Genomic DNA, 57671 nt, shown 5'->3' on the forward strand with positions numbered 1-57671 from the left:
GGTGCGCGGCCATGGACGCTCGGGCATTGAGGCGCTGAAACGGATCTCGAAGCGCCGGAAGACGTAGCCATTCCCGCGAACGACGCTGGCCGTGTCCGCCCACCCCCACGGCCCAGCAGCGGGTCGCGCCACCCATGGGGGAGTGGCGCGACCCGTCTCATTTTCGCTGACGCGACTCGGCGGCCTCGATCGCGCGGATGCGCGCTTGCACCCAGGCGCGGGCGTTCGCCTGGCCGGGGTGGCCAGTTCCACGAAACGGCGATAGTGCGACAGGGCTTCACCGCGGCGTCCCACGTCATCGAGCAGGCGCGCGACTTGATAGTGGCCTTCGGGGACGTCGGGCGCGAGGCGCAGCGCGGCTTCGAAGGTGTTGATCGCGGCGGTTTTGTCGCCGCGGGTCAGGTAGAGCCCCGCGAGTGCGACGTGAGCGTCCACGTGTTGGGGATTGTGTTGGACGGCCGACTGGTAGGCGCGAATCGCGTCTTCTGGTCGGCCCTGGTGTTCGAAGACTCGGCCCATCCCATAGTGGGCTTGGGGCAGCGTCGGATCGATCCGCGCGGCGGGTTGGGTATTCGGTGAGCGCGTCGTCCCACCGCTCCTTCTCCTGGTAAAGCGCCCCGAGATTGTTGTGCGCCTCCGCGTCATCCGGTTTAAGGCGAATCGTGTCTTGGTAGGCCTGCACCGCCTCCTCCGTGCGGCCCAGCTCCTGATAGACCACGCCGAGATGGTAGGTGTCTTGGGCATCGGCCGGGTCGATCGGGGGCTGGTTCCCATCAGATCAGCCGTAGCCGCTCGACCGCCGGGGTCAGGAACGCGTTGCAGGATGCCGTGCGCTTTTGACAATGGCCGTTTTTGGGCTAGGGTAGTGATCGGTCGGACCGGAGAGCTTCTGATGGTCAGGGTGTTGCTCATTGGAGCCGGCAAAGGGGGCCAGGCCGTGCTGAGCCGCCTTCTGCAGTTCGAGTGGGTCTCGGTGGTGGGGGTGCATGACGTGGACCCGAACGCGCCGGGGTTGGTGCTGGCGCGGCACGCGAAGTTGCCGATCTTCATCAACGAACCGTTCGAACGGCTTCCGCTCGGAGACGTGGATCTGGTCTTTGACTTGACCGGCAATCCCACGGTGCAAGCCCGTCTCGAGGCCCTTGCCGGGCGCTCGTTCGACCTCGTGTCCGGGCAGGTCTCGCACCTGCTCTGGAACGTCATCCAAACGCTGGAGGAGCGGGAGATCCAGGTCCGAGAGTACTTGCGGGAACATCAAGTGCTCGCGGAGATCAACCTGATGTTGTCGCGGTCGCAGACCCCGGAGCAAATCTTTGAAGCGATCGTGACCGGGGGAACCCGCATCACCGAGATGCCCTCGGGATCGTTGTCCATCGTCAATCATGAAAAAAACGAGCTGTACTTGGTCGCGGCCAAGGGGTTTTCCTCGGGCTTTTATCGGGACCACGCCGTGTACCCGGTCCGGTCCGGCGGGCTGACCGAGCACATCCTCCGCCAAACCGAACCGGTGGTGGTGCCCAATATCGCGGACTATCCGGCCTTCCAGAACCCCGTGCTGATCAAGGAGGGGATCCGCTCGCTGGTCGCCTTGCCGTTGCTCTCGGACCGCGGCCCGGTCGGCATTCTGTACGTGGATGATTTCAGGCCCCGCACGTTCAGCCCCTCCATCCTGAGCATGTTGAAACCGCTCGCCACCCAGGCTGTGTTGGCCATTCAAAAACAGCAGGCGTTTGAACAAATCAAGACGCTCTCGATCCGGGATCCCTTGACCAACCTCTACAACCGGCGATACCTCAACGAGGTCATGGTCGGCGAGCTGGATCGCGCTGTGCGATTGCGTCAGCCGTTGTCGGTGATCGTGATCGACATCGATTACTTCAAGTCGATCAACGACCGGTGGGGTCATGTGGCGGGCGACCAGGTGCTCCGCGGGTTGGCCCAGGTCCTCTCCCGGTACGTGCGAGCCTACGACACGGTGACGCGGTTTGGCGGTGAAGAATTCGTGATCCTGATGGCCCAAACTGGTGAAGACGAGGCCCTCGCGTTGGCGGAGCGGATTCGGATCGAGGCCGCCAGGGAACGCCTGCTGCCGGATGAAGCGGCGGTGACGTGCAGCTTCGGGGTCAGCACGTTGGGCCGTGACGAGCCGCAGGCGCCGACTCCCGAGGAGCTCATTCATCGCGCGGATCAGGCGCTGTACGAGGCCAAACACGCGGGCCGGAACTGCGTGCGCGTGTTCGGCGCGGTCTGCCGCTGAGTTCGACGGTCACCTCACGCCGACGAGTCCGAACCGAGCCCTCAACCGCGCGCCACCCCAGCGGTGCGGCGGCGCTCCAGCAGCCGTTCCAAGTGGACCTTCATCTCACCGGCTGGAAGGCGGATGCGGTCGCCGTGGCCGGGGAGCACCCACTCGAAGCGATGGTCGAGGAGTTTGGCCACGGACTTCAGCAGGAGCCGCTTGTTCCAGACCAGGTTCTGCGGAGTTCCCAGTTCCTTGAGGTCCCGGTCCCACCAGAGATGATCGCCGGAAAACAGAAATTGCTCGGCATAGAGCAAGGCCATGCTGCCCTTGGTGTGCCCCGGCACGGGAATGATCCGAAACGGCTCCGACACGGTGACCGGCTCGTCGCCTTCCACGATCCACTCCGCGTCCGGAGCGGCCGCGGCATCCGCCCGGTGGATGATCCGGGCGGCGCCGAAGTGCTTCGCGTAGAGGGCTGAGTCGGCCACATCGTCCTGGTGGGTGAGGAAGATATGGCGAATCCCGCCCTGCGCTTCGAACGCCTCCACCAGCGGCCGGAGGTAGCGCGGTGAATCGATCAGCCAATTCCCGGCGGCATGACGGACGAAGTAGCTGTTGCCCCCGAACGATTTCTCGGAGTTGAAGCCGCAGTAATACACGTCGTGAGCCAGATGAAGCGGGAAGCTGGCCAGCGCCTTCTGGAAGCGCGCTTTGTCGCTATGCTCGGCACCGATCGAGCCCACCGGGCAGGCCAACAGGGCTTGATACGCCTGGTACAGTTCATCGTTTCCCTGCGGCTGATTGACCACGGCCGAATTTTCACCGACCTCTCGAAAGCTCGTCGGAGCCAGTTGCCGGCAGGTATCGCAGTTAATGCAAGTGGCATCGACATAGAAACTGCCGGCCACGTTGGTTGGTAATCGTTTCCTCCGATCGGCCATATCTGACTCGCTGGTCACACCGACTGATCATCTTACGGTGCTCGCCCATTATACGGGGGGCGTCGGAGCTATGTCAGGAAGGATACAGCCCGCGACGTGGTGTCTCTCGGCCTCGCCAGATGTTTCCCGAAAACGCTTCTTTTGGGGGATAGGAATGCGCGGCTGATTGGTTTCATGATGAAAACACGGCGGTATGTGAGAGAAGAAGATGAAGCGGCTGATTTTCGCGTTGATCGTCATCAAGATCCTCGGACGACTGCCTCACGGCCGGTGGTGGTAGAGTTAGGATCTCTTCGCGCCGAGGAATCTCATCGCCTCCGCGTACGCGAGCACCACGTGGGGGTCGCGCTGCAAGGCCTGGAAGTAGTGCCCGGAAAACCCTTTGGCGTGTTCCGAGGGCCTGAGCAGCCCACCGGACTGGCTGATCAAGGCCTCCGTCTTCGCTCGCCAACGGCTCCTTCTGGTCCAATATCTCATCGACCGAGACAATGAGAGACGACAGGGGTTGCAGCCAGGCGAACCAGGGATCGCTGGTGAGCAGGTGCAGGAACTGATTCGGCGACTGGATTTTTCCCATCGCCTTTTCGTAACTCACGCGTTCGGAGTCGATGAGCGCCTTGTGCAGGGCCAGCAGCGCGTTGCGGAGTTCGAGCGAGCGGTGCCGAAGGCCTTCAGGCTCCGGTTGCGAGTGCGCGACGCAGACGTCCAGCGGCAGGTCGTACGCCTGACCGCGCGCGAGCTCGGCGCGGATCAGAATATGGCCAACCTGCGGGCCGTTGCCGTGGGTGATGACCATCGGATACCCGCGCCGAATCAATTCAACGACACCCCGGGGTGACCTACGCAGAGTGGCTGCTTGCTCCTCGATGCTCCCGGCTTGGCCTGGTTTTACGAGTGCGTTGCCGCCCAGGGCCAGGAGCAATGGTTCAGGCACGAGACCGCGCTTTCGCGATCACGCGGCCCAGGACCTCTCGCAACGAGGGACCTGCGCGCTCCTGAAACTCGTACGTCACGCGGCAACTGGGTTGGGTGACCTTGATGACCTGGCGCAGATCCACCGGTGTAGCAAGCACCACCGCATCGCAATCGGTCCGGCGGATGGTTTCCGCCAAGTCGTCGATCTGGTCGGGTCCATAACCCATGGCCGGCAGCACGCGTTCCAGGTGCGGGTAACGGGCGAGCGTGTCCGCAAGGCTCCCCACCGCGTACGGGCGAGGATCCACCAGCTCGCGCGCGCCGGCTTGGCGAGCGGCCAACACGCCAGCGCCGTATGACATCCCACCGTGCGTCAGGGTCGGCCCGTCCTCGATCACGAGCGCGCGCATCGCGGACCAGCTCAGGGTGGTCGATGGTTACCGGCATGGCAGACTCGATCACGACGGCTTGCGGATTGTGGGTGCGGATGGTGGCCCGCACCGCGTCGATCTGGCCGGGATTGGCGGTGTCGAGCTTGGTGAGGATCAACACCTCCGCCCGCAAGAGGTTGGCTTCTCCCGGAAAAAAGGACCGCTCGTGCCCGGCACGGTGCGGATCCACGAGCACAATCTCCAGGTCGGATTGGAGAAACGGCAGGTCATTGTTCCCCCCATCCCACAGGATGACGTCGGCCTCGCCTTCGGCCTGCCGCACGATGGGTTCGTAGTCCACACCCGCGTAGACCACCACCCCCTCCCGAAGATGCGGGGCATAGTCCTCCATCTCCTCAATGGTGCATTCGGCCCGTTGCAGGTCTTCCGGAGTTTCGAAGCGTTGTACCGCCTGCTTTTCCAGATCGCCGTACGGCATGGGATGCCGAACCACCACCACCCGGATTCCCTCGTCCCGCAGCAGCCGCGCGATGGCGCGGACCACCGGACTCTTGCCCGCGCCGGTTCTGACCGCGCAGACCGACACCACGGGTTTGTGGGACGGGATCATGGTGGAGCGTGGGCCCAGCAGGGTAAAGTCCGCCCCGCAAGCGATCACGCGCGAGGCGGCGTGCATGACCTCCTCGTGCGATACGTCGCTGTATGCAAACACGACGCGATCGATCCGGTGGCTCTCGACCAGAAACTCCAGCTCCGCCTCCGGGTAGATCGGGATGCCCGCGGGATACAGCGAACCCGCGAGCGAGGGCGGATAGGTCCGCCCCGCAATGTTCGGAATCTGGGCGGCCGTGAACGCCATGACCTCGTACCGCGGGTTCTGTCGAAACGCCACGTTGAAATTGTGGAAGTCCCGACCCGCGGCGCCCATGATGAGCACACGGACCCGTTCCATCACCACTCCGGCTGAATTGTCGCTTCACTGTAGAACAATGCCACGTGTGCCGCAACGTTCCCAGCGTCTTGGGCGTGATAGGCCACGAACAGCGAGTCGGGTCCCCACGGGGTTCGACTGTCCTGGTGAGATAGTCGGGTCTGGGGTGACCGCTCGGCGCCGGGTGACTACTGGTGCTTGGCGAACGTTGCGATCCGCGGTTCCGCGAGCCGGATGTAATCCTGATAGGCCATGTGGATCGCCTCGCGGAACGAGCCGGCGTTAAAGACAATCTCCGCGCTGTCGGCGAGCGATGTATCAACCCAGATATCGAGTCCCCAGAGTTGACCGAACGGCGGCTCTGCGCCCCGCTCGCAGCCCGGGAACAGCGGTTCAAAGTCGTCGGCGTTCATCAACTCAACCGGTTGGCCCGTCACTGCGGTGAGGCGCTCAAGATCAACGACGTGGGTGGCCGGAAGAACGACCATCGCAGGTCGGTCGGCAACCGTGACCATAACCACCTTGGCCAGTTGTCTGCCCGGGACGTGCTGGATCTCCGCGAGTTCCTGAGCCGTGTACGCTGGAGAGTGCGTGACGACTACGTATTTCACCTTGTTGTCGTGCAAGTACGTTCTGAGGTCTCTGAGCATGGGTACGGTGGGTTCGGGCTGTAGCTCCTCGCTGATCACCTCCGCCCTCTTCCCTTTGCGAAAACCGATCGTGGGCTGTCTGCGCTTTAACATGGTTGCCTCCTTCCACTGGTCCGGCTGTCGCCCTCAGGATGACTGTCCTCATCCCCTTAGTCCATCATCCGAATAACGTACTCCCTCGCCTCAAACGAGGGAGGGGGCTAACCACGTTGGGTGTTGGCGCAACGGGACGGGTTCGAGGAGATCGGTTTGACGACGGTGTTCAGCCAGAACGGCGCCCCTCTCCTGGGTATGACTCCAGGCTGCCGGCGTCAACGAAACAAGCCCTTGAGTTTGTCCACGGCTGCGCCAGGGTCTTTTTTCAATTCGTCGAGTATCCCGCCGAGGTTGCGCGACGCGACTGTTCGGGTCACGTTCTGGACGAGCGCGCCCAGGACCTGCTTGACCGCTTCGCCGGCGGTGGCGCCGCCGGATTTTTTGCCGATGTTGCTGAGATGAAGGTCGGGGAGCTGCACTGAGACGGCCTCACCCTTCACCGCCGCGGTACTGACCGTGGCGGTGGCGTTCTGGATAGTTAGTGTTTCGATCACGAACTTCTTGCCCGAGTCGCGGTCCGATCGCGGGGCGCTAGGGCTGCGGCGTTTGCCGGCGTAGCGGTCCACGTTGCGTTGGATGGCGCCGAGGTTGCTGCCTTCCGCGCCCACCTCATAGGTGACGTCCGGCTTTACGATCGAAATCCGCTTGATGACGATCACGTCTTTGGTCAGGGAGTTGAGGTCGAGCATCATGCTGATTTCGCCGAGCGAGAGCGCGTGATCGGACCTGAACCCCTGAGGATTGCCGACCACGAGCCCGTGCAGCGCGGCGCGCCCGTCCAACGCGTCGATCGTCACGCGCTTCAGGTGGATCGAGACGCCGGTGATCTCAGGACCGAACGTGCGGATCGCGGACGCCACGAGCGAGTCGAGCGAGTGGTAGAACCACCACAGGCCTCCGGCCAGCGCAAGGATCAGGGCGATCGCGGCCCCGACCAGCACTCTCTTGGTTTGGGTGGTCATGACCATCCCCAGAGGCGGCGTTAATCCGTGCGTGTAGCGCGGCAGAAGCAATCCATGGTGTGGTCGTTTACCATGCCAACGGCCTGCATGTGTGCGTAGACCACGGTGGGGCCGAGGAACTTGAAGCCGCGCCGCTTTAGATCTTTGGACCACGCCACCGCCTCGTCGATCACGGTCGGGTAGTCTTTGAGCGTGCGTAGGTTATGGACGATCGGCTTGCCGTTCACCCACGACCACATGTAGCGGGCGAAGGTCCCGTACTCCTTCTGGACCTCGAGGAAGCGCTGGGCGTTGGTGATAGCGGCCTCGATCTTCTGGCGGTTGCGCACAATGCCCTCGTCCTTGAGCAGGCGGGCCACGTCCCGGCGGCCGAAGCTCGCCACTTTGCGGTAATCGAACCCGGCGAACGCCTTCCGAAAGTTCTTCCGCTTATAAAGGATCGTGCGCCAGGACAATCCGGCCTGGAACGCCTCCAGCACGAGGAACTCGAAGATCCTGCGGTCGTCGCGCACCGGCACGCCCCACTCCTGATCGTGGTAGGCGATGTAGAGCGGGTCGTCGGCCACGGGCCAGGGGCAGCGGGTAAGGGTTGGGGAGGGTTGAGTGGATAGCTGACGTCTGCGGCGAGTGGCCATGTTAGGTGAGGTTAGCACCGAGCACTGTCGCAAAGTCAACTGGTCAAGCCGGACCCCGCGGATGCCCGACGTAAACGGCCTACTCGACGGTGATCGGCACCGATTGACTCGAGGTCGCTCCGCTGGCGTCGATGGCGGTGAGGGTGAGGGTGTGAGTGCCGGGCCGAAGGAGTCCGGGCGGGACCACGGCATCGGTTCCGGTTCCCAGGGCGCCGTCAAGGCTCGACGTCCACGCCAGGGCCGCGTCATCCGTGATGACACCTTCCTCCGGGTCCTGGACGCCCGCGGACAGCACGAGCGGCGCGCGAATCGACACGGTTTGGCCCTGCCGCGGGCTGTGGATCACCACGCTGGGTGGCTTGGGTGAGACCAGGACCCCGGTCAGTCGGTCGGACGTGGTGTAGAAGCCGTCATTGACCAGGATTTCGAGCACGCCCGCCGTGCTCCCGGGGAGGGCATCCGCGGAAGCCAACTGGTAGTCTTCGCGGCCTGCCACATCCAGCGTAATGACGTGCCAGGTTGAGCCGTCCGGGCTGTAACGAAGGGTGTACGTGAGAAAATCGTCATCTGCATCGCGGCCCGTCCAAGTGACCACGGTGCCGGCTTCGAGGCGTGACTCCGGCAGCGCGGAAAGCGAGACCGCTGGAGCGTTGGCCGTGGGACTCATCAGCAGGCCATATTGTTTCAGAAAGACTTCGCTCTCTGAATTCTCCTCGATGTTTGCTAATTCAGCATGCGTTGCTCCCGCCCCAAACAGATACACTACCTTCTGCGGTGCCTCGGGATGTGAGGTTGCGCCTTTCGTCATCAGCGAGGGAGGCGAGGTCTGGAATCGTGATGCCCGTTTCTGGCCGCGACTACAGACTCACCCTCGCGCCGCGCCGCCGTCCAGACTTTCGATACCTCGGCACGCTTTCGTGGGCCTGAGACCCTTGGTATCCAAGATCTTCTGCCGCCTCGTATTGAACCCTCACATCGCCAAACAGCGAGTGATTCTCCTTCTCAATCCGCTGCCGCGCCTGCTCGACGTACGCCGGGTCAATCTCGACGCCGATGCTGTTCCTCCCGGTCTTGATCGCTGCGACCATGGTCGTCCCCGTCCCGCAGAACGGGTCCAGCACGGTATCGCCGGTGAACGAGAACATTCGCACTAGCCGGTAAGCCAATTCGTAGGGAAACGGCGCTGGATGCTCCCGGGTTGATGCGCCTGTCAGGGTCCAGATTTGCTGGAACCATGCGTCGAATTCCTCCTTCTTCATCTTGCTGTCCCGGCGCTGTGCTTGCGTGGGTTTGCGGTATCCGCCGGGTTTGCGTTGCATCAGGATAAATTCGATGTCGTTCTTAATGATAGCGTTGGGTTCGTAGGGCTTGCCCAAGAACTTGGAGCCGTTTTCCACCTCGTACGAAGCGTTCGCGATCTTGTGCCAGATGATCGGGTTGAGATTGTCGAACCCGAGGCGGCGGCAGATCACGGCAATGTCAGCGTGCAGTGGGACGACGACATGGCGGCCGTTCGCCCGTCGTGAGAGGCATACGTCGCCCACCACGCACACGAGCCGGCCACCGGGTACCAGAATGCGCAGGGACTCCTTCCACACGCGCTCCAGTTGCGCGAGGAACACTTCGTAATCCGCGACGTGGCCGAGTTGGTCCGGGTGTTGACGGTACTCCTTGAGCGTCCAGTACGGCGGAGAGGTGACGACCAGATGGACGGATTCGTTCGGGATGAACGACAGGTCGCGGGCGTCGCCTTGGATCAAACGGTGCACGGTTTTGAGCGGTTGATGGGTCATCGCGCCATTTCAAACTGGCCGAGCAACATGCGGGCGGCGTTCTCGATCGAATCGTCTGATTCGGACGCGAAGAATATGCCGTTGATGTGTTTTGACCGCAAGCGGTTCTGAATATTGATGTGCTCGTCAATGAATGGATAATAAATGACCGCGGCAAACTTCGCGCCTTTGAACGCCTGCTTGAACTTTGCCGCTTTGTTGACGATCTCGTCGCAGCGTTTGTGGATGTCCCGCCGCGCTTCGATTCGTTTCACGTCGATCCCGAGTCGGATCGGGCCGGTCGCGGGCGCCGCAGCGTCCAGTTCGAACTCCTCTTTCTGGACCGCGAATTTCCGCTTCTTGAACGCTACGGTTCCGAAGCGGTTCAGCGCCTCCACGATTCCACGCTCCCAGCGTCCTTTGCCTTTGCGAATCTCCTTGTCCACGAACGCGACGCGGTCGACGTTGACGATTGACGGAATCTCCAAGTACGGCGGGAGGAACGGCTTGAGATAGCCTGCGATCGCGGTCGCATGGTCCGGAGACAGCCGCGGGCTGTAGGTGTCCACGTTTTTGATCTGCAGATCGCGCTCAATGGCCCGGCCCGCGATGTTGCACGCGGTGAGGAGTGGTTTCAACACGACGGGGTGGGTGCGAATGGCGTTCGCAAGATCCATCACCCCCACGTTGGCGAAGACAATGACGTCGACCGGGCGGGTTTCAAGAAAACCTGCGAACGCTTCTTTGAGCGCCGCCGCAACGTCCTGCTGACGGCTTTGGACCTCTGTGTCGATGCGGCCGATGTAATCGGCGTGGGTGCCATATCCGTCCGGCATTCGAGGTCTCGACCCCGATCCTTGGTGAGTCAGGCGCCACCGTAACACAAGGCTGTGACGTCGTTCAAGCAGGGAGACCGGCGCGTGCTGTTTCCGATCAAAACGTGTACACCACGAGCCCCTGCAGCTGCAGGCGTGTCTGGATGCCGGTGATCTGGGTCACGTCCGCCATGAATTTGAGCAGCAGGCGGTCCGGCACGCGCGTGGTGTACGAGACGTGGGCGTCGGCACCGACGCGGAACGCCGGGTCGTCGTTTGCTTCGTCGATGTACTGGATTGCCGGGCCTGCGGCCACGGAGAGCTCGTTCTTGGTGGGGGAGACGTGCGTGGCCACTAGGCGCGGGGTTTGGTTGACGAACAGGCGGGGGCTGAAGTAGCCGGATAGGGGTTCGGTGCCGGTGTCGAATTCTGACTGGTCGTTGGCGTAGTGGGTCGCGTACAGCAGGTATTCGCCGGACACGGTCCAGGCATCGCGGCTCCAGAACGGCATGGCCACTTTCGCATCCAGCCCCACCTGCCCGTTGTTGCTCAGTGACTCGCCTTCGACCCAGCCGGCAAACGGTGTGGCGTCGACCTGGAGGCTGCCTTTGGAGACGGCTAGGTCGGTGTAGAACAAGGTCGAGCGCGCGGCGCCGATGAGTTGGCCGGAGACCCGACTCCCCACCAGAGCGGGGAGGGAGTCGTATTTGAGCTCGCGTTTGACGCCCGGGCGAAGCGAGAAGGACGCTGCGGCGTACGTGTACTCGAGGGTGTAGGCCAGGGTATTGGCCAGCGCAGCCCCGTGATATTCCAGGATGCCGTCGATGCGATTGGACGGATTGAAGCGGGCCTGGGTCCCGAACGCGAGGTAGCCTCCAGTGGCGTTGTCTGAGGAATCCCCGAAGTACTCGAGACCGGCTTCGAGCGTGCTGGTGGTGAACGGGGTCAGGTCGCCCTTGACGCGCGAGCCCAGCCGGACGGCATACAGCTCGAAGGGATCTCCGGGCTGGGCCAGGAATCCGACGATGCCTTCAAGGGTGGGTTCGCGGCCCTTGCTCATGTCGCGCCGCAGCGCGGTGAGATCGCCGGTCTCTGTCATGGCATAACGGTCCGCTAGGTTCGCGTGATGGAGGGCGCGGTCGCGGTCGCCGAGCCAGGCGTAGGCTTTGGCCAGCCCGCGGTGCGCCCCTGCGTTGCGGGGCTGGCTCGCGAGGACCCGCTCGTACTGGACCACGGCTTCCTGGCTGGTTTCCCGGGTCTTGGCCAAGTGCGAGGCGTACTTGAGGCGTCGCTTGGGGTCGTCCTTTTGCTTCAGCCCCATTTGGTAGTACTTCAGCATGTCTTTCTCGCGGTACGCGTACCGCGACCACTCCAAGGCCTCGGCCTGTTTGAAAGCGATCTCCGGATCGTCGTGGTACTTCTGCAAGTAGCGGTCGAACACCTCGATGGACTTGTCCTTCAAGCCTTGTTTCTCGTAGGCCAGGCCAAGGCTTCGCATGGCTTCTCGATTGTCCGGGTTCAGTTCGATGACTTTTTCAAAGGCCTCGATCGCGGCCTTGTAGTTGCCGATCTCCATGTTGGCGTTGCCCCGGAACATGTACCAGGATTCTCTGAACCCTGCCGCGGACGCGGTCGCGGCGTTGAGGAGCATGGCGGGAACGATCAATAGCGTCAGAAGGGTCTTGTTCCAATTCAAGAAAAAACCTCGGATCTAGCGGTGTTGGTGCAAGGCCAACTCGCGGCCCTGCGCGGGAGCGGGGATCGTCTGAACATCCGGGGGCGTGGCAATGCGCAGCCCTACGCGCCACACATAGGGCAGCAGGCGTTTGCGATACACCTCCTGGAGCGTTGAGCCGTGGAACTGGTCAATCGACAAGCTCCCCGCGGTCACCGGCCATTCCTTGCCGAAGTGCAGGATCCCGATTCCACGTGAAGACCAGTCCCTCAACAGCACGTGCCGCTGGTCACTCCCGACCCGCACCGCGATGCGGCGCAGGGTCTTGCTGCGCGGCATGGTTCGGGTGCGGCGTTGTAAGGGGCGCAGGCATCGGGCGATGCCGCGGAACAGATGGAAGGCCATCGCGAAATTGCCACGCACTCGGGCGGCATGAGCTCCATTCCAGGTTCCGGAGTCGGCGAAGAGATCGACGATCAGCTTGCACCGGTCATCGTGGGGTACGTCCAGAAACGCGACCCCGCAGCGGGACGCCCGGCGCGAGACGCGGTCATGGTACACGACCCGATACCGGCACGTGATCGGGTGGGGGGCGCCGAGGGTGACCTCCCCGGACAATGGGATGGTCTGGTTTGACTCGGTCAGGAACGAGAGTCCGGACAAGCTGAGGTCGTGCGTGGTTCCCTGCAGCGACACGCCGGCGTTCTCCAGCTCGAATGGCACGGACTTCCTGATCCGGTCCTCGGTTCGTTGCTGCGGTCGTTCCCAGGCGACCAGCAGGCCCATGCCCAGGAACAGCAGGTTGAACGAGGCCCAGCCCAGGTTGAAAAAGTAGGCGTCTTTTTCGATGCCGAAGTAGAAGAACTCCCACAGGCCTTTGGCGATCGCCACCAGGGTGATCCCGGTCGCGATGAGGGGGAGGGTCGACGAGTTGAAATCGAACGCCCGCGTGTGGGACCGCAACCCTTTCGGCGTGACCTTGAAGCCCAGTCGTTTGGGCAGGAAGAGGTCGAACATGGAGCGAAAGAGTTGAAAGCTCACCGCGGCTTCGTACACCGAGGCCCAGAAGAGTCGGGGCCAGCCGGGCAGGAGCGTGCTGGCGATCAGCGGCAGGATGACGATGAAGGGCAGCAGGTACGCGACCAAAATCGAGACGTCCGAGAGAATGGGATGGAAATGAAACAGCAGAAAATAGAGCGGCGTGATCCAGAACACCACCCGCGCCACGGGAAAGAAGAAATAGTACAGCGACGCGAAATACCCTACCCGTTGCCGCGGCGTCAGGCCTTGGCGGAGCAGGGGATTGTCCTTGAAAAAGATCTGGAGGCAGCCCAGCATCCAGCGTCTGCGTTGTCCGAGATAGGACGACAGGTTCTCGGCCGCAAGCCCGACCGCCAGGTCCTTGTCGAGGAACGCCGTACGCCAGCCTGCGGCGTGCAGATGCTGGCTGGTGTGGATGTCCTCGGTGATGCTCATGAGATTAAAGCCCTTGACCTCGGCGAGGGCCGAGCGTCGAAACAGGGCGCCGCTCCCCACGAAGAACGCCCCGTTCCAGGCGTGCCTCCCGTTCTGAATCGCGTGGTTGAACATGTCCTGTTCATTCGGAATCCTCTCGCTGCCTCCGAATGCCCGTTGGAAAATGTCCGGGTTGTAGAAGTGGTGCGGGGTCTGCACCACCGCCATCTGGGGATCAACAAAGAACGGCACGGTCTCGTTCAAGAACGTAGTCACGGGAATGTGATCGGTGTCGAATACCGCAACCAGCTCGCCCTGCGTTTGGCGCAACGCATGGTTGAGGTTGCCGGCCTTGGCGTGCGTTCGCGGGCCTTTGAGGTAGGTGACACCGAATCGCCGCGCGACGCGGGCCACCTCGGGGCGGTGGCCGTCATCCAGCACGTAGATACGTTTGTCCGCGTAGTCGATGGCGCGTGCCGCCACCAGCGTTTTCTCGAGGATCTCACACGATTCGGAATAGATCGGAATCAGAATGTCCACGGACGGCGAGAATCCCGGTCGCGGCGGTGCGATCCGCGGCGTCTGCGTTCCGCCCAGCCCCACCTGCACGAGGAGCAGCAGCACGGTTGAAAACGCATACAACTCCGCTCCCCACAACGACAGGCCGATAAAGGGTCCCGCGGTTTCCACAAAGTTCAGCGTGTTGAAGAGGCGCCAGACCAGGTAGTTCCCGCAGAGCGCGCCCCCGCACACCAGAAAGGCCAGTTTGAAACGGGGATGAACACGGGTCACAAAAAACAGGGCGATCGTCACCGCGAACAATGCCCAAGGGAAATGAGCCGAGAATCCCTTGAAATCGAACGGGCGCAAAAATCCCAGGAACTCGTCATAGGTCCGCAAGATTTGGAGTTCGAAGGCACGCCCGAACCACAGCCAGTTGTGCAGGTAATAGGGCGTGCCGCGGCCGCTCAGCGCTTTCGTGCGAAGCGGGTCCAACTTCGCTTCGCCGATGAGCCGGGCGAGGGCGGGATCTTCCTGGAGCGCGAGCGCGTGGATTGTGGCGTAGAGGGGGAGGCCTTCGATCCGAGATAGCGGCTGTCCATCAAGCGAGTATTGATCGAAGAACGCCTTGCGGGCTCGCCACTCGTCTTGGAAATACGCGAGCATGGTGCGGCGCAGCTCGCTCTGGGGCCGGCCGAACCACTGGGCATCCAGCGCCACCCGCCAGAAGATCGGGAACGCGTCGTACCCAAAGGACGCCGACGGCCCGGTGCGGGGATGTTGCAGGAGAAGTTCGCCAGTCTGTTTATCGAGAAATAGAATCTCGGGTGGGAGTCGAAGTTGTTGCTCGAAATAGATCCAATGAAGGATTTCGTAGGAGCTGTCGACCAATCGTTTCCACGGATATCGGTGGTCCACGCTCGCGAAGATCTCATACGCGTACGGCGCCAGGTACGCGACGTGGATGGTGGGATAGTCTTCGTGGACCGCCCAGTTCCCGGCGGTCACATAGTACTGGCGCCCGATCTTCGCAATTTCCTTGTTCCACATGGAGTCCAGCACGGCCAGCGCTTCTTGTTCATAGGCGGGCTCGGAAAACCGCCGCGAGGCCAGGATCAGCGCCAAGGCAATGTCGGTGTCCGCGTCAGTGGCGGAATTGGCCGAGAGCACCTGGCCCTTCCACTTCCAGGCAAACAGGTGATCGTCCCGGACCTGAAGATGCTGCTTCGTCCACTGCCACGTGCTCGCGAAGGTGAGCCGATCGTTCGACCACACCGCGCGAAGCATGGCGTAGCCCTGGCCTTCGGACGTGGTGACGCCTTGCTCGTCCAGGCTGATCACGCGCCCGGTCGCGATGTAGGTGTGCCTGTAGAAGCTCCACAACGCGGAGAGTTCGTCCACCTGCCGGATCGCCGCGTCGCTGGGGCGATCGGGTGTTCGTGCCTGTCCTAACGAACAGGGGATCGACAGGAAGGCCGCAAGGAACACAAGGCCCCGAACCGAAAACAAGCGAGTTGTCATTACGTGTTGAAGGGAGGGTGTTCGATTCAACCGCTGCTTGTGAGCACGACTCGAAACCGCGCCTTCCCACTCATCATGCGATCATAGGCCTCTGATGCGCGCTCCAGGGGGAAGACTTCGTTCATCGACCGAACGCCCGTCAACGCACTGAACGCCAGGGTGTCCTGCGAATCGACGGACGAGCCCGACGGCCAGCCCGTGACGGATCGGCGGCCGGAGATGAGCAACACAGCGGGCACTTGGAGCGGTTCGTGGGGCGCGCCCAGGATGATCATTTTCCCGTTCAGCCCCAGGCCGCCCATGGCCGCGTTCATGGCTTTGGCATCCGTGACCGTGGCGAGGATGATCTTGGCTCCGCCCAGCTTCATCAGCTCCGCCGAGGGGTCTGTGGCCTGGCTGTCGATGTAGTGTTGTGCGCCGAGGTTCTTGGCCAACGGTTCTTTGTCTTTGCCGCGCGCGATCGCGATGGTCCTCATGCCCATCTTGCTGGCGTATTGCACGCCCAGGTGCCCGAGGCCGCCCAGGCCCAGCACGGCCACGGTCTCGCCCGCCTGTGCACCGCTGTTGCGCAGCGAGTTGTAGGTGGTGACTCCGGCGCACATCAACGGCGCGGCTTCTTCGGCGGACAGGCCTTGGGGGATCAGGGCCAAGGTCCCCGAGGGCGCGATCATGTATTCGGCGTAGCCGCCATCGCACGTGATGCCGGTGATCTGGGGCGCGACCGGGCACGTCACGAACTCGCCGCGACGGCACGAATCGCAATACCCGCAGTGTCCGCCGTGCCAGCCCACTCCCACCCGCTCGCCGGTTTGCCATCCCACCACGCCGGGGCCGACCGCATCGATGACACCCGCCACCTCGTGCCCCGGGATGCGCGGGTACTGGATGCCGGGCCAGAGGCCGTCTTTGGTGTACACGTCGCTGTGGCAGATGCCGCAAGCCTGAACCTTGATGCGCACCTTGCCGGGTCCGGGCGCGGGGATCTCGCGCTCCTTCAGCTCGAATGGACCCTTGGGCTGGGTGACCTGGACGACGCGCATGGTGGTCACGGAGTCTCCTTCCCATCACCATGTTCCCCGCGCCGAATTCGCTCCCATTGGTCCAGGCGCTCGGGCGGCACGAACCGGCGGACGAATTCATTGGCTTCTTCCAGCCAGCGGAGCTTGTCTTCCGCGGACATGCCTCGGCACGCTTTCAGCGTGTCTAGGTCAGGCCGAAACGCAAATCCCCTTGGGGAGGAGAGCGGTTTGCTCATGAGGCACCGCCCATGCGCTCGATGGCCTCGAGCGCTTCGATATCCGCCAGGTCTTGCGCTCGGCCCGCGATCGTCTTAAGACGTTTGAGGTGAGGGATTGAGATGACCGGAATGCTGAGGTCGGCGGCTTTGACCATGATTTTGGCCTGATCTATTTCCTGAAACGGGATGGGCTCGTCGACGAAGATATCGATCAACTTGCCGTGATCAGTCGGATGGAAAAGGCTGAACACGGTCATGCCTTTTTCTCTCTTCCAGCGTTGACGATTCTCCGGCTCCACGAATTCCCGGGCCGGTACCGGGACGCGGGGGCGATAACCCAGTGCGTCTATGGCTTCGACGAAGGCCAGCAGGTTGGCGCGCTCCAACTGAACTATCAGGTCCAGATCAACGGTCAATCGTACAACGCCGTGTAAGACGAGCGCGACTCCTCCGACCACGACGTAGCGGATACGGCGGCGATCAAGTTCCCGGAATACGTCTTCATAGAACATCGGATCGCATCACCGCACGTCTATGGCGAACGTTGCCCATCGCGTTCGTCCTGACAAGTCCGCATTATAGCAATCCTGAACTGGAGTGCCCACGGCAGGCGCCGTGTATGCACAGGGTTTGGCTCTGCACCGAGGCCAGAAGCCCCAGGGCCGTCACCACCAGCACCGGCCCGACCAGGACCACGCTCAGATAGTCGGTAAACTTGCGCGTCCAGGATCGCCCTTGGCGCACCTGCCAGATCGCGTTCAGCGACTGCTGGAACGCTTTGCTTGTCGCGTTGTGACCCTGGCGAGCCTGATGAGAGAGCGGAGCGCAGCGTTGACTGTCTCGTCGTTCGGAAACACCGCCGCCACTTCAGGCTGCAGGACTACGATATTCGACGATTGTTTCAAGCGTTTCGCGTATTTTCCTCGGATCAATGGGCCAGCAAAGTCAGATCGCTTGTAGGCTGGTCGAAGATCATTTCTAGGGGCTCGTTTAACCTTCTTCATAAATCGTACGCTCTCCTTTACTCGCCACACGGGTGCTAATGATTCTGATGACGTCGCCTCGCTCGGTGTGAGCCACGACGAGTAGCCTGCCGCGCTCAGATACTCCAAACGTCACGAAGCGAAACTCGCGGATTGAATGTCCGGATCAGCACCGGTTACCGACAGCGGGTCCCGCAACGCCGTGGCTGCTTCCTCGAACGAGACCCTATGTTTACGAAGGTTCGCACGCGCCTTGTTTAGGTCCCATTCGACCCTCATCTCGGGACACTATAGCTAGGGACCACGGGGTCCTCCAGTTCCCGCTCGATGTTGATCAGCACCTGTCTGCCCGAGTCCTTCACCACTCCGGCGAACAGATTCGTGTCCGCGTAGTGCCCGGTGAGATCTCGAGCGATTTCCTGCGTCTGACGCAGTTCCTTCTCCTTCGCCTCCCATGCTTTCAAACAGGCCTTGGCAATGAGCTTGGAGAAGGGCGGGGGGTTGTAGAGGAGCTTCTTGATGGTCAGCGGGTTGAGGGACAGGGGGTTGTAACCTTGAGACAGGTAGCCCTCGGTCAGCAACCGGTCTTCGAATCCGGTGTGGGGTTGCACGCCCAGGAAGAAGAGCATGGGGAAGACGTGGTCTTCGCCCAGGATCGCAGCGATCTTTTTGTAGGATTGGACGCTTTCCAGCAGGGTTTGCTCGGTTTCGCCCGGGGAGTTGGGGGAGTAGTTCAGAATCACTTTGCCTTTGAAGCCTGCATCCTTTAAATGCCGGCAGCCTTCGTAGAGCTTCTCCAAAGAAAAACCCATGTGCAGTTCGTTGATGATGGCTTGCGAGCCCGAGGTGATGGCGACTTCTAGATCGCCCACGCCGGTAGCCACCATCAACTTGGCGAGCTCCGCGGTGATGTGGCTGGTGCGCACGTACCCGGACCATTCGATCTGGAATCGCTCGGCCTTGATGCGCTCCAGGATTTCCATGACCTGCACGTAGGCTTCGCGGCCGGTGATGAACTGCGCGTCGGTGAACCAGAACTTGCGCGTGCCCCAGAACTCGTAGTGTTGCTTGATGTCGTGCAAGACCGCGGCCGGCGGACGATGCCGCACCTCTTTGCCTTCGATGTAGGGGTACTCGCAGAACTGACAGTCGTAGGGGCAGCCGCGTTTGGTCTGCACGCCGATGTAGTTGCCGCGGTGGACAGTGTGCTGGGGGTAGATCTTGGACAGGTAACGCACGTCCAGGCTGAAGTCGGTCAACGGCAGGTAATGGCCTTTCTTCCCGGTGTGGACCGTGCCGCGCTGTTTGATCAAATACCGCTCGTCATCCAACGGCTTGCCCTCGACGACTTTCAGGACCGCCTCTTCGCCCTCGCCCAGGATGCCGATGGTGCCTTCCGGCAGCTTGTGGATCAACTGATCCGCAAAGACAGAGAATGCGCCGCCGCCGATCATCACGGCCGTATCCGGGAACTCCTCGGCCACCAGCCAGGGGTACCCCAAGAACTCGCGGATGCCTTGGTAGTAGCGCCAGAGAAACTCCAAGCCCTTGTACGACGCATAGGCTTTTTTGAACGGGTTGAGCGAGTGGTAGAAGTTGAACGCGTACTTCAGGCTGGCGTCGCCCTCGTGGGGCGCGAACACTTGGATGTCGCGCCAAGAGAAACACACGAGATCCGACTTGTTCTGTTTGATCACCTCGCGCAGCACCTGTTTGCGCCGCTCGACCGGGATGGGCGTCAGATCCAAGATCTGCTGGTTGATCTCGGGATGCCGACTGTGAATGAAGTTCGAGAGGTACGTCAGGCCGATGGGGTAGATCTCTTTGCACGGCAGCCAGACGTACAGGATCGACTTCATCGCGCTCATTTCACCCCGATGTGCAGCGCCACAATGCCGCCGGAGTGGTTCACGTACCGCACGCCGTGAAAGCCTGTCTGCCGCCACATGGCGGCAAAGCGCTCCTGGTCCGGGAAATGGCGGATCGAGTCGGGCAGGTATTGATACACCCCAGTACGGTCACGAGCGATCCAGGTGCCGATCTTGGGCAAGAGCGAGAACGAGTAGAAGTCGTACGCCCTGCGAAACGCCGCGTTCGTCGGCTGGGAGAACTCCAGACACACGGCACGGCCTCCGGGTTTGAGCACGCGATGCATCTCCGCCAGGGCCATGCTCAGCTGCGTGACGTTGCGCAGGCCGAACGCCACGGTCAAGACGTCAAACGTCTTATCCGCGAACTGCAGGGATTCCGCGTTTCCCAGCACGCAGGTGATCCGGTCGTCCAGCCTGCGTTTGCGGATCTTCTGTCGGCCGATCTCCAACATCTCCGCATTGAGGTCGCACGCGGTGACGCGCCCGTCCGCACCGACCGCGTCCCCGAGTAAGATCGCGAGGTCGCACGTGCCCGCGCACAGGTCGAGCACGCGGTCTCCGGGTTTGGCTTGGGTCATCTCTACGGCCTCGCGTTTCCACCGGTGGTGAAGACCCAGCGACAAGACCGTGTTGTTGAGGTCGTACCAGCGCGCAATGGCGGAAAACATGCGCTGGACAGCCCGCTCTTTTTCGGCAGGGGCGGGGAGGGCGGGGGAGCGTGACATGGGGTGGTGGTAGCATCATTGCCTTGCTTGTGTCAATCTGGCCGCTGATAACGGGGCATCTGCGGCGTTGTCGCTCTCTTGAAGGTGCCACGGCCGCCTCACCGTCTCGGCGGCGCTCGTGGCTTGGCGCCACTTCTTCGTGGCGCCACTCGCCTCACGTACAGACTCAGTACGCTGCGCTCCGGTGCTCGCTCCGCCTTGCATCTGCCCCATTCTCAGCGGCCAGTGGCCGCGGAAGAACGCCACCGGAAAAGAAAGTTAGAGGCGGGGATCAAGAAGTGATAGGTGCGCGTAAGCGATTCGGGAAAACGCCGGGGGGATGGAGGGGCCGAAGCCGGGTAGAGGCGCGTGCGCCGATGAGTCAGGTATTCGGCGAGGGCCCCGTGGCGCTGGAGTCGTTGCCCTGGCGGCGCGCGGGCGGCCGCGCTTCGTTTACGATGATGGGTCGGCCCTTGAGCGGCGTGCCGTTGAACTGGTCGATCGCCTTCTGCCCCTCGTCGCGCGTGGCCATCTCCACGAACCCGAAGCCGCGCGACCGGCCGGTGTAGACATCCGTGATGACTTTGGCGGACTGGACCTGACCGACCTGGCCGAACAGCTCGCGCAGATCGCCGTCAGAGGCCGCAAACGATAGATTGCCCACATAGAGCCGCATCCCCATACGGCATTCCTCCCTTCCGAGCAGACCTCGGGCCGGAGCCGGTGCGGCTCCAAACGGCCCGATAACGCCCGCGTCGCCTCGGGTCGGCGCGGAGCGATGCGCGGCGCGCGCACGCGCAAGGTGGTGGCTGTGGGTTGGGTGCGGAGAAACGGTCGGTTGAGCCGAGCGCTGCGAAGAGCACGTCGCCTCCCACGAACCGGAGTCGCGGGGGTTAACCTTGGGCGGTCACCCTCCCGATTTAAAACGAATTAATCCTAGCACAAAGGAGATAGGCGTTGCTACCCGCCGCCGGGTCCATCGGCCGCCGGCGGTTCGGTCAGTTCGGCCGGGGGTTCGGCGAGTTCCATGGGCGGGACCACGGCGTCGAGGGGCGGCTCGGGCGCGGCGTCATCCTCGGCCAGCTCGTCGTCGGGGGGCTCCACCACCGTCGGCTGCGCCACCGGCGTGGGCTCTGCCTCCGGTGCCGGGCGGTCCGGGGCGGGCAGCGTCAGGCCCAGCGCGATGCGGTACTCCTCTTGGGTGATCTTGTCGTACCGCACCATGCGATCCAGGATGATGCGCTTACGGCGCGCGAGCCGGGAGGAGGGCGCGAGCGGGGTGTGCCGAATCGGGTTGATCAGCATGCCCGCGAGCGTCGCGGATTGCGCGGGCGTCAGCTCCCGCGCGGAGACGCTGAAATAGGTTTGCGCGGCCTGCTCCACGCCGTACAGATGCGGACCCCATTCCACCACGTTCAGATAGAGCTCTAAGATCCGGCGTTTGCCCAGTTCCTGTTCGAGGCGTCGGGTGATGAGCAACTCGCGGAACTTGCGGGTGACCGTGCGCTCCGGCGACAGGTACAAGTTTTTCGCGAGCTGCTGGGTGATGGTGCTGGCGCCTCGTTGGACCTTTCGGTTGCGCCAATTGATCTTCAGGGACTCCCAGAGCTCGTGGTAATCCACCCCGTCGTGGTGGTAAAAGCCCGCGTCCTCCGCCAGCAGGACCGCGTTGACCAGGTGCGACGAGATGCGACGGAACGGCACCCATGTTTGGTGCTTGCGCGGTTTCCGGCCGTCACGCTTGGTGTACTCCTGTTCGCGCAACGCCATGAACGCGGTGGTGGTCGGGTTCTTGGTCTTGAGCGGACGCACGTCGGGCAACGTCAGGTATACGTACGTCCCGTAGGCGGCCGTGACGCCGGCGATTGCAAGGATGACCCCCGCCAGCGTCCGGCGTACTCGGTGCGACCCCTGACGGGATCGGGTCACGCGGCGTCGATTCGGGCGAACCACTGGGCGCGGAGATGGGTCGAGCGTGGGTCGGTCGGTCGCATGTGCGGCGCCGAATTGTACGCCCTCCCTCGCGTCATGATCAACGGCCGCGTCCCGGAAATCCGTGCTACACTGCGCCCGCGATGATCAAGGTCGGTTTGACCGGCGGGATCGCCTGCGGCAAAAGCACGGTCGCGGCGATGTTTCGTGACCTGGGCGCCTACGTGATCGACGCGGACCAACTCGCCCGCGCGGCGCTTGCGCCGGGCTCACCGGGCGCCCGCGCGGTGGCGCGCGCGTTCGGCCGAGACGTGGCGCCGAACAATGTGGTGGATCGCGCCAAGTTGGGCGCCCTGGTCTTTGGCCACGCCAAGCGCCGGAAACGTCTGGAAGCGATCGTCCACCCCTTCGTGTTCGCGGCCGAACGCCGGGTGGCGGCCGAGATCGCCTCCCGCGATCCCGATGCCGTGGTGGTGTTCGACGCGGCGCTCCTGATCGAGAGCGGCGCGTACCGCCGCATGGACGCGGTGGTGGTGGTGAGCGCGGACCAGCGCACGCAGTTGGCCCGCTTGGCCGCGCGCGACGGCCTGACGCGCGCCGAGGCTCTGGCGAGGATCAAGAGCCAGTGGCCGCTGGCCAAAAAGCGGCGCGTCGCGGACTATGTGGTCGACGGCAGACGGCCGAAGCGCGAGATCCAGCGCGTGGTGGCGGATATCATGGTCGACCTGCGGGCGCGGACCCATCTTCGTTGACTTTCACTCCGGGCGCACCTAGAATCAGCGTCTGATGAATGCCTCACCCATCGTGAAGGCCGTCATCCCGGCCGCGGGGCTCGGTACCAGGTTCCTTCCTGCCACCAAGGCCTCGCCCAAAGAGATGCTCGCGCTTGTGGACAAGCCCCTCATCCAGTACGTGGTCGAGGAGGCGGTGGCCGCGGGGATCCAAGACATCATCATCGTGACCGGCCGCGGGAAACGCGCGATCGAAGATCACTTCGACGTGGCGTTCGAGTTGGAGTCCACGCTGCGGGGCCAGGGCAAGCACAAACAACTCGAGGAGATCCAACAGATCACGGGTCTGGCGCGGTTCATCTACGTGCGTCAGCGTGAGGCCAAGGGATTGGGGCACGCGGTCCTGCAGGCCGGACCCGGGGTGGGCAACGAAACATTTGCGGTCTTGTTGGGCGACGACATCATCGACCACCCGCTGCCCGCGATCCAACAGTTGATCACCATGTACCACGAGGTGGGCGTGAGCGTGATCGGGCTGCAGCCGGTGACGCGGCAGGAAGTGAATCAGTACGGCATCATCCAGGGACGCGAGATCAAACCGGGGGTCTATCACATCTCGGATCTGGTCGAGAAACCCGCGCCGGAGCAAGCCCCCTCGACCCTGGCCGTGATCGGCCGCTACGTGCTCACCCCGGATATTTTCGACATTCTTGAGCGCACGGAGCCGGGGCGAAACGGCGAGATCCAGTTGACGGACGCCCTGCGCGTGTTGGCGCGGCAAGGTCGGCTGTATGGAAAGATCCTCGACGGCCAGCGGCACGACGCCGGGGACAAGTTGGGGTTTCTGAAAGCCACGGTGGAATTCGGGCTCAAGAGCCCCGAGCTGGGGCCGGCGTTCCGGAAGTATCTGGAGCAACTGCGGTTGGGATAACTCGACGGGCGGTTCTCGAACCGGGACCGCCCCGGTGGCCCACGCGCCTGGTCCGCGGGAACGGTACGCGGCCGGCGTGGTGTCGTGCAGGAGGCTCGGAATGGGCAAGCAGGAACCCGCGGTACGGACAACGACCGAGCGCCTGTTGGCGCGGCCCATCCTGCCGGAGCCGGAAGCGCCCAACACGCCGCTCCTTGATCTCTACGAGATCCCTGACGGGTTGGTGGTGACGGTGGATCTTCCCGGCGCGGTGGTCCAGGACTTGCGGATCGTGGTCTCGCAGAATAACCTGACCCTGGAGGGCACTCGGCAGACGGGCCGCGACGCGGGACGCGGCTGTTACCTACGGGTGGAACGCAATTCCGCGGCGTTTCACCGTGTGGTGCATCTGCCGATTCCGGTCAACCCCCACGCGGCGGTCGCGCGGTACGAACGCGGCGTGCTCACCGTCACGTTCCCCAAGATCCCGGACCGAAGGCAGAAAGCGATCGAGATTTCGGTGCAGGAAGGATAGAGAAGCCCAACCGAAGGAGCTTTGCGGCTCAGCGCACTCGTGAAGGAGACTTCAGGCGTGACACAGACCCTTGATCAAGAAGGCCAGCAGGTCGAGATCCCCAGCCAGTTGCCGATGCTCCCGGTGCGGGATCTGGTGGTGTTCCCGCACATGGTGTTGCCGCTGTTCGTGGGCCGCGAGATGTCGATCAAGGCCATCGACGAGGCGCTCGCCGGCAACCGCCTGGTGCTGTTGGTGGCCCAACGCGCGCTGGACGTGGAGAATCCCCAGCCCAAGGACCTGTACGCGGTCGGGACGGTCGGGATGATCATGCGGATGCTCAAGCTGCCCGACGGCCGGATCAAGATCCTGGTGCAGGCGCTCACCCGGGTCCGCGTGCTCGACTACGCCCAGACCTCCCCGTTCTATTCGGTCCAGACCGAAAAGCTGCCCGACGCGCTCGTCCCGGAGATCGGCCTCGAGATCGAGGCGCTGATGCGGACGGTCAAGGAGCAACTCGAAAAGATCATCGCGTTCGGCAAGTTGATGTTGCCCGAGATCATGGTGGTCATCGAGAACCTCGACGAACCCGGCCGCTTGGCCGACATGATCGCCTCCAACCTGGGGCTGAAGGTGGACGTGGCCCAAGAGGTCTTGGAGATCCTGGATCCGGTGGCGCGGCTTCGGCGCGTGAACGAGATCCTCAACAAGGAGATCGAGCTGCTGTCCATGCAGCAGAAGATCCAGGCCGAAGCCAAGGGCGAGATGGACCGCAGCCAGCGCGAGTACTTTCTGCGCGAACAGCTCAAAGCGATCCAAAAAGAGCTGGGCGACGTCGATGAACGCGCCGAAGAGATCAATGAGTTCCGCAAGCGCATCAAGCAGTCCAAGATGCCGGAGAAGGTGTTCAAAGAAGCCGACAAACAACTCAAACGGCTGGAGAAGATGCACCCCGACTCGGCCGAGGCCGCCACGATCCGCACGTATCTGGAATGGATGGTCGAGATTCCGTGGAGCAAGAAGACCAAGGACAACCTGGACATCCCGGCCGCGGAAAAGGTGCTCAACGCCGATCACTATGACCTTGAGAAGGTCAAAGAACGCATCCTCGAATTCCTCGCGGTGCGCAAGATGAAGCAAAAGATGAAGGGTCCGATCCTGTGTTTTTTGGGCCCGCCCGGGGTGGGCAAAACCTCGCTGGGCAAGTCGATCGCGCGCGCGTTGGGCCGCGAGTTCGTCCGCATGTCGTTGGGCGGGGTGCGCGACGAGGCCGAGATCCGCGGGCACCGGCGCACGTACGTCGGCTCGTTGCCGGGCCGGATCATCCAAGGCATCAAGCAAGGGGGGTCCAACAACCCCGTGTTCATGCTGGACGAGGTGGACAAGATCGGCATGGACTTCCGCGGCGATCCCGCGGCGGCCCTGTTGGAGGTGCTGGATCCGGAGCAGAACCACGCGTTTACCGATCACTACCTGGGCGTGCCGTTCGACCTGTCCAACACCATGTTCATCACCACGGCGAATCTGCTCGACCCGATCCCCGGTCCGTTGCGCGACCGGATGGAAGTGATCGACATCTCCGGGTACACCGAAGAGGAAAAGGTCGGCATCGCCAAGAACTATCTCATTCCGCGCCAGTTGAGCGAACACGGGATCTCGGAGAAACACGTGGACCTCACCGAGACCGCGCTGCGGATGATCATTGCGCAATACACTCGCGAGGCCGGCGTGCGGAATCTCGAGCGCGAGATCGCCAACGTATTTCGTAAGGTGGCCCGCAAGGTCGCGGAAGGGAAGGTCAAACAGTACATCATCACCCCCAAGAGCCTGCAATCCTATCTGGGGATACCGAAACACCTGCCCGAGGCCGAGCAGGAACACGACGAGCTCGGCGTGGCCACGGGTTTGGCGTGGACCGAGTCGGGGGGCGACATCATCTACATCGAAGCCACCACCATGAAGGGCAAGGGCGGGCTCACGCTCACCGGTCACCTGGGCGACGTCATGAAGGAGTCCGCGCAGGCCGCGCTCAGCTACATCAAGTCCCGCCAGCACGAGATCGGCGTCAAACCCGACGTGTTCGGCAAGCTCGACGTCCACATCCACGTGCCCGCGGGCGCGATTCCCAAGGACGGGCCTTCAGCGGGCATCACCATGGCCACCGCCCTGGCCTCGGTGTTCACCGAGAATCCGGTCCGGCACGACGTGGCCATGACGGGCGAAGTCACGCTGCGCGGCCGCGTGTTGCCGATCGGGGGGCTCAAGGAAAAGCTCCTCGCGGCCAAGCGGGCGGGGGTGAAGACCGTGATCATCCCGAAGCGCAACGAAAAGGACCTCGAAGACGTGCCCAAACACGTCAAGCAGGGCTTGCACCTTGTGTTCGCCGAAACCATGGACGACGTGTTGCCGGTCGCGCTGCGGGGGTTTCGGATGGCCAAGCCGCGGACGCAGCGGCCGAGTCCGGCGCGCCAGAGTCGCTCTCTCCCCATCAACGCTTAGCCTGTCCATGAGGGGCCATCTGCGGCGTTGCCGCTGCGCGTCCGCTCCTCACGTACGCACCCAGTACGCTGCGGTGCGGGCGCTCGCGGCGCCTTGCATCTGGCCCGCTCCTGAACAGGCTCACAGCGCGCAGATGTATGCGCGCTGTGGAAAGCATCGGTGAAAGATAGTCTCGGGCGATTGGGCGAGTTTGGGCTCATTGATCGCCTGGTTCGACTGTGTCCCACAACCTCTCCTCGCTTGCGCATCGGGGTCGGTGATGATGCCGCGGTGCTGACGTCGCAGGCTGGGACTGACCTGCTGGTCACGACGGATGTTCTGGTCGAGGGTGTGGACTTTAAGCGGCTGGTTTGGCCGTTCGAGCGGTTGGGGGAAAAGGCGCTGGTCGTCAACTTGAGCGATATCGCGGCCATGGGCGGTCGGCCGGTCGCGTTTTTTGTCGCGTTGTCGCTTCCGGCGCTGGCGCGGGTTCGCGACGCGGAGGCGCTCTATCGGGGACTGGGGCGCGCGGCCAGGCGGTACGGCGTGGTGCTGGCCGGAGGGGACGTGTCCGCGGCGCCCTGCTGGTCGATCGCGGTGACGGTGATCGGCGAGGTCCCACGCGGCCGGGCGCTCACGCGCTCCGGCGCGCGTCCGGGGGATCTGCTGTGCGTCACCGGCACGCTGGGCGATTCGGCCGCGGGGTTGGATCTGCTGGGTCGCGGACAACGAGTGCCGCGAGGCCTTGCGCAAACACACGCGCGCTGGTTGATCGACCGTCACCAGCGTCCCACGCCCAGACTGGAAATCGGCACCCGCCTCGCGCAGCAGCGTCTAGCCACCTCGGCGATCGACCTGTCCGACGGCCTGGCCGCCGACGTCAGGCGACTCTGCGAGGCGAGCGGCCTGGGCGTGGAGATCGATCTGACAGCGCTTCCGCTCTCGGCCGCGTTGCGCGCCCATGCGACCGTGGCGCGACGTGAGGCGACGAACTACGCCTTGGGCGGAGGTGAAGACTTTGAACTGCTCGTAACCGTCCCGCCGCGCCAACTTGGTCGTGCCAAACGTCTTGTCGCTACCGACGCGCCCTTGACCGTCATCGGTCGCGTGACGCCAGCCCGCCGCGGCCTCGCCGTGATCGACGCGAAAGGCCGCCGCCCGCTCCCCCGTATCGGATACGAACATTTCCGGAACGGTGGCTAGGAACTTCAGGTCCTCAACGAGAGGCGTTAAAAATTCGTTGAGGACCTGCGGCCCGCTCAAAACGTTCCATCTGCAAGGCGCCGCGAGAACCGGAGCGCAGCGTACTGGGTCGTACGAGAGCACCGGAAGCACAGCGGCAACGCCGCAGATGGACGTTTTCAGCGGGCCGTACCGCAGGAGGCGCAGTGGGTCCAGGACGGCGCCACCACCGCCCCGCACGCCCTGCACATGCCTGCGGCCCGCGCCCCGCAGAACGGGCAGTGAGGCGTGGGTCCCGGTCTGATCTGGCCGCACGCCTCGCAGAGGGGCGGCGCGCCGTCGTCCGGCTCCAACACTCGCCCCAACTCTTCCAACGACGTGAGGCCTTCGCGGGCCTTGGTCAACCCGGCGGCGAGCAGCGAGACCATCCCCGACCGCAACGCGGCCATACGGAGACTCTGCTCGTGAGCGCCGGCGGCGATGTGTTCGCGTAACTCGCGGGAAGGCAACAAGGACTCGAATAGGCTGATGCGCGCCCGGTACCCGGTCCCTGCGCACGCGGGGCAGCCGGCCGGCAGCCACCACGTCGGGTCGTCGGCCGCGGATGCAGGCAGACCCAAGTGCAGCGCGTGCGCGAGCGCGGGGCGTTCTTGCGTGCGACAGGCGGAGCAGAGGGCCCGCACCAAACGTTGCGCCAAGATTCCCGCGGTGTGAGCGGCCACCAGGAAACGCGGCACGCCGAGATCGGTCAGGCGAGCGACGGTGGCCGGCGCGTCGTTGGTGTGCAGCGTGGAAAGAACGAGATGCCCGGTCATGGCGGCGCGGTACGCGATCTCCGCGGTCTCTCCGTCCCGAATCTCTCCGATCAAGACGACATCGGGGTCCTGGCGTAGAATCGCGCGCAGCGCCCGCGCAAACGTCAGCCCGCTGTCACCGTGCACTTGCACCTGGTTGACGCCCGGGACCGAGTACTCGATCGGGTCTTCGACCGTCACGATATTCGTGGTGCCGTCCCGGATCGCGTTGAGCATGGCGTACAGCGTCGTGGTCTTCCCGCTGCCGGTCGGCCCCGTCACCAGGATGATGCCCTTGCGGCGTGCGAGGATGGCGTGAATGGCGTCCGCCTCGCGGGCCGTCAGCCCCAACGCGCCGAGACTCAAGAGTTGCCGGGAGTGATCGAGGATGCGGATCACCACGGTTTCGCCGTGTTGGCTGGGCAAGGAGGAGATCCGCAGATCCACGGCGTGTCCCGCGTGGCGACCGCGAACCGCGCCGTCTTGGGGGAGGCGGCGTTCCGCGATGTCGAGCGAGGCGAGAATCTTCACGCGCGACACCACTGCGGGGTGCAGCCCCTTGGGCAACCTGAACGCGGACGTGAGCAGGCCGTGGACCCGATACCGCACGAGCGTGGCTTCGCCCGTCGGCTCCAGGTGGATGTCGCTGGCCTGGCATACGACGCCGTACCCGATCAGCCCGTCCACCAGCCGTACCAGCGGCGGCGGGGCGGTGCCGTCCCCGGCTCGTCCGCGGGACGCCTCCGCGGCGAGACTCGGGATGGTCTGCTCGTACTCGACGCGTTGGAGGTCGGTTTGACGCGCGAGCGCGGCGGAGAGCGCGGCGGGCTCCAGCAGCTTGAGGGCGATGAGTTGTTCACCCAACAGACCGCCGTGTTGGCGCTGTTCCTCCAACCCACGACCGAGCGCCTGCGGGGTCAGGCGGGCTTGCGCGCACAAGAGTTCACCGAGGCGTTGCGCCATGGGCTACCTCCGGATGGAAGCGCGGCTTTCGGCCGGGCATCCTACGCCTGTACCGTGGCGGAATCAAGAGGGCAACGACGCGGCTTCCGGGCGCGAACCCGGGGCACGGACGGCGCCGAGGCGGGGTTTGCTCGCGGCAATGCATTTTGCGATAATACGCCGGCTTTGACGAGATGGTCGCGTGAGCACTGATACGTCCTCGGGCCGCCTCCCGCCCACCGTGCGGCCCGTGACCTACGATCTGGCCGTGGACATTCGGCCCGACGAGGGTCGGTTCTCCGGACGCGTGTCGATCGCGGTCCGCGTGGACGCCTCCACCCGCGAACTCGTGCTTCACGCGCAGGACCTGATTATCCACAGCGCCTCGCTTCGGATCGAACACCGCAGTCTCCCGCTCGTCCCGGCGCTCGATCGATCGACGAACACGCTGATCTTAACCGCGCCGGAGCTCCTCGCCTTGGGTCCCGCGGTGTTGGACATCGCGTTTTCCGGAGCGCTCAACCAACAGATGAAGGGCTTGTACCTGGCCAAGGCCGTGGTGAACGGGGTGGAGGAGCGTTACGCGTTCACCCAGTTCGAACCCACCGACGCGAGACGGTGTTTCCCGTGTTTCGACGAACCGGCGTTCAAAGCCGCGTTTCGAGTCGAAGTCACGGCGCCCAGCCACCTGACTATTTTGTCCAACATGCCCGCGGTGTCGGAGACCAACCACGGCGCCACCAACACCGTGCGATTCGCGGAAACCCCGGTGATGTCCACCTACCTGCTGGCGATCGCCGTGGGCCGGTTGTCCCCCAAACGCCGAATGGTCGCCGGGACCGAGGTGGCGGTGTGGGCGCTCCCCCACGAGTTGGCGCTGGCGGATTTTGCGCTCGACGTGACCGCAGCCACGCTCCCCTTGCTCAACGAGTACTTCGCGCTGCCGTATCCCTACCCGAAGTTGGATCTGATCGCGGTGCCGGACTTCGCGATGGGTGCGATGGAGAATTGGGGCGCGATCTTCTTTCGCGATTCACGGCTGCTGGTGGACCCCCGACGCGCGTCCACCGCCACCCAACGAGTCGTGGCCAACGTGATCGTCCACGAGATCGTGCATCAGTGGTTCGGCAATTTGGTCACCATGGCGTGGTGGGACGATCTGTGGCTCAACGAGGCCTTCGCCACCTGGCTGGCGTGCAAAATCGTGGATCAGTGGCGACCGGGGTGGCGCTCGTGGGAGGAGTTCGAGCTCGAAAAGCAGGTGCCGCTCGCGCTGGACAGTCTGGACAGTTCGCGCCCGATCGTGGCGGCGGTGGCCTCATCGGCCGAGATCGAAGCCATGTTCGACCCGCTGACGTATGAGAAGGGCGCGGCGGTGCTGCAGATGTTTGAACAGTTCTTGGGTGAGGACGCGTTTCGGACGGGGATCCGCGCGTACATGAAACGCCACCAATTTGCGAACACGGTGGCCGCGGATCTGTGGCGGGAGCTCGAGGGCGCGTCGGGCCGTCCGGTCGGCGCGCTCGCGCACGATTGGTTGTCCCAAGCGGGCTATCCGGTCCTCAGCGTCCGCTCCGCATCCCCGGATCGTCGAATCATTGCGTTGGGGCAACGCCGCTGGTCGGTCCACGGCCGGCGCCACCCCGTGGCGGGCCGATGGCGCGTTCCTGCGGTTATCCGCTACGAGGACGAGGCCGGGTTACACGCCCATCGGGTCCTGCTGGACGGGATTGACGCGGCCGTGCGGTTGCCCGGAAGCGGTGCGGTGCGGTGGCTTTATGCCAACGGAGGCGAGTCGGGGTTCTACCGCGTCGAATACGACGCGGAACTCCAGCGGATGCTGCTGGCAGCGGGCCTGCAACACCTGACTCCCCCGGAGCGCGTCGGCCTGCTCAGCCACGCATGGGCGGCTGCGGAGGCGGGTGACGCGTCCGTGGACGCGTTGATGGCCACCCTGCTCGCGTGTCGCGGGGACGACACCCGGGTGGTGGTGGAGGCGCTCGCTGGGTACCTCGAGACGCTGGCGGAACGTCTGGTGGCGCCGGACGACCAGCCGGCGTTTGCCAAGGTGGCAGCGGAAATAGCCGCGCCCTTGTGGGCACGGCTGGGATGGGGCGGTCACGGGGCGGAGGACGACGAGGTGCGGCTCACGCGCGCCGCGACGCTGTGGCTCATGGGCGCGGTGGTCTCTGATCCCGCGGTGCACGGCGAAGTGGATCGTCGGGTAGAGGCCTATCTCAAGGACGCGTCGTCATTGGAGCCCACCCTGACGTCCAGCGTGGTGCGACTGGGGGCGCGGTTCGGAGACGAGATGCGGTTCGACTCGTATCTGGCGGCCTGGCGACGCGCGGTTACGCCCGAAGACCGCGACCGGTTCCTCACGACGTTGGCCGAGTTCCCACAGCGGCCGCTGGTTCAGCGTCTCTTGGAGTGGCTGCTGTCGGGCGAGGTGCGCGGCCAGGACGCGTGGAAACCGTTTCGAGTGTTGTTGGCTCGTCCCGCGGCGCAGGCTCTCGCGTGGGAGTTTCTCAAACAGCAGTGGCGACCGCTGCGGGAGAAGATCGGCCCGGTGGGTGCGAGCCGCGTCATCCAGGCGACGCAAGGGTTGTGGCGGGCCGACTGGCGGTCAGAAGTCGCCGTCTTTTTCTCCGACCCCGCGAATCGGGTGGAGTCCGCGGCCAGAGCCCTGACCCAGACCCTTGAATTCATCGACGTTGGCGTCGCGTTCAAGGCGGCGCAGGGCGACGCCTTGTCGCGCTGGCTGCAGTCTCGCTAGCGGGTCGACGCGCGCCGGATCGCGCCGACTCACGCGGCCTTGGGTTTGGACGCGGGTGGGACCACGGCCACTTGCCACGGAGAATCCACGAACCACCGGCTGAGCGCGTCGGCCGACATCGGCTGACTGATGTAATACCCCTGCACGGCGTCACAGCCCAGCGAAGCCAGCCGATCCCAAAGATAGGACGTTTCTACGCCCTCGGCAATGACCTGCAAGCCGAGGTTGTGCGCCAGTTCGATGGTGGACCGCACGATCATGGCGTCGTTGTCATCGGCTTCCATGTTCTTGACGAACGACTTGTCGACCTTCACGGCCGAGACCGGGAGCCGCTTGAGATACCCCAGCGAGGAGTACCCGGTTCCGAAGTCGTCGATCGCGAGGGGGATGTCCATGCCGTGCAGCTTGGTCAGGACCTCCAGTGCACGGGCCGGATCCGCCATGATGGTGCTTTCGGTAATTTCCAACTCGAGGCGATTGGCCGGCGCACCCGCGCGGCGCAGGAGGTCGGTCAAATGGTCGGGGATCTGCGCGTCCAGCAGGTTTCGGGCCGAGAGATTCACGGCCACGCTCAGTTGGTATCCCTCCTGCTCCCATTTCCGAGCCTGATCCAACGCGGTGGACAGCACCCACAAGGTGAGCGGACGGATCAAACCGCTGCGTTCCGCCAACGGGATGAAGTCATCGGGAGGGATCATTCCTCGGTGCGGGTGTTTCCATCGGACCAGTGCTTCCACTCCGATCACGCGCCGCGTCTGCATATGGATCTTCGGTTGATAATAGAGAGTCAGCTCGTCGTGTTCGATGGCGTAGCGCAGTTCTCCCATCAACGCGAGCCGCCGGGGACTGTAATGGTCGCGGTCCGCGTCGTAGACCGTCGATCCCATGCCGCTCTGTTTGGCCGCGTACATCGCCACGTCGGCTCGCTGCATGAGGATCGAGGCGTTGGTGCCATGGTCCGGGAACAGAGCGATCCCGATGGCGGCCTCCACGCTGATACTGAGGCCCTCCAGGTTGAACGGGTTTTGGAGGACCTGGTGGGCTTTCTTGGCGACGCGCAGCGCGCCCTCCAGATCGGTGTCGGGCAACAGCAGCGCGAACTCGTCCCCTCCGAGGCGAGCCACGGTGTCGGATTGACGGAGAATGTCGCGGAGCCTGGGACCGATTTGTTGCAGCAGCAGGTCTCCGTGACGGTGGCCGAGCGTGTTGTTGACGTTCTTAAAGTCGTTGAGGTCCATGAGCAGGAAGGCCACCGGTGCCTGGCGGCGTTCCGCGGCCTGGACGGCTTGCGCGAGCCGCTCGTGGACCATGGTCCGATTGGGCAGCATGGTCAGCGAATCGTAGTACGCGAGTTGCCGGATCGTTGCTTCCGCGTGCCGGCGGTCGGAAACGTCTCTTCCGATTCCCACGAGGCCGGTCGCGCGCCCCTGGCTGTCTCTGAGGCTCGCACAGCTCCAATGGTACGGGGTGGAGGTTCCGTCGGTTCGCAGGAGGCGGGCCTCGACTTCAGCCCGGCCCTCGACCAGTCCGCGCTGGATAGCGTCGAGAGCGCTCACGCGTTCGTCGGGCACGATCAGGTCGATCAACGGCAACCGGTCCAGCTCAGCCCGGGGCCGTCCCGTCGCCGATTCCGCTTTCGGATTCCATCGGATCAAGCGCCCGTTGAGATCCAGTATGTACAGGACGTCAGGAATGGTCTCCATGACGTGTTCGGTTTCTTTGAGTGCACCGGCGAGTTGGTCCACCATTTGCTGACGTTCAAACTCGGCCGAGGCGCGGACCGCGAAGAGGCGAAATAGTGACTCTCCGAACGGGGTGTTCCGGATCGGTTTACGCCCCAAGACCGCCAGCAGCCCGATCGCCTGTCCCGAGGAACCGAACAGGGGGACGCCCATGTAGCTCTCGGCCCCCATCTCCACCAGCAAGCGATCTTCGGGAAAACGCTCCTGCACCCGATCGGCATACACGCACAGGTCTCGGCCCACGACGCGCTCGCACGGCGTGCCGCCAAGGTCGTACTCGAAATTGTCCACAAACTGGCCGTCGGCCAGGACCGCAAGCGTCCGGATGCGGTCATCCCGCCCCGCGACGAAACCGCCGACGAACGCGTACTCCACCTCCAACGTCTGGGCCAGGTGTTGCAGGAGCGTTCGAAAAAACGCGGAGCCCGTGACGGCGGACACGCCCTCGGCGATCTGGCGGATCATGCGTTCGGTGTGATCGCGCTCGGTGACGTCGCGGAGGATGGCGGTATAGAGAATCCGGCCTTCTTCGCTCGTGCGGGCAATGGTGGCTTCGGCCGGAAATTCGGTCCCGTCTTTGCGGCGTCCGATGATTTCCTGTCGCTCGGCCATTCGTCGGGCGGCGACCGATCCCGAACCGAATGCGCGCACGTGGTCGCGATGGGGCTTGGCGAATCGATCCGGCATCAGGCGGTCCAGCGGTTGCCCGATCACCTCCTCGGCACGAAACCCGAAGATCTGTTCGGCCCCGTGGTTGAACAGCACGATACGCTGCTGCTCATCGATGGAGATGATGGCGTCTGACGCGATGTTGACGATATTCGTCAACCGGGCTTCGCTGACGTGCTGTTCGGCTTGGCGTTGTCGGAGGGCGGCGACCAGGTCGTCGACCGCGACGCCGATGCGATCCAGTTCGTCCAGCCCTGACACCGAACGCGCGGGTGTCGGGCGGGCCTCGTGATGCAGGTGCGCGACCGCGTTGGCCAGGCGGGTGATCCGTTTGGAAAAGAGCCACTCGATCGCCACCACCGCCAACCCCGCGGTCAGCAACACCGCCACCACGCGACCGGCGTTGCTCAGGTAGCCGATGAACGTTGCCAGCAACGCAACGCTCGAGAGCAGCAGGATAAGACGGGTACGCAGGGTGAGCCAGTTCACGCCGCCCATAACCGGACGTCCCTTGCGACCGACGTGGCGCGCATGATATGTGAACGTACCGGTAAGTCGGGGAGCTGTCAAACATGAGCGGTCGTTCATTGCGAACCGGATCGGGATCTCCGCCGTGAAGTACCTTGGCGGCCGTGTGCAGATCGTCCAGGGCGACATCACGACGCTGGCGGTGGACGCGATCGTCAACGCCGCCAACCCCTCGCTGCTCGGCGGGGGTGGGGTCGACGGTGCGATCCATCGGGTCGCGGGCCCTGAGCTCAAGGCCGAGTGTCGGACGCTGGGCGGGGCTGCGGTGGGTGAGGCCAAGATCACGAAAGGCCATCGGCTGCCGGCCAAGTACGTGATCCACGCGGTGGGACCGGTCTGGCGCGGGGGAGACCAGGGAGAGCCCGAACTGCTCGCGGCGTGTTATCGCAACAGTTTGTCGCTCGCAGTAACCCGTGGGCTCAAGACGATCGCGTTCCCCGCGATTTCAACCGGCGCGTACGGGTACCCGGTCGAGGCGGCGACGCGGGTGGCGCTGACAGAGGTGGGGACCTTCCTGGCGGCCGACGCATGGTTGGATCAAGTCGTGTTCTGCTGTTTTTCCGCGGCGGATTTTGAGGTGTACCAGCGACTCGCCGCCGAACTGCTCCGATAGGCCGTGCTAGGCGGCGCGCGCCGGATCGGTGAGGCGATCGATCTGCCATGGTGCGTTGTGTAACCACCGATCGAGGTCCCGATCCGGCATCGGCCGACAGACATAATATCCCTGAGCCGAGTCGCAGCCCAACCGGACCAGATGGTCCCACGCGTCCGCGGTTTCGACGCCTTCGGCGACCACGATCAGACCCAGGTGATGTCCCATCTCGATCGTGGAGCGCACGATCGCGGCGTCGTTGTCGTCGGTGGCCAGATTCTTGACGAAGGACTTGTCGATCTTGATGGTGCCGATCGGAAGTTTCTTGAGATACGCCAGGGAGGAATAGCCCGTTCCGAAGTCGTCGATCGCCAGGGGAATTTTCATCTCGTGGAGTTTCTGGAGTACGTCCAATGATCGAGCGGGATCCGCCATGATCGCGCTTTCGGTAATTTCCAGTTCCAACCAGGACGGTTGTCCCGGATGCAAGAGGGTGGCGATGAACTCGGCGAGCGCCGCGTCATGAAGCGTCCGGGCAGACACGTTCACCGCCACGGTCAGGCGGTATCCCGCTTGCCGCAATCGAGCCTCTTGCGCGCGCGCGGCGGACAGCACCCAGCGGGTCAACGGTCTGATGAGCCCGGTTTGCTCGGCCAGTGGAATGAACTCGTCCGGAGAGACCATGCCGCGGTGGGGGTGGTTCCATCGTACGAGGGCCTCCACGCCGATGACGCGACGCGTCGCCATGTGGATCTTGGGTTGAAAGAAGAGCGCCAGTTCCTCGTGTTCGATGGCGAAGCGAAGCTCTCCCATCAGCGCCAGGCGCCAGGGGTTGTAATGATCGTGTTCCGAGGCGTATACGGCGAGCCCGCTGCGGCTTTCCTTGGCCGCGTACATGGCGACGTTCGCCCGTTGGAGCAGGACGTCGGGGGAGGTCGCGTGCTCCGGAAACACCGCGATGCCGATGCTGGCCTCGACCGTCATGGACAACGCCTCCACGTCGAACGGGGCGGTGAGCGCCGCGCGAATCTTTTCCCCAACCTGCACGGCGCCTTCGCGGTTGGTGTCGGGGAGCACGAGGGCGAACTCATCGCCCCCCAGCCGCGCGACCAGATCTGACTGGCGGACTAGGCCGGCGAGCCGGATGGCGAGCTGCTGCAGGAGGACATCGCCGTGGTGGTGACCCAAGGTGTTGTTGATGTCCTTGAAGTGATCGAGATCCATCATCACCAACGCGACTGGTTGCGAGGGTTGGTGCGCGTCGCCGATAATCCGGGCGAGACGGTCAAGCAGGAGCGCGCGATTGGGGAGGTCCGTGAGCGGGTCGTGGTAGGCGAGCCGCCGGATGGTTTCCTCGGCCAGCCGGTGTTGGGTTAGATCGAAACAGACCTGCACCACGGATTTCAGACGCCCGTCCTCATCACAGATCGGGTCGCTGTTGGTCGCCAGGTGCAGGTAGCTGCCGTCCCGCTTGCGGAGCCGATACTCGTAGTGACGAATCGGCTGACGGTGCTGGCACAGCCGTTCGAAGTGGTTGACGGTTTGGGCGAGATCGTCCGGGTGCACATAGCAAAAGAAGTTCGACCCGATGAGCTCGGCCTCGGTGTGCCCCGTGGCCACGCCCATCGTGCGGTTGACGAATCGGACCAGGCCATCCGGGGTCATCTCGATCACCAACTCGTGCATGGTCTCGACGAGTCCCCGATAGCGCTGTTCGGAGACCTCGACGGCTCGCATCGCGTTGTGTCGCTCGGTGACGTCCCGCGCGTTGAGGATGAGCCGGACGGCTTCCGCGGCGGCGAACGGCGCGTGTACCGCGGAGTGACCCACGAGCTCCACCGTTCGCCAGGATCCGTCGGCATGTTGGACCCGACACTCGAGCGTGAACCGGGAGCCCGGTGCGTCGAAGGTGCGGCAGCATTGCTCCGACACGCGGGAAGCGTCCTGCGGGTGAATCAGTGTGATCACGGGGCGGCTCCGCAGCTCCCCGGCGTCAAACCCCAACACCGGAGTGGCGGACGGACTGGCGTACCGGACGGCCAAAGTCCGGTCGACCACCAAGATCACGTCGCTCCCGTGCTCCACGAGCGTGCGAAAGGCTTGTTCGCTTTGCAGCGCAGCGTCGAGGCGATGCGCGTGTTCTCGTACCCTGGCCGCGAGGGCGGCCCGTTTGGATCGGTACACGCCGTACGACGTGGCGCCGGCCACCGTCAGCGTCACGAGGGCCGCGATGATCCACTCGAGCCGCCGGACAGCGTCCACAGCCGCGTGCTGCTCCACGAGGCGAGCGGTCTGGACCGCCTGAGCCCGTCGGGTGAGTCGGCTGAGAACGTCTTGCACCCGTTCGTACTTGCGGTTGAGAGTGGCCAACCGTCGTCCGGCCTTGACGGCGTCTCTCCGTTCAACGTTGGCCAGGACCAGGCTGACTTCCGCGGTCATGTCCTCGACGGTGAGCTGGAGGGCGTCGAGGTCCCGCAGGAGTTGCTCCGTAGGGGGCGACGGCGCATTGGACCGGAGATCGCGCCTGGCCGCGTCCAGCGCCGCGTCGAATTGCATCCGGGCCGCGTCGAGGGTGATGCGTTCGGGCGGGACCGGGCGGGCATCGAAGACGTTTCTCGCCGGCGTATTCACGGCGCTCGCCAGGTTACGGAGCTGGTCGTAGGTCTCCAAGCGGTCGGCCCAGCGTTGGTGTTCGGCGACCGACTGTGCATGGATCCGCGAGACCCATTGGCTCGTGTACAGCCCGAGCAGGACCGTCAACAGGGCCAATCCCGCGAGAAAAAAGTACGTGAGATGCGACGTCCGGCAGCGGGTTCTCGGCGGTGAACGGTCGTCCCGCGTGGAGCGTTCGAACCGGGGCGTTGCGGGATCTACGGAATCAATAGGGGGGAGTGGCGCCGGTTCGGCTGGAGAGTCGGCCATACCAGCAAAAAGTATCTGCCGTCGGCCGGACTGTCAATTTCCTTCGTCCTGTCGAGGGGTTCGGAAGGTCGGCCCCGATCCCCGTCTCGGGGTTCCTTACGTCGCGATCTCGGCGAACGCGGGGCGTGCGGCCTTGAGCGTCCGTTCGATTTCCCTCTCCGTGTGCGCGAGGGAGACGAACCACGCTTCGAACTGCGAGGGAGGCAGATATACGCCCGCGTCGAGCATGGCGGAGAAGAAGCGGGCGAATCGCGTGGTATCCGCGGTCTTGGCCGTGGCGTAGTCGCGAACCGGGGTAGCGGTGAAGAACACGGTGAGTACCGACCCCGCGCGGTTGATCTGTACCGAGACGCCGGCAGATTTTGCGGTCTCCGCGAGGCCGTCAGCGAGCGCGGCGCTGCGCGCCTCCAAGACCTCGTAGACCTTGGGTTTTTGAAGGAGTTTGAGGGTCGCGATGCCCGCGCTCACCGCCAACGGGTTGCCGGAAAGCGTCCCCGCCTGGTAGACGGGCCCGGCCGGCGCGATCATCTCCATCAAGTCGCGCCGCCCGCCATACGCGCCCACCGGCAGCCCCCCGCCGATGATTTTCCCCAGACATGTCAGGTCGGGGACAACGCCATAGAGTGACTGGGCTCCGCCGTAGGACGCGCGAAACCCGCTGATCACTTCATCGAAAATCAGCAGTGCCCCGCGTTCGCGCGTTAGCTCCCGCAGCCCCTGTAGAAATCCTGGTGCAGGAGGAACCACGCCCATGTTGCCCGCGATCGGTTCCACGATGACGGCTGCGACGGCGCCGGAATTCGCGTCGAACAGTCGACGCACGTCGCTCAAATCGTTGTACGAAGCGGTGAGGGTGTGTTTGGCGAGGTCGGCCGGCACGCCCGGGCTGTCGGGCAACCCGAACGTCGCCACGCCGGAGCCGGCTTTGACCAAGAGGCTGTCGGCGTGGCCGTGGTACCCGCCGTCGAACTTGATGATGGCGTCGCGCTTGGTCGCCGCTCGCGCGAGCCGGATCGCACTCATTACCGCTTCGGTCCCTGAACTCACGAGCCGGACCATTTCGATGGACGGCACCGCGGCTACGATCATCTCGGCGAGCCGGACCTCCAATGGAGTGGGCGCGCCGTAACTCGTACCGTGATTGGCCTCGCGTTTGATGGCGTTGACCACCTGCTGGTGCGCGTGCCCCACGATCATGGGCCCCCACGAGCCGACATAGTCGATATACGAATGCCCGTCCACGTCGTACAACCGGCAGCCTTTGGCGCGGAGGATGAACGGCGGCGTGCGTCCCACGGAACGAAACGCCCGCACCGGGCTGTTCACGCCTCCGGGGATCAAGCTCTGGGCGCGGGTGAACAGGTTCTGTGATTTTTGGTAGCTCATGGGGCTCCGCATAGAAACGGTGGGCCAGTTTGCCGGTTGTCCGGTGCGCCGGTGAAGGACGAGCCGCAACCGGCTAACCGGCGAACCGGCCAACAATTCTCTGAGCAGCAGCGGCCCATTCTAAGGAGTGGCTTTACGAGGGTCAAGCAGTCCGTCGAGAAGGCAGGTTCCTCTGTCTTAGGTACGATCGGCCGACGAAGATGATGAGGGGATGTATGCGAGTGCCTCGTTGAGTCCAAGCCGAGCCGCCCAGCGGGACAAGCACATGCGGTTCAGCGTGGCCGCACAACGCTGGAGGACAGATAGGTAATCGGGCCAGGGTACTTTTCATGTCAACACCACCTGCCGACGACCCTCTCACGTTATCCAGCACGGAAATACCCTGCATCGGTCTTCTCCGTCGCTATTTGAGATTCTCCTCGGTATAGAGCGACAGCTCGATCATACGCTCCAGCAACTGCTGGGGGGAGTGGCCGGGGAAGTTCTTCAGGACCAGTTCCTTGGCGAAAAGCCGGGCGATGTATCGGAGCTTCAGCGCGCGCGAGCGCGCGCAGTACACGAAGTCGCGGTGGCCGTTGTTGATGACAATGACGTTCTGCAGGGCGTCGTAGCGCGAACGCCACAGCTCGCCCGGCGCGCGCTGGAAGGTGTAGCCCGGGAGCCCCTGTTTGGTCGAGGCCGGCTCCTTGGTTTCGGGTACGAGCTGCTCCGTGACCGTGACCAATCCCTCGGCCGTGCAGACGACCTCGCCCTGAGTCACCGCGACCTGCAGGCGGGTCAGTCCAGGGTCCGCCGGGGCGTGAAACGTGACGATCTCGCCATCGGCGTTCTCGATGCGCCCCTGGCCTTCGGCGATCGTCCAGCGGCACGAGAGATTCTCCTCGACCGATCTGCGAGCGCGGTCGCGCGCCACTGCGCGCAGCGTGCGCGATTGGTTCACGGGCAGCACGCAGGAGGTCGGCGCGATCCGCACGCTGAAGAGCGGGCCGGCGTATTCGAAGAACTGCTTTTGTCCGTCCCCCGTCGTGGCGTCGCCGACCGCGACATCGTCGACCTCCTCTGTGATCACGGCGCCTTCTACCACGTCGGGCGGGCGACGGGGGCCCGCCGCGTTCCGCGTCCCGACGTCGAACCAGTCGTATTCCTCCGCCGGCAAGGCCATCAACGCCTCCTGGAACGCACGCTGGATGGTGCGCAGCACGTCGCGGCTGGCGCGTTCCTCTTCCGCGCGGCGTTGTTCCTCGATGAGCTCCGACACCCGCGCCGCGACCGGCGCCAACGCCGAGCAGAACGCCTCGTATTCGGCGTCCTGGATGATGCCGCTGCGCGTGCCCGGCGTGAGATTGAGCGTCGGCGCATCCACGATGCCCTGAAGGAACCCTGCGTTCCACGGCGCGCCGCGGAACGCATCGAGCTCCGCGATGTCCGCCAGCACGCGCGTGCCGGAGCGATACAGCCCCACGCGGTTCTCAGGGTCCGGCACGGAGAGGTACAGCTCAAGGTACACCTCGCCGCGCGGGATCGCAGGGCGCGGCAGTTCGTGCAGCAACCGGCCGGAGAAGCGCCGCGGCTCGACCTGGTACTCGCGGCGCGCCTGGCGGTCGATGATCGTGACCTTCACGCCCGACTGGCGGATGCGGTCTCGCAGTTCCGAGGCGAGATACCACTGGATCTTCTCCCCGCTGAACTGGCGGATGCCGGGCAGCAGCGGCTTGATCTTGAGCTCCGTGCCCTTGTGCGGAAAGAGCGTGTGCCGCGGCATCACCGTGTAATTCGGATCGCCCTTGCGCATGCGCATTTGGTGGGCCCTTCCGTCCGCGCTGGTCGAGGTTAGCGCCAGCTCCTCGCCCACCGTCCAGAAGCTCAAGAGCCCGATACCGAACTCGCCCTGGATGCCTTGCGCGCCCTGGGCCTTGAGCCGGCGTTTGATCGAGTCACAGATGTGCGTCGCCACGTAGCGGAAGTCGGGCAGCCCCTGCTCGTCGCGCGGAATGCCGTCGCCGTCGTCGCTGATCGCAAGATAGTGCTCGCCGTGATCCCGGCCGCGCGTGATGGTGACGCGCCCGGCGCGGGCGTCGATGCTGTTCTCGACGAACTCGGCTACCGCCTTCAAGGGGTTGCTCTGAGACAGCGCGATGATGGTGATGGCGTTCCAGTCGTCGCCGATCCGGAGCCGCCCGGAGGCCCCCGGGCGCCTCTGCCGTTTTGCTAGGGTCACAACGGGGCGATCATAACGCATCCATGCTGGCCATCGCCAAGGCCTGTTTGGGAATGGGGACGGAATTCTTTTTCTGTTTAAGCATGGGTGTATAGTATGCCGACCCAGCAGCAATTGACTTTCTTGGCAGGCGGGCATATACGTGGGGCGCTGTCGTACCCAGTGACGGCAGGGTGCCGCTTGGGCACAACGTGGCAAAGATAAACCCGAAACAACTACATGGACCTTGGGCGACCGGTTATGCGCTTGATATCCACTCTACGGGTAGCGAGTTTATCGGCTACGACGAGTACGGCCATGAGCAATTCGACACGAAACGTACAGAGATTGGCGAACTTCTTTACCGTGTAAAATACCAAGGCGACGATGCCGCTCTCGACGAATTGGTCAGCACGATGGCGGATTTCATTAGAGTGAAACGAAAGGCCGTGGACATGATTGTCCCTGTCCCGCCTACTCGTGCCCGCCGGGTGCAGCCTCTTTTCAAGATCGCGGACGCCCTCGGAGCAAAGATCAAAACGCCGGTTGTTCGGAATGCGGTGAAGAAGACTGGCGGATCTGAGCTCAAGAATCTCCACAGCTACGAAGAAAGAAGGCAGGCGCTGGAACACGTCATCATGGCCGACTCGAAATTGGTAACAGGCAAGCGCATCCTTCTACTGGATGATCTGGTTCGCTCGGGAGCGACGATCAACGCCGTGGCAGAACAACTCACATCCGCTGGGGCAACCGCGGTTCACGTCTTGGCGATTACGCAAACGAGGCGACAATGAAGAGCGTTTTTGCTGGTGGGTCGCGGAAAGTGACCCGCCTGAACGCCGAGATTCGGAAGCGACTCGATCAGATCATCGCGAAACACTTGAGCGTGTTGGTAGGTGACGCCAACGGCGCAGATAAGGCCATCCAGAAGTATTTGAGTGACCGCCAATACGACAAGGTTGTCGTATTTTGCACAGCCGACGCGTGCAGAAACAATCTTGGTGAGTGGGCCGTGCGATCCGTAGCGCCGCCGCACGAAACACGGGATTTTGCCTTCTTCACGGCCAAAGACGCAGCGATGGCACGCGAAGCGGAGTATGGGTTCATGCTGTGGGACGGCGAGAGCGCGGGAACGATTGTCAACGTGGCACGACTCGTCGCAGCGGGAAAACCGGTCGTGATCTACTTATCGCCTCGGAAGATATTCGTCACGCTCAAGTCGCGCCAGGAACTCGATGTCCTCTTGCACGAGATTCCCGCCGCTGCCGCAGCACGAGTCAAGCGATATATCGCAGAGCACGCCCGTGAGTTCGAGCAACAGAGCATGTTCGGTGCCGCGTGACCCGTTACTCAACCCCTCGGTTCTTGTGGCCTGGCTAAAGATTTGTCGGGTAGACCCGGGTGGCAACACCCGGGTCTACCCGACAACCTTTAGAAACGAGGAAGTGTGCGGCAAAGGGGGGTGTTGGAGCCCGGACTGGCCCGTTGCGATCCGCTTGACTTGCTCCAGGCGCTTTCCTAGAATCCCGCCATGCGCTTTCCGATCTCTCGTCGACCACCAGGGGCTCCGGGGCTAGGCGCCACGCCGGCGAAACAGGGCGCGGGTCACGGCGCCTCACCGCGTGGGGCGAGGCCGGGCAATGCCTCGGCGCCGGCACAGGGGGGGGAGCAGTTCCAGGAACTGCGGGCCTCGGCGCTGTATTGTCCCAAGTGCCGAGAGGCCACGCCTACGCGCGAAGTGCTCTTGTTGGTCCTTCCCGATGGCGGCAGCCTTCTTGATTACCGCTGCGCGCGTTGCGGAACCCCCACCGGCTCGCGCACGGCGAAGCCGGCCTCCAACGTTCGCGTCCTTCGTTAGCGCGGCGCGGTCGCGCGTCGTGGTCAAGAAGATCAAGAAGAAATCTCCCGCGGGAGCGTCGGGGTGGCGTGGCGTACCACTGGCGTTGGTGGTGACGGCACTGGCGGGACCTCGGCGCGAAGCGCGCGACGTGCTGCGGGCGTTTTCGCCTACGTGGCGCCTGCGGGAAGTCTTTCTGGATCATTTCAGTCTGGAGGTCGTGTCCACCGATCGACCCCTCACCCTCGTCGAATTCATGGCGTGGCCTGGACTCGCTGATCCCGCATGGGCATTTAAGTCCGCGGGCGGATACGGGGTGGTGTTGACCAAGGCGCCGGCGGAGGAGACGAGCGAGGGGCCGCGGTTCGGCGTGGTGCCGGTCGTGGTTCGCCTCATGGCGTCTGACCTAGACCGGCTGTCCGAGCTGTGGGCCGAGGACGTCCCGGAGGTGGCGCGCGTGGCGTTGACCACCGCGTTCACCGAGGCCATGAATCTGATCCCGGGCTATGATCGCGCGGTCTGGAGCGGCCCCCGCCCCGCACGCGATCTCAACGCGCTCATCAACCACCTCAACGCGCTGGTGACCGATGAGTGCGCGTTGGCGGGTGTGGATGCTCCCAGGAAATTTCCGTTCGCTGCGGATCAGCGGATGGCAGCCATCCCATCGGTCGTAACGCTGTAACGGTCAACCACCGACCGCGACGCCCAACCACCGGCCGATGAGAAAGGTCGCCCCAGCAGCGGCCGAGCCCAGCAGTGCCATCCTGGCCGCGCTCCACAGCACGCTCCGACCTGTAAAGAGGCTCATCAGCCCGCCGACTACCAGCAATCCCGCTTCCATCGCGAGCAGCGATCCCAACAGCCCGGGTTCGTCTGTGGGAAGGAGAAACGGGATCAGCGGGATCAATGCGCCGGCGGCGAAGCTTGCGAAGGACGCCAGCGCGGCGGAAAGGGGGGAGACTAGGTCGCTGGGATTGAGCCCCAATTCTTCACGTGCGAGTGTGTCGAGGCCTTGCTCGGGATCCGCGATTAGCCGAGAAGCTACGGAGCGCGCCGCGTCCGGGGACAAGCCTTTGGCTTCGTAGATTGTGGCCAGTTCGTCGATCTCCTCCTCGGGCATGGCTTCGAGCTCGTGCCGCTCCAGCGCGAGTTGGTGTTCCAACAGCTCGCGCTGCGTCTTCACGGACACATATTCACCAGTGGCCATGGAGAGACTGCCCGCGAGCAGACCTGAAAATCCCGCGATCGCCACGTTGTGCGGGTCCACCCCGGCCGCAGCCACCCCCACGATCAGACTGGCGTTGGAGACCAGGCCGTCGTTCACGCCGAACACGGCCGCTCGCAACGCCCCCCCGCCTTGTCGGGCGTGATGCCACGTCTCCGGGATCGGCGTCGGGGCCATGGCCGGCACGGACTCCACAAGCTGCGGCTCGGGAGGAACGGCTCCGGGCCGGTAGACGGACAGCCCTCGGACTTTCATGGCTGCGAGCACGGGGAGGATCGGGCGAGGGCCCAACGCGCGGAGCAGCAGGACCGCGATCTTGGCGCGCAGGGGAGGACGGAATGGAGGGGCGGTGCCGCCCAGCGTCTGCAAGCGGCTTTCCCACAGCGCGGCCTGGCGCTCAGACGCGACGCGCAGCTTGGCGAACAAGGCGGCGCGGGAAGGGGAAGCGGTCTCCGCTGCTTCCATCGCCCGATACAAGAACGCGGAGGTCCGCTCCTCGTAAAGCGAGGTGAGCACCGACGAGACTTTGGGCGTCATCGCGGGCTTCCTAAGAGGAGCGTTAGTTAGCCGGTTGGCCGGTTCGCCAGTTGACCGGTCAACGTACAGAGATGTGGTGCGCGACCGCGAGAGCGGAGCCTGTTCAGGAAAGGCCAGATGCAAGGCGCCGCTGAGTACCGGAGCGGAGCGTACTGGGTGCATACGTGAGCACCGGAGCGCAAGCGGCAACGCCGCAGATGGCTTTTCATGAACAGGCTCCTAGCGCTTGACCACGCCGATCCAGCTGTTAGTCTCGTCCAAACCGTCCACGGTCCCGCCGAGCACCAACATACGTTTCAGATAGGTCACGGCGTCCGCGGTGATGATCTCGCCGGGTACCAGCACCGGGATGCCTGGCGGATACACGGTCACGATCTCGGACGAGACCGCGTCGACCGCGGAATCCAGCGGGATGTAGTCTTGGTCCGCGAAGAACGCTTCGCGCGGGGTCATCACCGCGTCGTGTCCGAACGCGGGCAATGGCTCGGAGGCGAGCGGCGACGGGCCCGACCTAGTGCCGTATTCTTTCGCGATGTCGCGAAGCGCGTCGACGAGCCGGCGCAGGTCGTCCTGGCGATCGCCGATGCTCACGATCACCAAGATGTGGAACGGGTCCGCCATCTCGACCTGGATGTGATACTTGGTGTTGAGAATTTGGGAGACTTGATAGCCGGAGAGTCCGAGGTCCGTCACGGTGATGGTCAGCTTAGTGACGTCGAGGTCGCCCATCTGCGCGAAGAGGCTGCCCGCGACATTGTCCTTGCCGAGACAAAAGAGCCCGTGGATCTTGTTGATGCGGGCACGCGCGTCTTGTGCCAGCCGAATGGCCTTGTCCAGCAGCTTCTCGCCCTCGGTGGCCATTTGCATGCGCGCCAAGTCGAGCGACGCCATCAGGATGTAGGACGGGCTGGTGGTCTGCACGAAACGCAGCACGTTGCTCACCATCGACAAATTGACGCGTGTCGCGCGGGCGTGAAGCATGGAGGCCTGGGTCATGCCCCCGATGATCTTGTGGGTGCTCTGCACGCACATGTCGGCCCCGGCTTCCAGCGCCGACGCCGGAAGGTCGGGGTGGAACTTGAGGTGTGGGCCGTGCGCTTCGTCCACCAGCACCACCACGCCCTTCTCGTGGGCATATGGGACGATGCGTTCCAGATCCGCGCAGATCCCGTAGTAGTTGGGGCTGGTGAGAAACAGGACCTTGCACTCGGGGTGCGCGTCGATCGCGGCCTTGGTTTCCGCGAACGTCACATTGAGCATGATCTGGAGACGCGCGTCGACCCGCGGGCTGTAGAACACCGGTTGCGCGCCGGATAAGATGAGCCCGGCCAACACGGACTTGTGGGCGTTGCGCGCGATCAAGACCCTGTCGCCCGGGTTACACGCCGCGAGGATCATGGCCTGATTGCCGCCGGTCGTGCCGTTGACCAGGAAATAGGAGCGGTCCGCGCCATACGCCTTGGCCGCGAGTTCCTGCGCCTCCTTGATGACCCCGCGGGGCTTTTGCAGCGAATCGACTTCGTCGAGCGTGGTGAGGTCGATGGAGAAGATCTTGGGGCCGACGAACTTCCGGAAACGGGTAGAGATCCCCTTTCCGCTCTTGTGGCCCGGGGTGTGAAAGGACACCTTGCGACTCTCCGCCAGTCCGACCATCGCGTCGAACAGCGGCGTGCGGAGCTGTTCGTCGGCCTCAATGGTTGAGGGAGGGGGAAGCGTTGCTGAAGGCGCTGGGTCAGGGTCGGTGGATTGCGGAGACGGCTCGCTAGCGTTGTTCACGATGTGTGTGTCAGGGCATCTGACTCGCGATGCCGCGGCGTGGTCCCTTCCTATGCCGTCACGAAGGCCGGGTCAGTGGTACGTAAACAACGGCTGATTGTCTTCGATGATCCGGTCGTCGGCGGCCAGACGCTTTACCAGGTGCTTGGGAAGGAGGAACTGACCCTGGTGGATCTCTCCGTGGTAGTAGCGTAGTTCACCGTTGATTCGCTTGGTGATCCGCTCGTCGATTTCGTTCGGCGACACCGAGCGGGGATCGAGACTCTTTGACGCCACCGCGAAGCCCCACGGAAGCCCGAACGACGGAATCGATGTCTGATAGGGCGCCACGATCGGAAACGCGGTCTTCAGGGTCTGGCAGACGGCGGCGAAACAGAACATGCTGTTCACCGCGGTCGAACCGGCTTGCAACGTGATCGTGCCCTGCGGGGTCAGACGCCGCTTCACGATTTGGTAAAACTCTTTGGTGTAGAGCAGGTACGCGGGGCCTTCTTCGACCGGCTCCGAAATATCGATGATGATCGCGTCGTAGGTATCGCTCGTTTCCTCGAGGTACTTGCGGGCGTCGAGGAACTTGAGCTCCACCCGGGGGTCGTCAAACGAGCCTTGATGCCACTCGGGGAGAAATTGTTTGCACCGCTCCACCACTTCCTGGTCGATGTCGACCATCAACACGCGCTCGACCGAGCGGTGACGGAGAATCTCGCGGAGCGTGGCGCCCTCGCCGCCGCCGACAATGAACACCCGTTTGGGTTCGGGGTGGGTCAGGAGCGCGGGATGGACCAGCGCCTCGTGGTAGATGAATTCATCGGCTTCGGAGGACTGCATCTTGCCGTCCAGCACGAGACAACGGCCGTAGCTCCCGGTGTCCATGATCTCCACCTCCTGATACTTGGTTTTGGCGGAGAAGAGCATGGTCCGGATGCCATGCATATGACCTTCCTCAGGATTGAGGAAGTCAAGGAACCATTTGTAGCTCTTTGACTCGATCATCGACGGGCATTTCCTCGACGGCGGGAACCGTCTTGTGAGGCAGCTTCACGTTGCCCTTGGACAGAATTCCTCGCCGTACCTCCATAATCGAAGGATGTTTGGATTGGAACTTCTCGACCAAGAACTCCGCGGCGACCTCGGGTTTCAGGACGTCGCCGCAGGTAAAAATATCCACCGCGGCATACCCGTATTCGGGCCAAGTGTGGATGGAAAGATGGGACTCGGCGATCACCACCACGCCGCTGATTCCGAAGGGAGAGAATTTGTGGAAGTGGACATCCACGATCGTGGCTTTGGCGGCTTTGGCCGCTTCGACCATGATCAGTTCAACCTTCTTCAGATCGTTGAGTAACCTGGCATTGCACGCCTTGAGCTCCACCAGAAGATGGGTCCCTAATCCGTGCACCGTTCCGTCCCCCTTTCCTCACCGCGTCCCACCATTGGGCGCGTTCGAAGCGAAGCCGCGTCCGCTTCGGATGTCGTCGAACCGCTCGCACGACGCGCGAGCGGCACATATGAAATTTTGGTCCGTACTATAACTGAATCAAGTGCCAAGTCAAGAAAAAAAATGTACCTCGGTCAAAAAATTTTCCCCGCGGGCTGGCCGCTCGCGCCGCGCTGAGTCGACGGCGTACGACGAGCATTCCTTGTTGGGATGTCCTCTTCGGGGCGAGTTGTCTTGACCCCTCTCTCAACCGGGTGATAGAATCAGCCGCCTTGCACGGCGGTGCGGGACGACGTCCCGTGCGGGCCGCGCAACCTCCGGGAGGAGACGGCGACGCGGTGCAACGGCGATGGGCATGGTGGGTGGCTACGGCCGGGGGCGTTGGAGCCGCACCGTGGGCGCCCGGCACCGCCGGAAGCCTCGTCGGCGCGGCCGTCGGTTGGGCGGCCGGACGCTTGTTGGGTCCGGGCTGGTATGTGGTGGGAACCGCCGCGCTGTTCGGGCTCGGGGTCGCGGTCGCCACCCGCGTTGAGCGCACCACAGGGCGTAAAGATCCGTCGGTCGTGGTGATCGACGAGGTCGTCGGCATGCTCGTGGCCCTGTTTGCTTTACCGCTTCGAGCCGGCGACGTGCTGATCGCCTTTCTCTGTTTTCGGATTTTCGATATCGCCAAACCGTTTCCGCTCCGTCGCCTCGAAGCGCAGCCCGGGGGGTGGGGCATTATGCTCGACGATCTGGTCGCGGGTCTCTACACCAACGTGCTCGTGCGGATAGGACTGTGGGCAGCGGGAGTGGTCTGAAGACCGAGTTGATTGCGGTCGGCACGGAATTGCTTTGGGGGGACCGGATCGACACGAACACGGTGGCGCTCTCCGACGCCTTGGCCGCCCTCGGGATTCGGGTGTCGGCCAAAACCGTGGTCGGGGACGACGAGGCCACGCTCGCCCGCGCGTTGACGGATGCCATGGCGCGGGCGTCGTTGGTCATCATGACCGGAGGGCTCGGGCTGACGCACGACGACATTACCACCCGAGTCGTGGCGAAGGCCCTGGGACGTGATCTGACGCTTCGGGAGGAGGTGGCGGCCGATATCCGGGCCGCCTACCGCCGACGGGGGCGCGAGGCCACGCCGGCGAGCGAACGGCTGGCGTTCTTGCCCGCCGGGGCGGACATCTTGCGGAATCCCGTGGGAATCGCGCCGGGGTTTCGACTGACGGAACGAGCCGTCTCCCTGGTGGCGCTCCCCGGGGTGCCGTCGGAGATGCGCGCCATGTTCGACACGGCCGTTGCCCCGTGGCTCTCGCGACTGACCGCCGGGGCGGCGCCGATGACTCGGCGCACGATACACACGTTCGGGCTCAGTGAATCGGAAGTGGATCAGCGGTTGTCGGATCTGTTCCGCGACGCCGCGTGTGAGACCGGAATGTTGGCGTCACCCAAAGGCGTGGAGATCCGGTTGCGGGCGAGGGGCGGGGATCGTTCGGTCGTCGGCTTGAACCACCTCGTTTCGGCGATCGCCCAGCGATTGGGTGACGCGGTGTACGCGTTCGACGGCCGGGCCATGGAGGCCGTGGTGGGCGACGCGCTGCTCGCCAAGGGGTGGACGCTGGCTGTTGCCGAATCGTGCACCGGAGGGTTGGTGGGGCATCGGCTGACTGACGTGCCGGGCAGCTCCCGGTATTTTGTCGGCGGCTGGGTGACGTATGCCAACGAAGCCAAAATGAGCTGGCTGGGCGTGGACCGCGAACAATTGGCCACGTACGGTGCGGTCAGCGAGCCGGTCGCGGCGCAGATGGCCCAAGGCGCACGCCGACACGCGGGCAGCGACATGGGCTTGTCCTTGACGGGCATCGCGGGACCGGAAGGCGGGACCCCCGAGAAACCGGTCGGCACGCTGGTCGTCGGCCTGGCCAGCGATCGTGGCACCGAGACCAGCCGGTGGCGGTTCACGGGTTCGCGCACGGATACCAAGCTCGCGTTTTCGCAGTTCGGGTTGAACGCGGTCCGGCGGTTCGTCTTGGGGGCGTGAGGACCGGAAGCGGATCCCGCCCGGCGGCCGGCGAAACGGAATCGCTGCGCAGCTTCGTGGCGGTTCACGTACCCGATGCGTGGCTGGGCGGCTTGACAGTGCTCCGGGAGCGCCTGGCGCGTCACACGGCGGGTGTGCGGTGGGTGCAGCCGGACGGCTCGCACGTCACCCTCGCGTTTCTGGGGCAGATCGCGCGTTCCCGCGTTCCAGGCATCGCGGCGCGGCTGAGCGATGTGGCGCGGGAGTGTCCGCCTTGTCGGGTCCACGCCGGCGGGATCGGGGTCTTCCCCCATCCCGGTCGCGCCACCGTGCTGTGGTTAGGGGTGCAGGATCCCTCCGGCGGACTGCTCCGATTGCAGCGGCGGGTGGAGCAGGCGTTGTCCGCCGAAGGGTTCACGCCGGACGAACGACCGTTCCATCCGCATGTGACGTTGGGACGGTGGCGCACGCCGCCCCCCAGAACCAGCGTCGACGCGGTGCTCGCGGAACCGCTGCCGCCGGCGCTGAGTGGCTCCGCTGGGGAGTGGATGGTAACCGAAATCCGGCTGATGGAAAGCCGATTGACTTCGGAAGGGTCGATCTACACGGTGCTGGAAGCACTACGGCTCACGGGTAACGCGGCGAGTTGAACGCGACAGCGTCAGGGAGTGCGACGGAGCAGTGGGTCTTGTCAGCGCGTTCAGGAACGCGCCAGATGCAAGGCGGAGCGAGCACCGGAGCTGTAGGGGCGTATCGCGATACGCCCCTACAGAGACGTGAGCACCGGATGCGTAGCGACAACGCCGCAGATGGCCGTTCCCGAACGCGCTCCTAGGAGGAGGCGAGGATGATTGCAAAGGAGAAGGAGCAGCAAGGCAACCGGATGAAGGCGCTGGATCTGGCGCTGGCGCAAATCGAGAAACAGTTCGGCAAGGGGACCATTATGCGCCTGGGCGCGGATGGCGCCGTGATCGAGACGTCGGTCATCCCCTCGGGATCGCTGGGACTCGACATCGCCCTCGGCGTCGGGGGGTTGCCGCGAGGCCGGATTGTGGAGATCTTCGGACCGGAGTCGTCGGGGAAGACCACGCTCTCGCTGCAAGCGGTTGCCGCGGCCCAGGCAGAGGGCGGCGTCGCGGCTTTTATCGACGCCGAACACGCCCTGGATATGGCGTACGCCAAGCGCCTCGGCGTCAAGACCGACGACCTGCTGGTCTCGCAGCCGGACACCGGGGAGCAAGCGCTGGAGATCACGGAAACGCTGGTGCGCAGCGGCGCACTGGACGTCGTGGTGGTGGACTCGGTGGCCGCGCTGGTGCCGCGAGCCGAGTTGGAGGGGGAGATGGGCGACTCGCACATGGGGTTGCAGGCTCGCCTCATGTCGCAAGCCATGCGCAAGCTCACGGCCGCGATCAGCAAGTCACACACCACGGTCATTTTTATCAACCAGATCCGGATGAAGATCGGCGTGATGTTCGGGAATCCCGAAACCACCACCGGCGGCAACGCGCTCAAGTTCTACGCGTCGGTCCGCCTGGACATCCGACGGACCGATGCCCTCAAAGAAGGGCAGGACGTGGTGGGCAGCCGCGTGCGCGTGAAAGTCGTCAAAAACAAGATGGCGCCGCCGTTCCGTCAGGCTGATTTTGATATCATGTTCAATGAAGGGATTTCGAGGCTGGGCGAGATGATCGACCTGGGGGTGGAGAAAGGGATCGTTGAAAAGAGCGGAGCCTGGTATGCTTACAAGGGCGACCGGATCGGGCAAGGGCGCGAGAACGCGAAGCACTTTCTGCGGGAGCAGGCCGCGGTGGCGAAGGAGATCGAAGCCCGCATCCGGGAGGCGTACGGTCTGATCCCGCGCGAGAAGGGGCTTCAAAAGGGAGCCGAAGCGTGAGCTTAAACATTGACGAATTGTTGAAGGCGGCGGTGGCCAAACGGGGTTCCGACCTCCATTTGAAGGTGGGCAGTCCTCCGACCGTCCGGGTCGATGGGCACCTGGAGCCGTTGGATCCCTCGGTTCGCCTCACCCAGGAGGACGCGGTCGCCATCGCGTTCTCGATCATGAACAACACCCAGAAGCAGCGGTTCAAGGAGAAATCCGAGATCGACTTGGCGTACAGCGCACCGGGTCTGGGGCGGTTCCGCGTCAACCTCTACCAGCAACGCGGAACCGTCAACATGGTGTTCCGATCCGTTCCCACCAAGATTCTCACGTTCCAGGATCTGCACCTGCCCGCCGTGATCGAAAAGTTGGCCGGCGAGACGCGTGGATTGATTCTGGTGACTGGAACCACCGGAAGCGGCAAGTCTACGACCTTGGCTGCGATTATCGACTACATCAACCGCAGCCGTACGGAGAACGTCATCACGATCGAAGATCCCATCGAGTTCCTGCATCGGGATCGGAAGTGTCTGGTCAGCCAGCGGGAGATCGGCGCGGACACCGAGTCCTTCAGCGTGGCGTTGCGGTCCGCGCTGCGCCAGGATCCCGACGTGATCCTGGTCGGTGAGATGCGGGACTTCGAGACGATTTCGACCGCGCTCATCGCCGCGGAAACCGGGCACTTGGTGCTGAGCACGCTGCACACCGTAGACGCGACCGAGACGGTGAACCGTATCATCTCGGTGTTCCCGCCCTACCAGCAGAAACAAGTGCGCCTGCAACTGGCCGCGATCATCAAGGGCGTGATCTCCCAGCGGCTGGTGCCCCGCATGGACGGCCAGGGGCGCGTGCCCGCGGTGGAGGTGATGGTCGCCACGCAGACCATCCGCGAGTGCGTGATCGACCCCGACAAGACCCGGCGGATCCACGACGTGATCACCGCCGGGACGTCCCAGTACGGGATGCAGACCTTTGATCAGTCCCTGGCGCAGTTGTGTCGCGAAAAACTCGTGGCCTACGAAGAGGCGTTGCGCTGGTGCTCGAATCCCGACGACTTCGCGCTCAAGATGAAGGGCGTGCAGTCCACCGGCGATCTCACGTGGGAGACCGACAAGGCGGCACCGGCCGCGGCTGAGCCTCCGGCGTTCAAGGTCGAACGGTTCGGCAAGTGAACGCAAATGATCTCCGGCGCGCGTTCTGCGACTTCTTCGCGACCCGGCACGGTCACACGCTCGTTCCCAGCTCGTCGCTGATTCCGGCTCAGGATCCCACGCTCCTGTTCACCAACGCGGGCATGGTGCAATTCAAACAAACCTTCCTGGGCGAGGAGCCGCGGCCGTATACGCGGGCGGTTTCCGTGCAGAAATGCGTCCGCGCCGGCGGCAAACACAACGATCTCGAACACGTGGGCTACACCGGGCGACATCACACGTTTTTCGAGATGTTGGGCAATTTCTCGTTCGGCGATTACTTCAAGGACGGGGCGATTCGGATGGGGTGGGAGTTCGTCACCGAGATCCTCAAGCTCCCTCCCGTACGCCTGTGGGTGACGGTGTTTCGAGAGGACGACGAGGCGGCGCGGTTGTGGCGCGAAGTCATCGGTGTGCCGGCCGAACGCATCGTGCGCCTGGGCGAGAAAGACAACTTCTGGCAGATGGGTGAGACCGGCCCCTGCGGCCCCTGCTCGGAGATCTACGTGGATCAGGGCGAGCAGGTCGGATGCGGCAAACCCACCTGCGGGGTGGGTTGCGACTGCGATCGCTATCTCGAGATCTGGAACCTGGTGTTCATGCAGTACGACCGCGACGCGTCCGGGACATTGTCGCCGCTGCCGCGCCCCAGCATCGATACCGGGATGGGGCTGGAGCGGGTGGCCGCGGTCACGCAGGGCGTTCTGAGTAACTACGACAGCGATCTGTTCCGTCCCCTGCTGGCCGCGATCGGGCAGGCCTGCGGCCGGACGTACGGTCGCGACGCGGGGACGGACGTGTCGATGCGCGTGATCGCCGACCACCTCCGGGCGCTCACGTTCCTGCTTTCCGACGGGGTGCTGCCCTCCAATGAGGGCCGGGGGTATGTGGTGCGCCGCATCCTTCGGCGGGCGGGCCGGCACGGCAAGGTCCTCGGGTTTGAGGGGCCGTTCCTTCACGAACTCTCCGGCGCGGTGATCGACCAAATGCACCACGCCTACCCCGAGCTGGCGCGGCACCGCCAGGCCGTGGCGCGGACCCTGCTCGCCGAGGAGGAGCGCTTCGCCCAGACCCTGAGCCACGGGATGACGGTCCTCTCGGATCTGGTCGCGGCCGCCGAGCGCTCGCGCACCGCAGCGCTGTCGGGGGCCGATCTCTTCAAGCTGTACGACACCTACGGCTTTCCGATGGACTTGATCGCGGACGTGGCCAAGGAACACGGCCTCGCGTTGGACGAGGCGGGGTTCGCGGCCGCGATGGACGAGCAGCGCGAGCGAGCGCGCGCCGCCGGGGGCTTCGAAGCGCAGGCCGTGCAGACGATTTACAAGGACACGCTGTCGGATACCGGACCGACGACGTTCGTCGGCGACGACACGCTGGAGGCCGACGTCCGCCTGCTCGCGATCTTGAGGGACGGTGCGCGGGTACGAGAGGCCCGAGCAGGCGAACAGGTCGAACTGGTCTTCGATCATACCCCGTGTTACGGCGAGGGCGGGGGGCAAGTGGGCGACCAGGCTGAGGTGGAGAGCCCGAACGTGGATGCCCGGATTCGCGACACCGTGATTCCGGTCAAAGGGTTGTTCGTGCATGCCGCGACCGTGGGACGCGGCCGGTTGATCGAAGGCGAGCGTTACCGCGTGACCGTCAACCCGACGTCTCGGCAAGCCAGTTCCAACCACCACACCGGCACCCATATCCTACACGCCACGCTCCGGGAAGTGTTGGGCGATCACGTCAAGCAGGCGGGATCGCTGGTGGCGCCGGACCGCCTGCGCTTCGATTTCCACCACTTTGCGCCGTTGTCCGCGCGCGAAATGGAGCGAATCGAGCAGGAGGTCAATCGGCGTATCCAGGAAGACCATCACGTCGAGAAGGCGTGGATGTCGCAACGGGATGCGCTGGCCAGCGGGGCCTTGGCGTTCTTCGGTGAAAAGTACGGGGATCGCGTTCGCGTGGTGTCGATCGGCTCGTTCAGTAAAGAGCTCTGCGGGGGCACCCACACGCGCGACACCGGGGAGCTGGGACTCTTAAAGATCGTCCGCGAAGGCGGGGTGGCCGCGGGTGTCCGTCGGATCGAAGCCGTGGCCGGCGAGGCCGCGTACCTCGCGACCAAGAAAGACACGAGCGATCTGGCTGAAATCGCGGCGCTGCTCAAAGTCCAGCCGCAGGAAGCGGTGTCCAAAGCCCGCAAACTGGTCGACGCCTTGAGGGCGCGCGAGCGCGAGGTCGAACAACTCAAGGCGCGTCTGGCCGGCGGAGGCGCTAAGGACTCGTCCACCCAAGAAGGCCGCACCGTGGCCGGGGTCTCGGTCGTCGTGCGTCGCATCGACGGCTTGGAGACCAAGGATTTGCGCGCGGCCGCCGACCGCGTGCGTGAACAAATCAAGTCCGGTGTGGTGGTATTGGGCTCGGTCGTGGACGGGAAGGTGAACCTGATCGCTGCGGTGACACCGGATCTCAGTAAGCGCTTTCACGCCGGTAACCTGGTGCGGACGGTGGCTGATCTGGTCGGCGGTTCCGGCGGAGGGAACGCGACCATGGGGCAGGCCGGAGGGCGCGAGCCGGGAGCGCTCGACGCGGCGCTCGCGCGGGTGGATGAATTGGTCGAGGCGATGGCAAGGAAGGGGTGAGGTGGGCTTGCGGAACGCAGGTCAAAACCGTCTCCGAGCCTCGGCGCTAAACTTCGCGCCTGCGTTGCTTCGCGACCTGAGTGGAAGCGGGCATCGGATTCTGCGTTCAGGGCGCAGTGCAGGTTCGGTTTCGCAAGCGAGGAATGGAGGTCGATCATGTATCGGGTTATGAAGAAGGCGGTGCTGGCGGGATTGGGTGTCCGCGCGATGGTCAACGACGTGGTGGACGACTTGGTCAAGAAGGGGGAGAGCGCCCAAGACAAGCAGTCGACCAAGGTTCGGGAGTTTGTCTCCTCATGCGAAGAGTCGGCGCAGGGTGTCGAGCGCGCGCTCAAGGGCGGGTTGGACGCGGTGGTCAAGGCGGTGCGACCGGGCCGGAGCGATCTGGGCGCGATCGAGCGACAGCTTCACGAGCTGTCGCAGAAAGTCGACGCGCTGTCGCGGAACTCCTCAGCCAAGCGATGACGGCCGGGGTGACCGCTGCGCTACGACTACGCCGGGTGTTGGCGCTGGACGTCGGAGACCGGCGGATCGGCATCGCGGCGAGCGATG

The 57671-nt window shown here is 64.0% G+C and carries 47 protein-coding genes and 3 pseudogenes (1 of these 50 running past the window's edge); 19 read left to right on the forward strand and 31 right to left on the reverse strand.

Annotation, left to right across the window (positions count from 1 at the left end; translation table 11 throughout):
* Together AB1451_11795 and AB1451_11800 are read right to left on the reverse strand one after the other, a co-directional pair.
* Positions 1-645, reverse strand: a 645-nt coding sequence (locus AB1451_11795) for a tetratricopeptide repeat protein (GenBank protein MEW6683587.1), incomplete at its 3' end; no start/stop codon positions are given.
* Positions 590-718, reverse strand: a pseudogene (locus AB1451_11800) (tetratricopeptide repeat protein). The pseudogene AB1451_11800 and the gene AB1451_11795, both read right to left, overlap by 56 nt.
* Before the next feature lie 174 nt (positions 719-892).
* On the opposite strand from AB1451_11800, the gene AB1451_11805 reads away from it, so the two are divergent.
* The gene (locus AB1451_11805) at positions 893-2257 is read left to right on the forward strand and encodes a sensor domain-containing diguanylate cyclase (GenBank protein MEW6683588.1); all 1365 of its coding nucleotides are present in this window, start codon (positions 893-895) and stop codon (positions 2255-2257) included.
* Positions 2258-2298: 41 nt separating this feature from the next.
* Here AB1451_11805 and AB1451_11810 read toward each other — a convergent pair whose 3' ends face one another.
* The 20 genes and pseudogenes from AB1451_11810 to mtgA all read right to left on the reverse strand — a co-directional run bounded on the left by AB1451_11810 (position 2299) and on the right by mtgA (position 22227).
* Positions 2299-3183 carry an MBL fold metallo-hydrolase gene (locus AB1451_11810; GenBank protein MEW6683589.1) on the reverse strand — a complete coding sequence of 295 codons (885 nt, stop codon included), beginning with the start codon at positions 3181-3183 and terminating at the stop codon, positions 2299-2301.
* 172 nt (positions 3184-3355) lie between these two features.
* The gene (locus AB1451_11815) at positions 3356-3979 is read right to left on the reverse strand and encodes a hypothetical protein (GenBank protein MEW6683590.1); all 624 of its coding nucleotides are present in this window, start codon (positions 3977-3979) and stop codon (positions 3356-3358) included.
* A gap of 130 nt (positions 3980-4109) precedes the next feature.
* Positions 4110-5442: pseudogene (locus tag AB1451_11820) on the reverse strand (cyclic 2,3-diphosphoglycerate synthase).
* A gap of 167 nt (positions 5443-5609) precedes the next feature.
* Positions 5610-6164, reverse strand: coding sequence for a YbaK/EbsC family protein (locus AB1451_11825; protein ID MEW6683591.1), 555 nt, complete (start codon positions 6162-6164; stop codon positions 5610-5612).
* A gap of 218 nt (positions 6165-6382) precedes the next feature.
* Positions 6383-7129, reverse strand: coding sequence for a hypothetical protein (locus AB1451_11830; protein ID MEW6683592.1), 747 nt, complete (start codon positions 7127-7129; stop codon positions 6383-6385).
* 20 nt (positions 7130-7149) lie between these two features.
* Positions 7150-7764 carry a DNA-3-methyladenine glycosylase I gene (locus tag AB1451_11835; GenBank protein MEW6683593.1) on the reverse strand — a complete coding sequence of 205 codons (615 nt, stop codon included), beginning with the start codon at positions 7762-7764 and terminating at the stop codon, positions 7150-7152.
* Positions 7765-7843: 79 nt separating this feature from the next.
* Positions 7844-8431, reverse strand: coding sequence for a hypothetical protein (locus AB1451_11840; GenBank protein MEW6683594.1), 588 nt, complete (start codon positions 8429-8431; stop codon positions 7844-7846).
* A gap of 190 nt (positions 8432-8621) precedes the next feature.
* The gene (locus AB1451_11845) at positions 8622-9557 is read right to left on the reverse strand and encodes a site-specific DNA-methyltransferase (protein ID MEW6683595.1); all 936 of its coding nucleotides are present in this window, start codon (positions 9555-9557) and stop codon (positions 8622-8624) included.
* Positions 9554-10372 (reverse strand): hypothetical protein, encoded by an 819-nt coding sequence (locus tag AB1451_11850; protein ID MEW6683596.1) that lies wholly within the window; start codon positions 10370-10372, stop codon positions 9554-9556. Before AB1451_11850 ends, AB1451_11845 begins: the two co-directional genes overlap by 4 nt.
* A gap of 97 nt (positions 10373-10469) precedes the next feature.
* Positions 10470-12047 carry a tetratricopeptide repeat protein gene (locus tag AB1451_11855; GenBank protein ID MEW6683597.1) on the reverse strand — a complete coding sequence of 526 codons (1578 nt, stop codon included), beginning with the start codon at positions 12045-12047 and terminating at the stop codon, positions 10470-10472.
* Positions 12048-12062: 15 nt separating this feature from the next.
* Entirely contained in the window at positions 12063-15491 is a 3429-nt protein-coding gene (locus AB1451_11860; GenBank protein MEW6683598.1) for a glycosyl hydrolase family 8, read from the reverse strand.
* A 38-nt stretch (positions 15492-15529) separates the two neighbouring features.
* Entirely contained in the window at positions 15530-16552 is a 1023-nt protein-coding gene (locus tag AB1451_11865; protein MEW6683599.1) for an alcohol dehydrogenase, read from the reverse strand.
* Positions 16549-16683, reverse strand: a complete 135-nt coding sequence (locus tag AB1451_11870; protein ID MEW6683600.1) for a hypothetical protein — start codon at positions 16681-16683, stop codon at positions 16549-16551. Before AB1451_11870 ends, AB1451_11865 begins: the two co-directional genes overlap by 4 nt.
* A 71-nt stretch (positions 16684-16754) precedes the next feature.
* Entirely contained in the window at positions 16755-17252 is a 498-nt protein-coding gene (locus AB1451_11875; GenBank protein MEW6683601.1) for a nucleotidyl transferase AbiEii/AbiGii toxin family protein, read from the reverse strand.
* Positions 17253-17316: 64 nt separating this feature from the next.
* A complete protein-coding gene (locus tag AB1451_11880) occupies positions 17317-17484 on the reverse strand; it encodes a hypothetical protein (protein MEW6683602.1) in 168 nt (55 codons plus the stop codon).
* 246 nt (positions 17485-17730) lie between these two features.
* Positions 17731-18002: pseudogene (locus tag AB1451_11885) on the reverse strand (BrnT family toxin).
* A complete protein-coding gene (locus tag AB1451_11890) occupies positions 17999-19582 on the reverse strand; it encodes a radical SAM protein (protein MEW6683603.1) in 1584 nt (527 codons plus the stop codon). Before AB1451_11890 ends, AB1451_11885 begins: the two are co-directional and overlap by 4 nt.
* A gap of 5 nt (positions 19583-19587) precedes the next feature.
* A complete protein-coding gene (ubiE, locus tag AB1451_11895) occupies positions 19588-20319 on the reverse strand; it encodes a bifunctional demethylmenaquinone methyltransferase/2-methoxy-6-polyprenyl-1,4-benzoquinol methylase UbiE (GenBank protein ID MEW6683604.1) in 732 nt (243 codons plus the stop codon).
* A 361-nt stretch (positions 20320-20680) separates the two neighbouring features.
* Positions 20681-20980, reverse strand: coding sequence for an RNA-binding protein (locus AB1451_11900; protein ID MEW6683605.1), 300 nt, complete (start codon positions 20978-20980; stop codon positions 20681-20683).
* A gap of 278 nt (positions 20981-21258) precedes the next feature.
* Positions 21259-22227, reverse strand: coding sequence for a monofunctional biosynthetic peptidoglycan transglycosylase (gene mtgA, locus AB1451_11905; GenBank protein ID MEW6683606.1), 969 nt, complete (start codon positions 22225-22227; stop codon positions 21259-21261).
* 146 nt (positions 22228-22373) lie between these two features.
* On the opposite strand from mtgA, the gene coaE reads away from it, so the two are divergent.
* From coaE to thiL, 5 genes are all read left to right on the forward strand, one after another.
* On the forward strand, positions 22374-22982 hold the full coding sequence (gene coaE / locus AB1451_11910; protein ID MEW6683607.1) for a dephospho-CoA kinase: 609 nt from the start codon (positions 22374-22376) through the stop codon (positions 22980-22982).
* 34 nt (positions 22983-23016) lie between these two features.
* Entirely contained in the window at positions 23017-23892 is an 876-nt protein-coding gene (galU, locus tag AB1451_11915; protein ID MEW6683608.1) for a UTP--glucose-1-phosphate uridylyltransferase GalU, read from the forward strand.
* A gap of 100 nt (positions 23893-23992) precedes the next feature.
* The gene (locus tag AB1451_11920; protein ID MEW6683609.1) at positions 23993-24406 is read left to right on the forward strand and encodes an Hsp20/alpha crystallin family protein; all 414 of its coding nucleotides are present in this window, start codon (positions 23993-23995) and stop codon (positions 24404-24406) included.
* Between the two features lie 114 nt (positions 24407-24520).
* On the forward strand, positions 24521-26884 hold the full coding sequence (gene lon / locus AB1451_11925; GenBank protein ID MEW6683610.1) for an endopeptidase La: 2364 nt from the start codon (positions 24521-24523) through the stop codon (positions 26882-26884).
* 159 nt (positions 26885-27043) lie between these two features.
* Complete coding sequence (gene thiL / locus AB1451_11930; GenBank protein MEW6683611.1) at positions 27044-28066, forward strand: thiamine-phosphate kinase; 1023 nt, start codon at positions 27044-27046, stop codon at positions 28064-28066.
* 158 nt (positions 28067-28224) lie between these two features.
* Here the strand turns inward: thiL and AB1451_11935 are convergent, their stop codons facing one another.
* A complete protein-coding gene (locus AB1451_11935) occupies positions 28225-29802 on the reverse strand; it encodes an ATPase, T2SS/T4P/T4SS family (protein MEW6683612.1) in 1578 nt (525 codons plus the stop codon).
* 181 nt (positions 29803-29983) lie between these two features.
* Between AB1451_11935 and AB1451_11940 the strand changes: the two genes are divergently transcribed.
* Entirely contained in the window at positions 29984-32557 is a 2574-nt protein-coding gene (locus tag AB1451_11940) for a M1 family metallopeptidase (protein ID MEW6683613.1), read from the forward strand.
* 29 nt (positions 32558-32586) lie between these two features.
* Here the strand turns inward: AB1451_11940 and AB1451_11945 are convergent, their stop codons facing one another.
* Positions 32587-35466: an EAL domain-containing protein gene (locus AB1451_11945; GenBank protein ID MEW6683614.1), complete on the reverse strand. Its 2880-nt coding sequence runs from the start codon at positions 35464-35466 to the stop codon at positions 32587-32589.
* Between the two features lie 115 nt (positions 35467-35581).
* Between AB1451_11945 and AB1451_11950 the strand changes: the two genes are divergently transcribed.
* On the forward strand, positions 35582-36109 hold the full coding sequence (locus tag AB1451_11950) for an O-acetyl-ADP-ribose deacetylase (protein MEW6683615.1): 528 nt from the start codon (positions 35582-35584) through the stop codon (positions 36107-36109).
* A 6-nt stretch (positions 36110-36115) separates the two neighbouring features.
* On the opposite strand, the gene AB1451_11955 is transcribed toward AB1451_11950, so the two are convergent.
* The 3 genes from AB1451_11955 to AB1451_11965 form a co-directional block, all read right to left on the reverse strand.
* Positions 36116-38848 (reverse strand): EAL domain-containing protein, encoded by a 2733-nt coding sequence (locus tag AB1451_11955; GenBank protein MEW6683616.1) that lies wholly within the window; start codon positions 38846-38848, stop codon positions 36116-36118.
* 258 nt (positions 38849-39106) lie between these two features.
* Complete coding sequence (hemL, locus tag AB1451_11960; GenBank protein ID MEW6683617.1) at positions 39107-40396, reverse strand: glutamate-1-semialdehyde 2,1-aminomutase; 1290 nt, start codon at positions 40394-40396, stop codon at positions 39107-39109.
* A 403-nt stretch (positions 40397-40799) separates the two neighbouring features.
* Positions 40800-42614: an ATP-binding protein gene (locus AB1451_11965; protein ID MEW6683618.1), complete on the reverse strand. Its 1815-nt coding sequence runs from the start codon at positions 42612-42614 to the stop codon at positions 40800-40802.
* Positions 42615-42805: 191 nt separating this feature from the next.
* Between AB1451_11965 and AB1451_11970 the strand changes: the two genes are divergently transcribed.
* From AB1451_11970 to AB1451_11980, 3 genes are all read left to right on the forward strand, one after another.
* The gene (locus AB1451_11970) at positions 42806-43387 is read left to right on the forward strand and encodes a phosphoribosyltransferase family protein (GenBank protein ID MEW6683619.1); all 582 of its coding nucleotides are present in this window, start codon (positions 42806-42808) and stop codon (positions 43385-43387) included.
* Positions 43384-43935 carry a hypothetical protein gene (locus AB1451_11975; GenBank protein MEW6683620.1) on the forward strand — a complete coding sequence of 184 codons (552 nt, stop codon included), beginning with the start codon at positions 43384-43386 and terminating at the stop codon, positions 43933-43935. The genes AB1451_11970 and AB1451_11975 overlap by 4 nt, the downstream gene beginning before the upstream one ends.
* Before the next feature lie 535 nt (positions 43936-44470).
* Positions 44471-45112 (forward strand): hypothetical protein, encoded by a 642-nt coding sequence (locus AB1451_11980; GenBank protein ID MEW6683621.1) that lies wholly within the window; start codon positions 44471-44473, stop codon positions 45110-45112.
* Between the two features lie 3 nt (positions 45113-45115).
* Here AB1451_11980 and AB1451_11985 read toward each other — a convergent pair whose 3' ends face one another.
* The 4 genes from AB1451_11985 to speD all read right to left on the reverse strand — a co-directional run bounded on the left by AB1451_11985 (position 45116) and on the right by speD (position 49367).
* Entirely contained in the window at positions 45116-46192 is a 1077-nt protein-coding gene (locus AB1451_11985; GenBank protein ID MEW6683622.1) for a VIT1/CCC1 transporter family protein, read from the reverse strand.
* A 219-nt stretch (positions 46193-46411) separates the two neighbouring features.
* Complete coding sequence (locus tag AB1451_11990) at positions 46412-47968, reverse strand: aminotransferase class I/II-fold pyridoxal phosphate-dependent enzyme (protein MEW6683623.1); 1557 nt, start codon at positions 47966-47968, stop codon at positions 46412-46414.
* Positions 47969-48040: 72 nt separating this feature from the next.
* On the reverse strand, positions 48041-48901 hold the full coding sequence (speE, locus tag AB1451_11995; GenBank protein ID MEW6683624.1) for a polyamine aminopropyltransferase: 861 nt from the start codon (positions 48899-48901) through the stop codon (positions 48041-48043).
* 25 nt (positions 48902-48926) lie between these two features.
* The gene (gene speD, locus AB1451_12000) at positions 48927-49367 is read right to left on the reverse strand and encodes an adenosylmethionine decarboxylase (protein MEW6683625.1); all 441 of its coding nucleotides are present in this window, start codon (positions 49365-49367) and stop codon (positions 48927-48929) included.
* Positions 49368-49705: 338 nt separating this feature from the next.
* Between speD and AB1451_12005 the strand changes: the two genes are divergently transcribed.
* From AB1451_12005 to ruvX, 8 genes are all read left to right on the forward strand, one after another.
* On the forward strand, positions 49706-50206 hold the full coding sequence (locus tag AB1451_12005) for a phosphatidylglycerophosphatase A (protein MEW6683626.1): 501 nt from the start codon (positions 49706-49708) through the stop codon (positions 50204-50206).
* Positions 50185-51435 carry a competence/damage-inducible protein A gene (locus tag AB1451_12010; GenBank protein MEW6683627.1) on the forward strand — a complete coding sequence of 417 codons (1251 nt, stop codon included), beginning with the start codon at positions 50185-50187 and terminating at the stop codon, positions 51433-51435. Before AB1451_12005 ends, AB1451_12010 begins: the two co-directional genes overlap by 22 nt.
* 56 nt (positions 51436-51491) lie before the next feature.
* Positions 51492-52064, forward strand: a complete 573-nt coding sequence (thpR, locus tag AB1451_12015) for an RNA 2',3'-cyclic phosphodiesterase (protein ID MEW6683628.1) — start codon at positions 51492-51494, stop codon at positions 52062-52064.
* Between the two features lie 197 nt (positions 52065-52261).
* Entirely contained in the window at positions 52262-53311 is a 1050-nt protein-coding gene (gene recA / locus AB1451_12020) for a recombinase RecA (protein ID MEW6683629.1), read from the forward strand.
* Positions 53308-54471: a type IV pilus twitching motility protein PilT gene (locus AB1451_12025; GenBank protein ID MEW6683630.1), complete on the forward strand. Its 1164-nt coding sequence runs from the start codon at positions 53308-53310 to the stop codon at positions 54469-54471. The genes recA and AB1451_12025 overlap by 4 nt, the downstream gene beginning before the upstream one ends.
* Positions 54468-57119 (forward strand): alanine--tRNA ligase, encoded by a 2652-nt coding sequence (gene alaS, locus AB1451_12030; protein ID MEW6683631.1) that lies wholly within the window; start codon positions 54468-54470, stop codon positions 57117-57119. Before AB1451_12025 ends, alaS begins: the two co-directional genes overlap by 4 nt.
* 156 nt (positions 57120-57275) lie before the next feature.
* Positions 57276-57584, forward strand: a complete 309-nt coding sequence (locus AB1451_12035) for a hypothetical protein (GenBank protein MEW6683632.1) — start codon at positions 57276-57278, stop codon at positions 57582-57584.
* A gap of 8 nt (positions 57585-57592) precedes the next feature.
* Positions 57593-57671 carry the 5' portion of a Holliday junction resolvase RuvX gene (gene ruvX / locus AB1451_12040; GenBank protein MEW6683633.1) on the forward strand. The gene runs 377 nt beyond the window's last position, so the window shows 79 of its 456 coding nt (coding positions 1-79); the start codon lies at positions 57593-57595; its stop codon lies beyond the right edge, outside the window.

Source organism: Nitrospirota bacterium (assembly GCA_040757335.1).
Taxonomy (GTDB): domain Bacteria; phylum Nitrospirota; class Nitrospiria; order 2-01-FULL-66-17; family 2-01-FULL-66-17; genus JBFLXB01.

Coding starts and splice junctions, on each gene's coding strand:
- speE (MEW6683624.1), bottom strand. CDS start 48,901: ATGCATGGCATCCGGACCATGCTCTTCTCCGCCAAAACCAAGTATCAG.
- AB1451_11875 (MEW6683601.1), bottom strand. CDS start 17,252: ATGTTCTATGAAGACGTATTCCGGGAACTTGATCGCCGCCGTATCCGC.
- AB1451_12035 (MEW6683632.1), top strand. CDS start 57,276: ATGTATCGGGTTATGAAGAAGGCGGTGCTGGCGGGATTGGGTGTCCGC.
- AB1451_11825 (MEW6683591.1), bottom strand. CDS start 6,164: ATGTTAAAGCGCAGACAGCCCACGATCGGTTTTCGCAAAGGGAAGAGG.
- AB1451_11830 (MEW6683592.1), bottom strand. CDS start 7,129: ATGACCACCCAAACCAAGAGAGTGCTGGTCGGGGCCGCGATCGCCCTG.
- AB1451_11850 (MEW6683596.1), bottom strand. CDS start 10,372: ATGCCGGACGGATATGGCACCCACGCCGATTACATCGGCCGCATCGAC.
- AB1451_11900 (MEW6683605.1), bottom strand. CDS start 20,980: ATGGGGATGCGGCTCTATGTGGGCAATCTATCGTTTGCGGCCTCTGAC.
- AB1451_11805 (MEW6683588.1), top strand. CDS start 893: ATGGTCAGGGTGTTGCTCATTGGAGCCGGCAAAGGGGGCCAGGCCGTG.
- AB1451_11840 (MEW6683594.1), bottom strand. CDS start 8,431: ATGAGTCCCACGGCCAACGCTCCAGCGGTCTCGCTTTCCGCGCTGCCG.
- hemL (MEW6683617.1), bottom strand. CDS start 40,396: ATGAGCTACCAAAAATCACAGAACCTGTTCACCCGCGCCCAGAGCTTG.
- recA (MEW6683629.1), top strand. CDS start 52,262: ATGATTGCAAAGGAGAAGGAGCAGCAAGGCAACCGGATGAAGGCGCTG.
- AB1451_11835 (MEW6683593.1), bottom strand. CDS start 7,764: ATGGCCACTCGCCGCAGACGTCAGCTATCCACTCAACCCTCCCCAACC.
- AB1451_11845 (MEW6683595.1), bottom strand. CDS start 9,557: ATGACCCATCAACCGCTCAAAACCGTGCACCGTTTGATCCAAGGCGAC.
- AB1451_11945 (MEW6683614.1), bottom strand. CDS start 35,466: ATGGGCGGCGTGAACTGGCTCACCCTGCGTACCCGTCTTATCCTGCTG.
- AB1451_11890 (MEW6683603.1), bottom strand. CDS start 19,582: ATGAAGTCGATCCTGTACGTCTGGCTGCCGTGCAAAGAGATCTACCCC.
- AB1451_11975 (MEW6683620.1), top strand. CDS start 43,384: ATGAAGAGCGTTTTTGCTGGTGGGTCGCGGAAAGTGACCCGCCTGAAC.
- AB1451_11985 (MEW6683622.1), bottom strand. CDS start 46,192: ATGACGCCCAAAGTCTCGTCGGTGCTCACCTCGCTTTACGAGGAGCGG.
- AB1451_11935 (MEW6683612.1), bottom strand. CDS start 29,802: ATGGCGCAACGCCTCGGTGAACTCTTGTGCGCGCAAGCCCGCCTGACC.
- lon (MEW6683610.1), top strand. CDS start 24,521: ATGCTCCCGGTGCGGGATCTGGTGGTGTTCCCGCACATGGTGTTGCCG.
- AB1451_11870 (MEW6683600.1), bottom strand. CDS start 16,683: ATGTCCGCGGAAGACAAGCTCCGCTGGCTGGAAGAAGCCAATGAATTC.
- AB1451_11810 (MEW6683589.1), bottom strand. CDS start 3,183: ATGGCCGATCGGAGGAAACGATTACCAACCAACGTGGCCGGCAGTTTC.
- coaE (MEW6683607.1), top strand. CDS start 22,374: ATGATCAAGGTCGGTTTGACCGGCGGGATCGCCTGCGGCAAAAGCACG.
- galU (MEW6683608.1), top strand. CDS start 23,017: ATGAATGCCTCACCCATCGTGAAGGCCGTCATCCCGGCCGCGGGGCTC.
- AB1451_11920 (MEW6683609.1), top strand. CDS start 23,993: ATGGGCAAGCAGGAACCCGCGGTACGGACAACGACCGAGCGCCTGTTG.
- ubiE (MEW6683604.1), bottom strand. CDS start 20,319: ATGTCACGCTCCCCCGCCCTCCCCGCCCCTGCCGAAAAAGAGCGGGCT.
- AB1451_11815 (MEW6683590.1), bottom strand. CDS start 3,979: ATGGTCATCACCCACGGCAACGGCCCGCAGGTTGGCCATATTCTGATC.